Source organism: Pseudomonas sp. GW821-FHT09C10 (assembly GCF_059418085.1).
On record NZ_JBWKPE010000013.1, the window covers coordinates 57,672 to 115,342 of the forward strand.

The 57,671-nt window shown below is 61.0% G+C and carries 49 protein-coding genes and 1 tRNA gene (2 of these 50 cut by a window edge); 33 read left to right on the top strand and 17 right to left on the bottom strand.

The annotated features are described in order from the left end of the window. The 11 genes from AC07OT_RS22825 to AC07OT_RS22875 all read left to right on the top strand — a co-directional run. Positions 1 to 1,626, top strand: the 3' portion of a protein-coding gene (locus tag AC07OT_RS22825) for a ShlB/FhaC/HecB family hemolysin secretion/activation protein (RefSeq protein WP_495109098.1). The gene continues 96 nt to the left of window position 1, outside the view; 1,626 of the gene's 1,722 nt are visible here — the last part of the coding sequence; the start codon falls outside the window, past its left edge; the stop codon is at positions 1,624 to 1,626. 29 nt (positions 1,627 to 1,655) lie between these two features. Next, complete coding sequence (locus AC07OT_RS22830) at positions 1,656 to 10,133, top strand: hemagglutinin repeat-containing protein (RefSeq protein ID WP_495109099.1); 8,478 nt, start codon at positions 1,656 to 1,658, stop codon at positions 10,131 to 10,133. Positions 10,134 to 10,135: 2 nt separating this feature from the next. Then, positions 10,136 to 10,510: a hypothetical protein gene (locus tag AC07OT_RS22835; RefSeq protein ID WP_065926295.1), complete on the top strand. Its 375-nt coding sequence runs from the start codon at positions 10,136 to 10,138 to the stop codon at positions 10,508 to 10,510. 204 nt (positions 10,511 to 10,714) lie between these two features. Next, positions 10,715 to 10,933, top strand: a complete 219-nt coding sequence (locus AC07OT_RS22840) for a hypothetical protein (RefSeq protein ID WP_495109100.1) — start codon at positions 10,715 to 10,717, stop codon at positions 10,931 to 10,933. 536 nt (positions 10,934 to 11,469) lie between these two features. Beyond that, entirely contained in the window at positions 11,470 to 12,144 is a 675-nt protein-coding gene (locus AC07OT_RS22845) for a hypothetical protein (RefSeq protein ID WP_495109164.1), read from the top strand. A gap of 153 nt (positions 12,145 to 12,297) precedes the next feature. Continuing rightward, positions 12,298 to 12,627 carry a ParB N-terminal domain-containing protein gene (locus tag AC07OT_RS22850; protein WP_495109101.1) on the top strand — a complete coding sequence of 110 codons (330 nt, stop codon included), beginning with the start codon at positions 12,298 to 12,300 and terminating at the stop codon, positions 12,625 to 12,627. A 46-nt stretch (positions 12,628 to 12,673) separates the two neighbouring features. Continuing rightward, positions 12,674 to 13,072 (top strand): DUF6896 domain-containing protein, encoded by a 399-nt coding sequence (locus tag AC07OT_RS22855; protein WP_495109102.1) that lies wholly within the window; start codon positions 12,674 to 12,676, stop codon positions 13,070 to 13,072. A gap of 160 nt (positions 13,073 to 13,232) precedes the next feature. Beyond that, positions 13,233 to 13,775: a hypothetical protein gene (locus AC07OT_RS22860; protein ID WP_495109103.1), complete on the top strand. Its 543-nt coding sequence runs from the start codon at positions 13,233 to 13,235 to the stop codon at positions 13,773 to 13,775. Between the two features lie 121 nt (positions 13,776 to 13,896). Continuing rightward, positions 13,897 to 14,682: a signal peptidase I gene (gene lepB, locus AC07OT_RS22865; protein ID WP_092490028.1), complete on the top strand. Its 786-nt coding sequence runs from the start codon at positions 13,897 to 13,899 to the stop codon at positions 14,680 to 14,682. Beyond that, positions 14,679 to 15,083: a hypothetical protein gene (locus AC07OT_RS22870; RefSeq protein ID WP_495109104.1), complete on the top strand. Its 405-nt coding sequence runs from the start codon at positions 14,679 to 14,681 to the stop codon at positions 15,081 to 15,083. Before lepB ends, AC07OT_RS22870 begins: the two co-directional genes overlap by 4 nt. A gap of 112 nt (positions 15,084 to 15,195) precedes the next feature. Then, positions 15,196 to 15,816, top strand: coding sequence for a hypothetical protein (locus tag AC07OT_RS22875; protein ID WP_495109105.1), 621 nt, complete (start codon positions 15,196 to 15,198; stop codon positions 15,814 to 15,816). Positions 15,817 to 15,906: 90 nt separating this feature from the next. Here the strand turns inward: AC07OT_RS22875 and AC07OT_RS22880 are convergent, their stop codons facing one another. Both AC07OT_RS22880 and AC07OT_RS22885 read right to left on the bottom strand, forming a co-directional pair. Then, on the bottom strand, positions 15,907 to 16,494 hold the full coding sequence (locus tag AC07OT_RS22880) for a hypothetical protein (protein ID WP_495109106.1): 588 nt from the start codon (positions 16,492 to 16,494) through the stop codon (positions 15,907 to 15,909). A gap of 16 nt (positions 16,495 to 16,510) precedes the next feature. Continuing rightward, positions 16,511 to 17,122, bottom strand: coding sequence for a hypothetical protein (locus AC07OT_RS22885; RefSeq protein WP_408012425.1), 612 nt, complete (start codon positions 17,120 to 17,122; stop codon positions 16,511 to 16,513). Positions 17,123 to 17,295: 173 nt separating this feature from the next. Between AC07OT_RS22885 and AC07OT_RS22890 the strand changes: the two genes are divergently transcribed. The 7 genes from AC07OT_RS22890 (at position 17,296) to AC07OT_RS22920 (ending at position 22,726) form a co-directional block, all read left to right on the top strand. Then, the gene (locus AC07OT_RS22890; protein WP_065926307.1) at positions 17,296 to 17,877 is read left to right on the top strand and encodes a hypothetical protein; all 582 of its coding nucleotides are present in this window, start codon (positions 17,296 to 17,298) and stop codon (positions 17,875 to 17,877) included. A gap of 39 nt (positions 17,878 to 17,916) precedes the next feature. Beyond that, positions 17,917 to 18,597, top strand: coding sequence for a CsgG/HfaB family protein (locus tag AC07OT_RS22895; RefSeq protein WP_027608087.1), 681 nt, complete (start codon positions 17,917 to 17,919; stop codon positions 18,595 to 18,597). A 29-nt stretch (positions 18,598 to 18,626) separates the two neighbouring features. Beyond that, positions 18,627 to 18,989, top strand: coding sequence for a DUF4810 domain-containing protein (locus tag AC07OT_RS22900; RefSeq protein WP_027608086.1), 363 nt, complete (start codon positions 18,627 to 18,629; stop codon positions 18,987 to 18,989). Beyond that, entirely contained in the window at positions 18,986 to 19,636 is a 651-nt protein-coding gene (locus AC07OT_RS22905) for a DUF799 domain-containing protein (protein ID WP_495109107.1), read from the top strand. The genes AC07OT_RS22900 and AC07OT_RS22905 overlap by 4 nt, the downstream gene beginning before the upstream one ends. Before the next feature lie 200 nt (positions 19,637 to 19,836). Continuing rightward, positions 19,837 to 21,459: a vWA domain-containing protein gene (locus tag AC07OT_RS22910; RefSeq protein ID WP_495109108.1), complete on the top strand. Its 1,623-nt coding sequence runs from the start codon at positions 19,837 to 19,839 to the stop codon at positions 21,457 to 21,459. A 92-nt stretch (positions 21,460 to 21,551) separates the two neighbouring features. Further along, the gene (locus tag AC07OT_RS22915; protein WP_253492783.1) at positions 21,552 to 22,124 is read left to right on the top strand and encodes an RNA polymerase sigma factor; all 573 of its coding nucleotides are present in this window, start codon (positions 21,552 to 21,554) and stop codon (positions 22,122 to 22,124) included. Next, entirely contained in the window at positions 22,121 to 22,726 is a 606-nt protein-coding gene (locus tag AC07OT_RS22920; protein WP_495109109.1) for a hypothetical protein, read from the top strand. Before AC07OT_RS22915 ends, AC07OT_RS22920 begins: the two co-directional genes overlap by 4 nt. A 181-nt stretch (positions 22,727 to 22,907) precedes the next feature. Here AC07OT_RS22920 and AC07OT_RS22925 read toward each other — a convergent pair whose 3' ends face one another. Further along, positions 22,908 to 23,543: a LysE family translocator gene (locus AC07OT_RS22925; RefSeq protein WP_495109110.1), complete on the bottom strand. Its 636-nt coding sequence runs from the start codon at positions 23,541 to 23,543 to the stop codon at positions 22,908 to 22,910. A 551-nt stretch (positions 23,544 to 24,094) separates the two neighbouring features. Here AC07OT_RS22925 and AC07OT_RS22930 point away from each other — a divergent pair. Continuing rightward, positions 24,095 to 25,159, top strand: coding sequence for a 2,3-butanediol dehydrogenase (locus AC07OT_RS22930; RefSeq protein WP_227432305.1), 1,065 nt, complete (start codon positions 24,095 to 24,097; stop codon positions 25,157 to 25,159). A 108-nt stretch (positions 25,160 to 25,267) separates the two neighbouring features. Here AC07OT_RS22930 and yddG read toward each other — a convergent pair whose 3' ends face one another. The 3 genes from yddG to AC07OT_RS22945 all read right to left on the bottom strand — a co-directional run bounded on the left by yddG (position 25,268) and on the right by AC07OT_RS22945 (position 27,488). Further along, positions 25,268 to 26,173, bottom strand: a complete 906-nt coding sequence (gene yddG / locus AC07OT_RS22935) for an aromatic amino acid exporter YddG (protein WP_495109111.1) — start codon at positions 26,171 to 26,173, stop codon at positions 25,268 to 25,270. A 117-nt stretch (positions 26,174 to 26,290) separates the two neighbouring features. After that, positions 26,291 to 27,331, bottom strand: a complete 1,041-nt coding sequence (locus tag AC07OT_RS22940) for a virulence RhuM family protein (protein ID WP_495109112.1) — start codon at positions 27,329 to 27,331, stop codon at positions 26,291 to 26,293. 80 nt (positions 27,332 to 27,411) lie between these two features. Next, a tRNA-Arg gene (locus AC07OT_RS22945) sits at positions 27,412 to 27,488 on the bottom strand. 370 nt (positions 27,489 to 27,858) lie between these two features. On the opposite strand from AC07OT_RS22945, the gene gabD reads away from it, so the two are divergent. After that, on the top strand, positions 27,859 to 29,301 hold the full coding sequence (gabD, locus tag AC07OT_RS22950) for an NADP-dependent succinate-semialdehyde dehydrogenase (RefSeq protein WP_027607874.1): 1,443 nt from the start codon (positions 27,859 to 27,861) through the stop codon (positions 29,299 to 29,301). Between the two features lie 182 nt (positions 29,302 to 29,483). Further along, positions 29,484 to 30,761 (top strand): 4-aminobutyrate--2-oxoglutarate transaminase, encoded by a 1,278-nt coding sequence (gene gabT, locus AC07OT_RS22955; RefSeq protein WP_131697013.1) that lies wholly within the window; start codon positions 29,484 to 29,486, stop codon positions 30,759 to 30,761. Positions 30,762 to 31,171: 410 nt separating this feature from the next. On the opposite strand, the gene AC07OT_RS22960 is transcribed toward gabT, so the two are convergent. Further along, the gene (locus tag AC07OT_RS22960; protein WP_065941053.1) at positions 31,172 to 32,173 is read right to left on the bottom strand and encodes a sensor domain-containing diguanylate cyclase; all 1,002 of its coding nucleotides are present in this window, start codon (positions 32,171 to 32,173) and stop codon (positions 31,172 to 31,174) included. Positions 32,174 to 32,361: 188 nt separating this feature from the next. Then, positions 32,362 to 33,546 (bottom strand): delta-9 fatty acid desaturase DesA, encoded by a 1,185-nt coding sequence (desA, locus tag AC07OT_RS22965; protein WP_027607871.1) that lies wholly within the window; start codon positions 33,544 to 33,546, stop codon positions 32,362 to 32,364. Between the two features lie 166 nt (positions 33,547 to 33,712). Between desA and dibA the strand changes: the two genes are divergently transcribed. The 6 genes from dibA (at position 33,713) to AC07OT_RS22995 (ending at position 39,948) form a co-directional block, all read left to right on the top strand. Next, positions 33,713 to 35,623, top strand: a complete 1,911-nt coding sequence (gene dibA, locus AC07OT_RS22970) for a phosphodiesterase DibA (protein ID WP_495109113.1) — start codon at positions 33,713 to 33,715, stop codon at positions 35,621 to 35,623. A 299-nt stretch (positions 35,624 to 35,922) separates the two neighbouring features. Continuing rightward, a complete protein-coding gene (oscA, locus tag AC07OT_RS22975; protein WP_003170956.1) occupies positions 35,923 to 36,105 on the top strand; it encodes a sulfur starvation response protein OscA in 183 nt (60 codons plus the stop codon). Between the two features lie 66 nt (positions 36,106 to 36,171). Further along, a complete protein-coding gene (locus tag AC07OT_RS22980; protein ID WP_053137687.1) occupies positions 36,172 to 37,182 on the top strand; it encodes a sulfate ABC transporter substrate-binding protein in 1,011 nt (336 codons plus the stop codon). Between the two features lie 77 nt (positions 37,183 to 37,259). Beyond that, positions 37,260 to 38,078, top strand: coding sequence for a sulfate ABC transporter permease subunit CysT (cysT, locus tag AC07OT_RS22985; RefSeq protein WP_027607868.1), 819 nt, complete (start codon positions 37,260 to 37,262; stop codon positions 38,076 to 38,078). A gap of 13 nt (positions 38,079 to 38,091) precedes the next feature. Further along, positions 38,092 to 38,964: a sulfate ABC transporter permease subunit CysW gene (gene cysW, locus AC07OT_RS22990; protein WP_495109114.1), complete on the top strand. Its 873-nt coding sequence runs from the start codon at positions 38,092 to 38,094 to the stop codon at positions 38,962 to 38,964. 3 nt (positions 38,965 to 38,967) lie between these two features. Continuing rightward, a complete protein-coding gene (locus AC07OT_RS22995) occupies positions 38,968 to 39,948 on the top strand; it encodes a sulfate/molybdate ABC transporter ATP-binding protein (protein ID WP_253492811.1) in 981 nt (326 codons plus the stop codon). Positions 39,949 to 40,074: 126 nt separating this feature from the next. Here AC07OT_RS22995 and AC07OT_RS23000 read toward each other — a convergent pair whose 3' ends face one another. Beyond that, positions 40,075 to 40,602 (bottom strand): Mpo1 family 2-hydroxy fatty acid dioxygenase, encoded by a 528-nt coding sequence (locus AC07OT_RS23000; protein WP_495109115.1) that lies wholly within the window; start codon positions 40,600 to 40,602, stop codon positions 40,075 to 40,077. Positions 40,603 to 40,685: 83 nt separating this feature from the next. Here AC07OT_RS23000 and AC07OT_RS23005 point away from each other — a divergent pair, with 83 nt between their 5' ends. Beyond that, positions 40,686 to 41,372, top strand: a complete 687-nt coding sequence (locus AC07OT_RS23005) for a Crp/Fnr family transcriptional regulator (RefSeq protein ID WP_495109116.1) — start codon at positions 40,686 to 40,688, stop codon at positions 41,370 to 41,372. A 38-nt stretch (positions 41,373 to 41,410) separates the two neighbouring features. Then, positions 41,411 to 41,776, top strand: coding sequence for a response regulator (locus AC07OT_RS23010; protein WP_027607863.1), 366 nt, complete (start codon positions 41,411 to 41,413; stop codon positions 41,774 to 41,776). Between the two features lie 127 nt (positions 41,777 to 41,903). Here the strand turns inward: AC07OT_RS23010 and AC07OT_RS23015 are convergent, their stop codons facing one another. Continuing rightward, complete coding sequence (locus AC07OT_RS23015) at positions 41,904 to 42,908, bottom strand: AraC family transcriptional regulator (RefSeq protein WP_115487836.1); 1,005 nt, start codon at positions 42,906 to 42,908, stop codon at positions 41,904 to 41,906. A gap of 101 nt (positions 42,909 to 43,009) precedes the next feature. Here AC07OT_RS23015 and AC07OT_RS23020 point away from each other — a divergent pair, with 101 nt between their 5' ends. Continuing rightward, entirely contained in the window at positions 43,010 to 44,089 is a 1,080-nt protein-coding gene (locus tag AC07OT_RS23020) for a fatty acid desaturase (RefSeq protein ID WP_495109117.1), read from the top strand. Here the strand turns inward: AC07OT_RS23020 and AC07OT_RS23025 are convergent. The 3 genes from AC07OT_RS23025 to AC07OT_RS23035 are packed head-to-tail and all read right to left on the bottom strand — an operon-like array spanning position 44,061 to position 48,092. Further along, positions 44,061 to 45,671, bottom strand: a complete 1,611-nt coding sequence (locus AC07OT_RS23025; RefSeq protein ID WP_065926329.1) for an arylsulfatase — start codon at positions 45,669 to 45,671, stop codon at positions 44,061 to 44,063. The two genes, AC07OT_RS23020 and AC07OT_RS23025, sit on opposite strands and share 29 nt — an antisense overlap. Before the next feature lie 16 nt (positions 45,672 to 45,687). Beyond that, complete coding sequence (locus AC07OT_RS23030; RefSeq protein WP_065941060.1) at positions 45,688 to 46,503, bottom strand: ABC transporter ATP-binding protein; 816 nt, start codon at positions 46,501 to 46,503, stop codon at positions 45,688 to 45,690. Then, the gene (locus tag AC07OT_RS23035) at positions 46,500 to 48,092 is read right to left on the bottom strand and encodes an ABC transporter permease (protein ID WP_495109118.1); all 1,593 of its coding nucleotides are present in this window, start codon (positions 48,090 to 48,092) and stop codon (positions 46,500 to 46,502) included. The genes AC07OT_RS23030 and AC07OT_RS23035 overlap by 4 nt, the downstream gene beginning before the upstream one ends. 288 nt (positions 48,093 to 48,380) lie before the next feature. On the opposite strand from AC07OT_RS23035, the gene AC07OT_RS23040 reads away from it, so the two are divergent. Further along, positions 48,381 to 49,382, top strand: a complete 1,002-nt coding sequence (locus AC07OT_RS23040; RefSeq protein ID WP_065941062.1) for an ABC transporter substrate-binding protein — start codon at positions 48,381 to 48,383, stop codon at positions 49,380 to 49,382. Between the two features lie 53 nt (positions 49,383 to 49,435). Here AC07OT_RS23040 and AC07OT_RS23045 read toward each other — a convergent pair whose 3' ends face one another. Next, a complete protein-coding gene (locus AC07OT_RS23045) occupies positions 49,436 to 50,356 on the bottom strand; it encodes a LysR family transcriptional regulator (RefSeq protein ID WP_012721638.1) in 921 nt (306 codons plus the stop codon). A 179-nt stretch (positions 50,357 to 50,535) separates the two neighbouring features. On the opposite strand from AC07OT_RS23045, the gene AC07OT_RS23050 reads away from it, so the two are divergent. Beyond that, complete coding sequence (locus AC07OT_RS23050) at positions 50,536 to 51,441, top strand: TauD/TfdA dioxygenase family protein (RefSeq protein WP_495109119.1); 906 nt, start codon at positions 50,536 to 50,538, stop codon at positions 51,439 to 51,441. Between the two features lie 273 nt (positions 51,442 to 51,714). Here AC07OT_RS23050 and AC07OT_RS23055 read toward each other — a convergent pair whose 3' ends face one another. Beyond that, on the bottom strand, positions 51,715 to 53,322 hold the full coding sequence (locus AC07OT_RS23055; RefSeq protein ID WP_495109120.1) for an alkaline phosphatase family protein: 1,608 nt from the start codon (positions 53,320 to 53,322) through the stop codon (positions 51,715 to 51,717). A gap of 100 nt (positions 53,323 to 53,422) precedes the next feature. Then, on the bottom strand, positions 53,423 to 54,367 hold the full coding sequence (locus AC07OT_RS23060) for a LysR family transcriptional regulator (protein WP_495103172.1): 945 nt from the start codon (positions 54,365 to 54,367) through the stop codon (positions 53,423 to 53,425). Positions 54,368 to 54,522: 155 nt separating this feature from the next. Here AC07OT_RS23060 and AC07OT_RS23065 point away from each other — a divergent pair, with 155 nt between their 5' ends. Continuing rightward, a complete protein-coding gene (locus AC07OT_RS23065; RefSeq protein WP_495109121.1) occupies positions 54,523 to 56,838 on the top strand; it encodes a TonB-dependent receptor in 2,316 nt (771 codons plus the stop codon). Here AC07OT_RS23065 and AC07OT_RS23070 read toward each other — a convergent pair. Continuing rightward, on the bottom strand, positions 56,809 to 57,671 hold the 3' portion of the coding sequence (locus AC07OT_RS23070) for a CynX/NimT family MFS transporter (protein WP_495109122.1). The gene runs 325 nt beyond the window's last position; the window shows 863 of its 1,188 coding nt (coding positions 326–1,188); its start codon lies beyond the right edge, outside the window — the gene reads right to left on this strand; the stop codon is at positions 56,809 to 56,811. The two genes, AC07OT_RS23065 and AC07OT_RS23070, sit on opposite strands and share 30 nt — an antisense overlap.

Sequence of the window (57,671 nt, forward strand, 5' to 3'; positions counted from 1 at the left end):
GATCAGGACCTTATCCGCGACCGCCAGAACCGGCTTCTCGAAGAGCAGCGTCGGCGCCTGGAAGAGCTCCAGGACCTGCCCGGCAAGAGCAATCAGCCACAGGCCCCGGCACAGCCTGCGGACTCACGCTGCTTCCCCATCCAGGACATCGAACTCAAGGGCGCCGACAGCCTGTCCGCCGCCGACCGCACCCGCTTGCTCAAACCCTATATCGGCCAATGCCTGGGCGTGGCGCAGCTCAACGAACTGCTCAAGGTCATCACCGACTACTACATCGCCAAGGGCCACGTCACCAGCCGCGCCTACCTGCCGCAACAGGACCTTTCCAGCGGCCACCTGCAAGTGCTGGTGGTCGAAGGCAAACTCGAAGGCCTGAAGGGCGCCCAGGGCAGCACGGTCACCGACCGCGAGTTGGCGATGGCGTTTCCCGGCAAGGTCGGTGAAGCGCTCAACCTGCGCGAAGTCGAACAATTGGTGGATCAACTGAGCCGCCTGCCGTCCAAACAGGCGCAAATGGAACTGACCCCCGGCACCCAGATCGGCGGCAGCGAAGTGCTGGTCAAAAACCAGCCGCAAAAACCCTGGCGCGCCAGCCTGTCGCGCAACAACGATGGCCAGAAAAGCACCGGCGAACAGCAGTGGGGCGCGGGCCTGGAATGGGACAGCCCGCTGGGCCTGGCCGACCAACTGATCCTGCGCGGCGGCCACGACGCCATCAGCGACCACCAGAAAACCTCGAAAAACAGCATGCTCTACTACAACGTGCCGTGGGGCTGGTGGAACTTCAGTTACACCTACAGTGAGAGCGATTACCGCACGCCGGGCAGCGTCGATGACTTCAAATACAAGCAATGGGGCGACAGCCAGAATCACCAGCTGCGTGCCGAGCGTGTGGTGCATCGCGATGACGTGAGCAAGACGTCGGTCAATGTCGGCCTCACTCATTTGCGCACCAACAACTACATCAACGACACACGCCTGGGCGTCAGCAGTAACCGCCTCAGCGAATTCCAGGTGGGTATCAGCCACGGGCGCCGTATTGGCAGCGCGTTCGTCAACCTTGATGTGGGCATGCAAAACGGTATCGGTGCCTTCGATGCGCAAAAGGATGAGCAGACCCGTATCCGCGGCAACCTCACGCCCACGCCGCGCTACCGCAAATACACCGCCACCCTGAGCTACCTGCAGCCGTTCACGCTGTGGGGCGAGTCATTGAGTTTTTCCAGCCTGGCCACCGGGCAGCGCAGTGAAGACGTGCTGTACGCGCCGCAACGCATGAGTCTTGGCGGCTCGTACTCGGTGCGGGGTTTCAAGGACCAGCAGTTGAACGGCGACAGCGGCGGCTACTGGCGCAACGAAGTGCGTTGGGCGCGCCCGGTGACCCTCGACTGGATGCGCCCGGCCTTCGCCGAGTACGGCGCCAGTGTCGGCTACGACCAGGGCGTGATTCGCAACGATCGCTACAACGATGACCAGCATGGCCGGGTGTCGAGTAACTCCCTGGAGCTGTTTGTCCGCGGCAAGCACGTCAGCACCAGCGTGACGTTCGCCCATTCGCTGGAAAGGCCTGGCGTCGTGACCGAACGCGAAGCGCCGATCTATTTCCGCCTGGATTTCTACCTGTAATTCAACACCGCTGCCTTGAGATTTTGAATATGGACGTTCGCCCTGTTACTGCCCTGAAAAGCTTGAGCCAACGCGGCCTGGCCCTGATCCTGGCCAACGCGTTGTTCTGGCAGCCGCTGCTGGCCCAGGCCGAGGGCATTGTGGTCAGCGGCCCCGGCACTACCCTCGGGCAGGCGGGCAACGGCGTGCCGGTGGTGAACATCGCCACGCCCAATGGCAGCGGGCTGTCCCATAACCAGTTCAAGGACTACAACGTCGGTCCCAACGGCGTGATCCTCAACAACGCCACGGGCATGGTGCAGAGCACGCAGCTGGGCGGGATCATCGTCGGCAACCCGAACCTCAAGGGCGGCGCTGCGAATGTCATCCTCAACGAAGTCAACGGCGGCAGCCCCAGCCAGTTGCGCGGCTACACCGAAGTGGCGGGGCAGTCCGCCAAGGTCATCGTGGCCAACCCTTATGGGGTGAGCTGTAACGGTTGCGGCTTTATCAATACCCCCAACGTCACCCTGACCACCGGCAAGCCGATTCTTGACCAGGCCGGGCGCCTGGACCGCTACCAGGTGGACGGCGGTGCGGTGACCATCGACGGCCAGGGCTTGAACGCCAGCAACGTCGACCGCTTCGAGATCATTACCCGTTCGGCCAAGATCAACGCCAAGATCAATGCGCGCCAGCTCACCGTGATTGCCGGACGCAATGACGTCGATGCCCAAAGCCTGAAAACCACCGCGCGCGCCGACGACGGCAGCACCAAGCCGGAACTGGCCATCGACTCGTCGGCCCTGGGCGGCATGTATGCCGGTGCGATCAAACTGGTGGGCACCGAAGCCGGCGTGGGCGTGAAGCTCGACGGCACGCTCGCTGCCAGTGGTGGCGATATTCAGCTCGACGCCAACGGCCACCTGAGCATGGCCCAGGCTGCCGCCAGCGGTGCGGTGGACATCAAGGCCGCGAGCCTGGAGACCAAGGGCGCCGTGTACGCGGGCACCACCCTCAAGGCACAGACCAAGGGCACCCTGAAAAACAGCAAGACCCTCGCCGCCCGCGACAGCATCACACTGACCAGCAACGGCCAGCTGACCAACAGCGGTATCATCGAAGCCGGGGTCAACCCCGACAACACGCGCAATGCCGGTGGCGACGTCACCCTCGACAGCCAGCACCTCACCAACACCGGTACGGTGATCGCCAATCGCAACCTCACCGCCACCGCGCAAAGCCTGGATAACCACGGCGCTACCTTGAGCGCCAAGCAGGCGCTGAACGTCACCGCCGCCAGCGTCGACAACCGCAACAACGGTCGCCTGCTCAGCGATGGCGCACAGACCCTCACCGTCAGCGGCCTGCTGGACAACAGCCAGGGCGGGATCATCGACAGCACCGGTGCGTTCACCCTTAACGGCAATACCCTGGATAACAGCGCTGGTAACCTGACCGCCGGCGGGGCGATCACCCTGGATCTGATCGGCGACCTGATCAACCGCAACGGCAAGCTGGCCAGCCAGGGCTTGCTGACGGTATTCGCCAACAGCATCGACAACCGTAACACCGGTACCCTGGCCGCCAACGATGGCCTGACCCTGACCACCAGCGGCCTGCTGCAAAACGGCGGCAACGGCCTGATCCACAGTGAAAAGTCTGGCGTGACCATCACCGCCGGCACCCTCGACAACAACGGTGGCCGCATCGCCGCCAAAGCCGGTGATGCGCAGATCGACGCTACGGATTTCAACAACGGCAGCGGCGCGCTGTTTGCTCGGGATCGCGTGCACCTGACCGGTATGAATGTGGATAACGGCGGCGAGATCGCCGGCAACCGGATCGACGTCAGCCTGACGGGGGCCCTGGTTAACCGTGGCCTGATCGAGAGCGCCACCGCCCTCGACGTCGACACTGCCAGCCTCACCAACAGCGGCCAGATGCGCGCCCTCGGCACCACCGGCAAGACCCGCTACGCCATCGGTGGCCTGCTCAACAACAGCGGTAGCCTGGAGACCGCCAACGACCAATTGAGCCTCGCCGCCACCCGCTTCCAGAACACCGGTGGCAAGGTGTTGCATGTGGGCACCGGCCTGCTCGACCTCAGTGAAATCAGCCTTGATGACGTGGGCGGCAGCCTGACCACCAACGGCGACCTGACCTTCAACAAAGCCAGTTGGATTAATAGCACCGCGATCCAGGCCGGGCGCCTGACCGTCAACGTGGATAACCTGCAACAGACCGCCACCGGCAAACTGCTCGGCACCCGCGCCCTGGTCGGCAGCGGCCAGGACTGGACCGTGGGCGGCGCTATCGCCAGCCAGGGCAGTCTGGATCTTTCGGTGGGCAACCTGCTCAACGACCACGGCCTGATCTTCAGCGGCGGCGACATGAACCTCAAGGTCGACCGCCTGAAAAACCTCGGCGCCGCGATCTACGCCATGGGCAACCTGCGTGTCGACCGCGACGGTCAGGGCGGCTTGGTCACCAGCATCATCAACAGCTCGGGCACCATCGAGAGTGAGCGCAACCTGGTCCTGGCCGCCAGCACGATCCAGAACATCCGTACTGTGCTCACCACCGAGTCCGGCATCTACAGCGCCTCCATCACTCCCACGGCCTGCATCTTTCGCGTGACCGGTGGCGACTGCGAAGGCGGCAAGCAGAACCGGCCGTTCCAGATTACCCAACGGGATCACTTCATCGTCAGCGATGCCACGGCAGCGTCCAGCATTACCTCGGGCGGCAACATGCTGCTCACCGGCGGCGAGCTGCTCAACAGCAGCAGTAGCATCGCTGCCGGTGGCAACCTCACGGCCGTCGTCAACCAACTCACCAATGTCGGTATAGTGACCCACGACACTCAGTACGATCGCATCTTCACCTCCGCCCGCGAGCGCAAGCCCGGAGGCTGGTACCGCGAAGCCGCTGCGTTCACCCAGCGCTATTCGGCCGGCCAGGACATGAGCGGCGTCGAAGCGGGCCTGGCCTCGTTCATCGGCAAAATGGAGAGCGAAAAGACCGACCTGCGCAAAACCACCCAGCTGATGGTGCCCGACCAGAGCTACGCCGCCGTGATCCAGGGCGGTGGCAGTGTGGACGTGAGAGCCCAGGCCGGCATCGACAACAGCGTCGTGCAAGGTGGCTACACCTACGTCGGCAGCGGCGCCAATACCAAGGCGCCGGGCTACTCGACCCTGGTCAGCCTCAACGCGCAACTGCCACCGGACGTTGCCCAACAGCAGGTCAACCCGCTTGGCCTGCCCGGCTTCGACCTGCCCACCGGCCAGAACGGCCTGTTCCACCTCAACGCCAGCGATGGCGCCAAAGGCCTGCCCACCAGCCAGTTCGCGGCCAGCCCGCATAAATACCTGATCGAAACCAACCCGCTGTTCACGGATATGCGCAAGTTCCTGGGCTCGGACTACATGCTGACCAAGCTCGGCTATGACCCCGACACCGCGCAAAAGCGCCTGGGCGATGGTTTCTACGAACAGCGCCTGATCCAGCAAGCCGTACTCGCCCGCACCGGCCAGCGCTTCATCGACGGTCAGACCAGCGACGCCGACCTGTTCAAGCACCTGATGGACAACGCTATCAGCAGCAAAAGCGCGCTGAATTTGTCCGTAGGCGTGAGCCTCACCGCCGAACAAGTCGCCGCCCTGACCCACGACATCGTGTGGCTGGAAAACGCCACCGTCGCCGGGCAACAAGTGCTGGTGCCGGTGCTGTACCTGGCCCAGGCGAATAACCGCCTGGCACCCAACGGTGCATTGATTTCCGGCACCGACGTCAACCTGATCACCGGCAGCCACCTCAACAACGCCGGCACCTTGCACTCCACCGGCAACCTGCTGGCGAACGTCGGCAGCAACCTCACCAACAGTGGGTTGATGGAAGCCGGTGGTCGCCTCGACCTGCTCAGCGGCAACAACCTGACCAACCGCGCAGGCGGTGTGATCAGCGCGGGCAACGTCAACCTCGCCGCCGGCGCCGACCTGCTCAACGAACGCAGCGTCACCACCCACGAAAGCGCCAGCAGCTACCGCACCGAACGCAGCGACTTCGTCGACAGCGCCGCGCGCATCGAATCGGCCAACGATCTGGCCATGCAAGCCGGTGGCAACGTCAACAACGTCGGCGGCGTGCTCAAGAGCGGCGCCGACACCACGGTCAAGGCCGTGGGCGACGTCAACATCACCGCCTCGAAAACCCTCGACAGCGGCGCCATCGGCAACCGTTCCAGCTTCACCACCATCGCCCAACAGGGCTCGGTGGTCGACGCTGGCCGTGACCTGCATGTGATCGCCGGGCGCGACATCAGCGCCGTGGCCAGCCAGGTCGAAGCCAAACGCGACGTCAACCTGATTGCCACCCGCGACCTCAACGCCATTGCGGCGGCCAACGAGCAACACTCCACGGGCAACACGAAAAAGGTCAAGAGCATCGAAGACCACGTGCAGCAAGTGTCCAGCGTGATCAAGGCCGGCGGCGACGCCACCCTGAGCGCCGGGCAGAACCTGCAACTGGTCGCCAGCCAGGTCAATGCCGGCAACGAGGCCTACCTGGTCTCCGGTAAAAACCTCGAGCTCAAAGCCGCCGAAAATCAGGACTACAGCTTCTACAGCAAGACCAAGAAAACCTCCCAGGGCAAAAAATTCCGCCTGGATGAAACCGACGTGGTGAATAACGTCGGCAGCCTGGTCAGCGCGGGGACGAACAGCACAGTCGTCGCCGGTGCAGACCTGCTGCTGGCTGGGAGTGCCGTCACTGCTGAAAAAGGCGCCACACAACTCGTGGCCAGCCAGGACGTGAACATCCTCGCCGTCAGTAACGCCGACAGCGCCCGCCACGAGCGCAAGGAAAGCAAAAGCAGCTGGGGCGGCCTCAAGTCGAGCAAAGTCCAGGACAAAGTCGACGAAAAACGCACCACCGCCATGGGCAGCATGGTCTCCGGCGAAACCGTCACGGTCGCCGCCAAGCGCGATGCCACGGTCACCGGCTCGTCCCTGGTCAGCACCGGCGACCTCGCCGTCCAGGCCGGCCGCGACCTGACCATCGACGCGGCGCAGAACACCTTCGCCCGCACCGACATGCACAAGGAAAAAAATCGCGACCTTACCGGCGTGCTGACCGGCAACAAGCTCGGTCTGGATGACATGACCGGCAACCAGAAGCTGTACATCAACAGCTCGAAGCACAACGGTACGGCCAATGAAATGACCTTGACCGGCAGCACTATTGGTTCGAGTGCGGGCAATGTGTCGCTGACGGCAGGGCGTGAGTTGAAGGTGGTGGCCAGTGATCTGGTGAGCACCAAGAACATGGAGTTGAGTGGGGCTGATGTCACCGTTACTTGGGGGATGGAGATGGCCAGTCAGACCAGTAAGGACAGTTCCAAGAGCTTGGCGGTTGGGCGGGTGATCGCGGGCTCGGTAGTGGACACCGCCACCAGCATGCGCGACGCCGTCAAAGCGGCCCGTAGCGCTGATGACCCACGACTCAAGGCAGTCAAAATCGCCCAGGCAGCCCTCGCCGCCTACAACCTGAATGGCCAGGCTTCGGACGCCAATGCGCAAAGCTCCGGCTTCAAAAACAAAACCGGCGGCACGCCCGGCAACGGTTCGCTGATCAAGATCGGTACTGAACTGGCCAATAACCGCAGCAAGAACAGCAGCGAATTCAACAGTGTCACCGCCAAGCAGAGCACGCTCAACGCAGGGCAAGACTTGTCGATCGTTGCCACGGGCGCTGCGGCGGGTACTCAGGGTGATATCCAGATCACCGGCAGCAGCTTGAAAGCCGCCAACACGTTGTTGTTAGCCAAAAACGATGTGTTGATGCAAAGCGCACAGAACACCACCGACCGCAAAAACGAAGGGTCGAAAAATAAAACCGCCATTGGCGCCAGCTTCAATATTGGCGAGCAAAACGGCTTCACCCTCGACCTCGGAGCGCAGGGTGCCAAGAACAATGGCAACGGTAACTCCGTCACTCAGGTCAATAGCACCCTCGATACAGGCAGCCTGTTGTTGCAAAGCGGTGGCGATACCACCCTCAAAGGCGCCCAGGTTCGTGCGGACCGTATCAAGGCAGATATTGGCGGCAACCTCAATATCATCTCCCTCCAGGACACCGAGTCGTCGCGCAGCAAACAGAGCAGCGCAGGTTTCGGCGCGAGTATCTGCGTCCCTCCGTTCTGCTACGGCTCTACCGTAGCGGGCTCGGCGAACCTTGCCGCCGCGAATATGAACAGCGACTACAAGGGCGTGACCGACCAGAGCGGTTTGTATGCGGGCACGGGCGGCTACGACATCAATGTCGGCAAGAACACCACCCTGCAAGGCGCGGTGATTGCCAGTGAGGCGTCAGCTGATAAGAACCGGCTCAGCACGGATCGGCTGATCGTCAGCGATATCAAGAATGTCAGCGAGATCAAAAGTCAGTCTGCTGGTATTTCGGTGTCTTCCAGCAGTACCAGCGGTGCGTCGATGGGCGGCAGCATCCCGATAGCGCTCAAGGAGAAAGACCATAGCTACACCCGTAGCGCGGTCAGCGAAGGCACGATTGTGGTTCGCAATGCCGAAGGTGCCAATGACCTGGTGGGGTTGAATCGCGACACCGCCAACGCCAATCAGAAACTTGACCGGCCTGATGAAAAGGCCATGCAAGAGCGTATTGACCTGATCCAAAGCTCGGCGCAGTTGGCCAGTGGGGTGATCAGTGCGGTAGGCAGGGCGAAGGCCGATGAGGCCAAGAAGCTTGGGCAGGCGGCGAAGGAACAAGCAGACGCAGGCGCGCCTGGTGCTGCTGATACCGCCCGTGCCGCCGATCTGGCTTATTCGGAAGCCAAGCGTTGGCAGTTCGGCGGCGACAAGAAAATGATGGCCGATATCGCGACGGGACTGATCGCCGCGGGCCTTGGTGGCGCGCCCGTCGGTACGACAGTCGGTATCGTCGCCAATACTGCGTCTAGCGAGATCTTCAAGCGAGTGGGTGATTACGCTGAGGCGCAATCCCTGAACCCGAAATCGGACGCGGCCACCCGAGCCGCATGGGCAGAAGGTGGAGCAGCACGCGTCATGTTGCACGCGTTGGCAGGTGCCGCCATGGGGTTGTCCAGCGGCAGCGTGGAAAGTGGCGCGTTGGGGGCCGGTGCTTCCGCCGCCTTGATGCCCTCGATTGCAAAGGCGCTGGAAAACAGCAAATTATCTAAGGTCAGCCAGGAAAACATCACTGCGTTGGTTGCGACCGGGATCGGCGCTGGAGCAGGCGCCGGGAATGGCACCGGCGGCGCGGCTGTCGGGAGTGGGACAGGTTACGGCGTCGAAGTATTCAATCGCCAACTTCACCTGACCCAAGAGGTGCCACTACTCAAGAAGAAAGCTGAAGAGTTAGAGAAAACTTGGCGCAAGCCAAAATCGGATGCCTCGTGGGAAGACTTGCTGCGTATGGCAGCAGGATCAAAGGTCGATGCCGTCGAAAACGCCCGTTTAGATGCGCTTGAAAAGAACTGGGGCAATGACCCGACGCGGGATTGGCTGGATCGTGATTTGGCGATTGCCAGAGGTGCGATTCAAGAATTGGCTGAACAGAAGATTCCATTAACGTGGAAAGACGGCACCGCAATTATTGCCAATGGTTCTGCAGTTTATGCGTTCAACTCCACCAAAGAGCAGTTTGTAGACACGAGCCTTTTTAATGGCTTGGGCGACGGCCTTTATGGCGAATTGAGCTCATTTGACAAATGGGTTCAATACGGTCGGGAGCAGGCAGATGCTCATGCGACAGAAATCATTAACGTCTCGACCAACGAAATGGCTTCAAAAGACGCGATGTCGAGGCTGTTGTTATTAGCTAGGAAATCGGCTGAACCGGTCACGGCGGTGGATGAGGCGGCCCTTTCGCTCACAGGTGTAGGCCTGGGAGCGAGGATTTCGGCGGCGATTGCCGCTGCCTTTGCGAAAAGGAAATTGGCGACGGAGGCGTCAGGTGAGCTTTTCGTCCTAGGGGCAAACGGCACAAAAACGACTGGGACGATTGCAGAGGGGGAACGCCTAGTCTACCTATCTAACTCCACCGCGCCGAGAATCAGGGATAGGCTTTCGGCGGCGGTTAGTGATGTTCGGACAGGGTTACCTCGAGAAGGAAACGTCGCATTTGCTGAAGTGGATGTTGGTGCGCTGTCATCAGAGACTATGGTGATGAAAGCTTATAGTCAGTTTGATAATAGGGTCGAGGAGTTTTTGCCGAAGCCTGGTGGTGATCTGAATTCGTGGATATTAAAACCTCAAGTTTCTACGTCTAAATATGTTGGAACGACTGAGGGGTATCTGCGAGACATGGATACAGAATTTAAAATTTTGGAAACTTTAGCTCAGCGTCTAGGTCCGAACTCACAAACTTCTGGGCGTATAAATTTGATTTCAGAGAAAATGGTTTGCCCAAGCTGTACTAATATTGTCAATCAGTTTCGCGAGCGGTATCCTAACATCCAGTTAAATATATTTACTGTGGAGAAGTAATTATGGCGATCGATTTGGCTGTGGAAGAAATTTATCCGATAGTATCTAGGCTTTATGAAAAGGCTATATCACAGATTCGTCTTCGGCCAGAACAAGCCTTTGCTTATGTTCAAGATGAAGCGGGCTCTCTTTGCACGTCTGCTGATGTAGGTTTATTTGCAGTGTTGCAAACTGCAATATTTAGCGAGGGTATGAAGTATGGGTTAGAGTTATCTAGAGAAAGTCCTTATGCGGAGGATATGTTAGAGGGTTTGGCTAGGGCTTATGAAAAATGCTGCGCCGATGATTTAGCAGACGTGGGGCTAAAAGGGGAGAAACTGGCAGAAATGATCGATTGTATGGCACAGGTTAGGGAGAAATATCTTCTTCCTAGATAAGTTGGTGCAAAAGAACCTGCGAGCGGCTTGCCGTCTGGTGAAGCAAAGTTAGTCGATAACGGTACACCAGCGGCTAATGATGCGAATTTACAGCAACATCCACATCAGAGGAAATCGGGGGCAGATCACATTTTTATAAAGTCCCCAAATAAGCGGGGAAAATTTCTCTTGGTGGTGTGGCGCACGTAATGGTTTCGGTTGGCAATGAAAAGAAATGAGTCTTGGTGGATTGCCATCTATCTTCCTTGTGCCTGTGCGTTCGGCCTGTTGTTTATGTGTGTGTTCTTTCAGGTTGCCGGGTATTTATTGAGTGGTGGTGAAGACGTTGCCGGGCTTATAAAAGAGTATATGGCGCTCTATCTAGAAATAGCTGGGGCTGGCTTTATTCTAGGTCTCGTTCTTTGGTTTTTTAGTGTTCGTTGATCCGCTAAAAATTGGTGTCATACCGCGATTAGTGCACCAATGTATATTGGTGGTCTGACCCCTATTTCTCGAATTCCCGACTCTGATCCTGCTTTACGCGATGCTTTGCAAGCGGCGTTGGATTCAGGAAAAGCCAAGGTTCAAGGTGTAACAGTCAAAGTCGGTGTTCCCGCCCCCAGTAAAACTGGTGTAGCAGAATTTAAGGTGGAAATATGGACCAAGAAGTAATTCAGTGGGAGCGCTCGGGCGTAAACCCGAAATGGCCCTCCTACAAAAGTGTGCTGGGTCGCATAGCCAAGGGGCCACACGTCTCAGATGAATACGAGTTGAATGGCATCCGTGAATATGTTGAGCGCGGCGATGCATTTGCAAAGCCATCAATGTCTGTACCGAATAGTGACAACGTTACGCGTAGTAGCTCCGAATGGATGGCCGTCACACGAGCCCACAAGGTATTGGCGACCGCACCAGATAATCCGCGATGGCTTCTGGAGTTGGCCCATTGGCTGCGCTATTACCAAGTAGGAATTTGGCAGTTGTTCTTCTGGGCGGGTCAGTTCGACATTATTGCCAAAGCGGCAGGCAATGATCGACGCCGCCAAAACTACAGCATCCAAACCGCCACCAATATGATGGCCGCCATGGCGATCCTAGGCTGGAAGGATGCCGTCATCCATCAGGGCTATCTCACCCATGCGGCTCTCAATCGTGGGCATCAATTAGTGATTGAGTACGAAGAGCAACACCGCCGCGCCCAAGCCTTTATGCTGCGTGTGTTTGCCGATTGGGTGGGCGATGTCTCGCATCAATGGCCTGCTTATGCTTACGACGAACCCATCTACGAAGCCTTGTTGGCCAAGTGGCGCACTCCCAGCCCCGACGACCTGATGCCCTGCCTGTTGGCCGCGTGTGACCGCCACACTTGGCAAACCGGCAAAGAGAGCCAGAAGAATTTTTACGACTTCAATCAGGACTGGCACTTGGAGCGCGTGCCGGTGGAAATTCTCTATATCCTGCGCCTGCGCCAGTGGGAAGGTTTAGCCAATCCGCAGAAGATTGATCATCCGCTGCTGGCCGCGCCCTTTGATCAATTACCGCCCGAGCAGCCAGTGCCTGAGTTGGACGAGTTGATGCAAGGTGTGCTCAAGCGCGGGAGGGAAGACTGGCCACAGTACGATGAAGTGCTGTCTTTGCCAGCATTGAAGGGTTGAACAGGTGCAAAAGGACCTCCGAGCGATTTGCCCTCTGGGACAACGAAAGTCGTGGGTGACGGTGCTCCAGCGGCGAATGGTGCGAGCTTCCAGGGTGAAAAGCCGGCAGCGGAAGCACCTAAGCCGACGAGACTTACCACGGTTACGGACGAGATGAAGGCCAATCCTTACCATCCGGATTGGCAGCGGTATGTAGGTAGTGAGCCCCGAGCGGTTGGGGCGGATGTTGTTAGCGGCGTTCCACAGGTGGTAGATCCGAAGTCCTTAATTGGAAGGCAGGGCCGAGATGAAATATCCGGGTCACAGGTGAAGCGAATGACAAAGGACATGAAGGCCAATGGGTTTGATGTAAATCACCCTATCGAGGTGGCTCACGTGAACGGGAAGTTAATCATCCTTGATGGCCACCATCGCGCGGAGGCCGCTGCGAAAGTTGGGATTAAAGATGTACCCGTCAATGTGCACAGCGTGACAAGGGGCTGATCAACTTATGCGAGAAGCTGCTGAAGCTCGGGTGAGGTACTGATTTATGAGGCCAGGTAATGTGAATTGTGCGTTTCTCTTTGCAACGCTTCAAAGTCAGTTGGTTCTTGCGTTCGCGGAGCTATATCCCAATGCAAGAGACTCTACCTGGCTCCTCGACTTTCCGAAGAGGGGAGACATGCTTGTTGATGGTGATCAATGGCAATTTCTCAGACATGGTGCAGGTATACGTTTTGAAAGAGTGTCGCGTAAACCCCATTGGGTTGTGGATGTTCATAAATGCTTTGATGAACCGAAAATAATCGATAATTGGCGAGTACTTCATTTTTTTGAGTCGTGCGGGGTAAACATGGATGAAAGCCAAGTGTCATCGTTACTACGTGAATTGTGTTTGAAAGGTCATTTGCTTGACCAAGGTAATGGACAGTTTCTATTTGTCGGCTGATTATGAGTAGATTTCCGCTTCTCGACACACATGCACCTTCGAACTGATGGCAGCGGAAAATAGGGGGCAGACCACGACTAGTGCACCAATGTATATTGGTGGTCTGCCCCTATTTTCACTCGCCAAGTGATTTTTTTGCCATAGAATCAGGGGGGTAATTATGAGTTATGAGCATAAAGCATTTATTTTTGATATTGATGGTTTCACTCGTGAGCTTAAGCCGTTGTTGGAGAGCTGTTTGCGCTCGGGAAGTATGGACCAGATGCGGGATTTCATTGTTTCTAATAGGCAGTCTCTAGTTGATCCATATGAAGGTTTTGCGTTAGAGGATGGCTGGGAAGGTATGATTGAAAGCAAGGACGTTCATCAGTATGGGGATTTCGCACTTACGAAATATTATTCGCCTACTGATGACCGAGGGCTTGGCTTATGGTGGAGTATTTCTCAAGAGCTGTTTTCTGATAAAGGTAAATTAGGTTTCTCGCCTTTTTTAGGTACGCCGTTAGGTTCGGGATCAAATTTCTTTGATCCTGGGAAAATGGGTTCTTACTTCCAGGCTCAACATGAAGTGAGCGAAAGCCTAAGTAGGGTTTTGGAGGTCGAAGGAAAAGTTTCAGATGATGCGTTTGGGGCTGTTAGAGAATTTAAAAAAATGCTTGAGCAGGCGATAGACGAAAAAAGAGGGGTGTATATAACTTTTTAAGAATCAGGGTCAGACCACCGTCACAATCCTTCGCCAGTTAACAGCGATCAAAGGTTATGTGGATTGGCGAGCCCAGCAGTAATATGCGCGGCGCCAGCATTTGCATTATTAAGGACGATCAATGAAACCCGCAAAATTCTCCCTCCAGGCCTTCCTGATGGCCTGCCTCATACCCGGCTGGGGTTTGGTGTATGTAGGCCGCACGCAGTGGGGTATCCGGGTCGCAGCGTTGTTGCTCGGCGGGGTCGCGCTGATGGGCGCCTTGGGGTTGGTCACCACACCCCTTGGGCTGTATGCATTCTTCGCTTTCGTCATCACGGTCAAATTGACCTCTGCCATCGTGTCCGCCGTGTTGGCCCGTCGCTACAGCGGTCCGCCCAATGTGCCGCGTAAACGCTTCCATGCTCTTTACGTCGGTGTGGTGGTGATCCTGGTGCTGACGCTCGACGTCTTTCGGGTGCCGTTGCTGGGCTTCAAAAACTATTACATTCCGTCGGGGTCGATGGTGCCGACGTTGTCGATTGGCGACTACATCATGTCTGACCTGCGGGCTGGCGTGCCCAAAGTGGGGGATATCGTGGTGTATCGCTGGAACGGCACCGAGGCGGTCAAACGGGTAGCGGGAATCGGTGGTGACACTCTGGCCATCGTCCATGGCGAGTTGATCCGCAACGGTGAGAACCTGGGTTTGTTTCACGCACCGGCTGAGCGCGTCAAAAAGGACTACTCCCTTGAGTTGGCGCCACTCCAGGTAGCGCCGGGGCATGTGTACCTGTTGGGCGACAACCGTGATGTCAGCAACGACAGCCGCTTCATGGGGCAGGTCGCGGTTGAGGATGTGGTAGGCAAGGTCACCGGCATCTGGTTCTCGAATGAACGAGCGCGTATCGGGACGACGTTTCCATGAGCTTTTCGAGTATCGGCTGTCGGATCGCCCAGTGGCTGTGCCTGCTGCTGATGTGCGTCAGCGCTATCGCATTCATCCTGGCCTGGGCCTACCTCGATCGTGATTCGTCGTGGTTGGGCACGGCCGCGGCGGGTTTCGTCTGGGGTGGCATCGGGTTGTTGTTCGCGTATGTGTTTGAACGGTCTCGTACCGCCGCCGCCACGCTTCGATTCATGCTGACTTGCACATCGGCGTTGCTGGTGTTTGCGGCCGGGGTGGCCTATCTGGTTGGCCTGCTGTGGGTCGGGCCGGAGCAGGACTTTATGGACGCTCAGCTAAAGGGCGCGTCGTGCGGTAAGTACACGGGCACGATTGAGAAAGGGTGGGAGCAAATCTGCGCCCGTTCAAACACCGTGAGTTGATGCCAACGGCATGATGCTCAAAGCCCTGTATGCGTGTTAACCGATTTATCCCGTTACTGCAGAAGCAAACTCGCTCCCACCCACCCATTATTTAGACCCAAGGAAGCTGTCAATGAAACTGCATCGTCTGTTTATCTCACTCACTGCAATGGCGACCTGCACCAGCAGCTTCGCCGCGGCGCCTGCCCTGCAAAGTTTTCTCGCCTGCGACCAGAACTCCCTGGCGGTGGTAAGCCAGCCAGGGCTCAAGGAGCGTGTTGCCCATAAGCTGGAGAACGGCAAGATCACCCTCAGCGGCGGCACAAAATCCGATATGGGCCAGCGCTGGATGTTCGACACGCCACTGACGCTTGACGGTATGACCTTGACCGGCTTTTTCGCCGAAGACCAGGACCTGATGGGCTCGCGCATCATCAACTGGGGCTTCTACACCGAGCAGGCGCCCGACGCGCTTTACGCACAGCTGAGTAAAGTACCGGGTACGGCGTTGGAGAAAGCCAACGGTATCTACGCGCGTGCGCAGATCTGGTCGCACAAGCAATCAGCCTGGGTGCCGGAAGGCGGCGATGACAACGCGGGCAAGCTGGTCACCGATACGGCCGAACGCATCTTGATGGTCGAGCCCGCACCCGGTGACCTGGCCAAGACCAGCAATGGCATGATCACCTGCTCGGTTCAGGGCGCGGTGAGCGCAGCGATGCTCAAGACCTCTCGACCTGACCTGATCAAGTGAGCTGAGGCTGGCAACGATACCGCGGGAATGTTGAATGCCTGCGGTGTTCTCCGGTTTTTCGCGAGCAAGCTCGCTCCTACAGGGGCGGGGTTACAGCAACTTGCGCTGCACCGCTTCATCCAGCGTACTGCGCGTCAGCGCCTCGACCACTTCCCGCGTGTCTGCCTGGAACGGGATGCCCACGATCAGTACCAGGTGCATCCAGGTGCGCACTGATTCGCTCTTTTTGACGCGGCCCAGCTCCTTGCCATCCTTGTCCTTGAACACTGTCTCCAGGGTGAAGGTGTTTTTCGCTGTGCTCGGGATGATGAAGAACGTCGCGCCGGTGATGATCGCCGAGGCCATGCTGAACTGTTCGTTGTTGTGCAGCGTGGCATCGACGTAGATATCCGAGTCGACCTTGTCAGTGCTCACCCGCGAGAAACGGTTGGACTGGCGAAACGAATCGGCCACGGCCTTTTCCCACAACACCACCGGGGCGCCGACTGCCGCGTTGCCCGGGCCGCCGTTGACGTGGTTCTGCGCGGTGGTGTGCACGTATGCCGTGGGCTTTTGCGCCGGCGCGTTGGCGGTCGGTGGCCAGGTCTGTACGGCGGGCAATTCGTGCTGCGAGTAAGACACGCAGCCAGTCAGCAGGACGGCGGCGAGTACCAGGCTGTGTTTGATCAATCCTTTCATGCATCACTCCTTGAAATTACGGTTTGGCCAGGTTGGCGGTGGCGGTGTCGAGCAGTTGCCCGACCAGTTTGGTCAGCTGTTGGCCGCCCATCGACGGTGCCCAGTATTGGCCGCTGTAAAGCCCGACGTTGTGTTCGAATTTGATCGAATCCTTGGCCTTGGCCAGTTCCTTGCCGTTGCGGTCGACGATCACCAGGTCGCCGGCCACCTCGAAGCTGTCCACGTAGATCGGGCCGTTGACCCAGATCCAGATGGTCAGCGTCAGCAGCGCGCCGGGTACGTACGCCGGGTGTGGCGCGCGATGGCCCTTGAGGGCGGTCATGTTGAATTTGAGCGTCACGTCCTGCTCGCCCAGGCGCACCGGGTACTCGGTGACCTGCTTGAAGTAACCCCCGGTACGCACATACTGAGTGATCTGGGCCGTCAGGGAGCTGCTGATGGCGGCCTTGTTGGCTTCGTTGACGTCGGCGGCGCTCACCGTCACATCGGCGATTTGTGCACTGCGCGGGCTGCTGACAGCGACCGGGTGGAGCGGGGCGGCGATGGGGCCGGTGACGGTGTAGGAAACGCAGCCGGTCATCGACAGCGCAGCGATCAGGGCCGTAGCCCGAAGCAGAGTGTTAAGCACGCAATGTCCCTATAAGTGAGCAAGCCAAGTTACTGTTTCGACCCGTATCCCCATAACTTGAGGGAATGTGCGCCACCGCACGGCAACCGACGAAACACCTTGAGAACCGCTCTCAACCCCGTAAAATGCCGCGATTGTTTAAAGCACGATACTTTTCAGGGACGAATCCAGACATGCGCATGTTTGCCGTATTCCTCGTCGCCTGCCTGATGGCGGGCTGCGCCTCCAAGCCGGAGTACTACATCTCGCCGGCACCGGTCACCATTCCCAAGAACGCCACGTACTGGCTCGACACGTTTGATGTTGAGGTGGTGGGCAAGAACGAGCGCTTCCTGCCGGATGACAAGGTTCGCCAGCAACTCGGTGTCGATCTGGTCGACCGCCTGCTCAGCGCCAAGCGTTATGCATCCAGCAAGGAAAAAGCCGATTACCTGTTGGATATCAGCATCGTCTACACGCGCCATATCCCCGACTCAAAAGGCGGTCTCTCGACGTTGATCGTTGATGACAACACCATTCTGGCCGCTGTCGATTTCAGCTATCGGGTCAAGGTCAAGAAGGGCGCTGGCGAGGTCCTGCATTTTGCCAAGACGCGAAACAACCTTGTGCCTGCCGGCGTGATGGGTGAAGCGCAAAAATGGAAAACCATGGGCGGGATCATCACCAACTCCGGTAACTCGAGCGTCGAGCGTTTTTATACCGGCGTGTTGAGCCGCGACATCGTCGATGATCTGCGCGACATCCCGTCTCGCTAACGTTGCCCACTACCGATTTACCACCCCCAGGAGCACCCCGTGAACACACTGTCCAAAATCCTGCTGTCCGGCCTCACCGCCGCAGCGCTGTTGACCGTGGCCGGTTGCGCCACGGAGAGCAACCGCGCCATGCCGGTGGAACAGGTCGCCAGCGCCAACGTCGCCTATTCCGGCGTGCGTGTGCCCATCGCCGTGGGCAAGTTCGATAACCGCTCCAGCTACATGCGCGGCATCTTCTCCGACGGCGTCGACCGCCTCGGTGGCCAGGCCAAGACCATCCTGATTACCCACCTGCAGCAGACCAACCGCTTCAGCGTGCTGGATCGCGACAACATGGGTGAAATCTCCCAGGAAGCCGCGATCAAGGGCACTGCGCAGAAGCTCAAGGGCGCTGACTACGTGGTGACCGGCGACGTGACCGAATTCGGCCGCAAAGAGACCGGCGACCGCCAGCTGTTCGGCATCCTCGGCCGTGGCAAGACCCAAGTGGCCTACGCCAAGGTCGCACTGAACATCGTCAACATCAGCACTTCCGAAGTGGTGTATTCCACCCAGGGCGCCGGTGAGTACGCGCTGTCCAACCGTGAAGTGGTCGGCTTCGGCGGCACCGCCAGCTACGACTCCACCCTCAATGGCAAGGTCCTCGACCTGGCCATGCGCGAAGCCATCAACCGCCTGGTCGACGGCATCAACGCCGGCGCCTGGAACCCGCGCAACTGATCAACAGCACCTCAAGGAGCAGTACACGGATGAGCAAGGCAGTGAAGTTGGCGCTGATGCTGACAGCGATCGCGGCGGTCGCCGGGTGCCACACGGCGCCCCAGCCCCTGTATCAATGGGAAAGCTACCAGCCGCAGGTTTACGAGTACTTCAAGGGCGAGCCCAAGGAAGCGCAGGTCGAGGCGCTGGAGCGTGATCTGCAAAAGATCAACGCCAGCGGCCGCAAGGCGCCGCCGGGTTACCACGCGCACCTGGGCATGCTGTACCTGAGCATGGGCAAGGATGACCAGATGGTGCAGGAGTTCCGCACCGAGAAGGCGCTGTTCCCCGAGTCTGCTTCGTACATGGACTTCCTGCTGAAAAACGCCAAGACCGGAGTGGCCACTAAATGAGCCTGTTGAAACTCACCGGTGCCTTGCTGGCCCTGGCTTTGCTCGGCGGTTGCGCAGTGCCCAAGACCATTGACTACACGGCGTACAAGCAGGCGCGGCCCAAGTCGATCCTGGTACTGCCGCCGCTCAATGAGTCGCCGGAAGTGCAGGCCTCGTACAGCCTGGTCTCGCAAGTGACCTACCCGCTGGCCGAAGCCGGCTACTACGTGCTGCCGATTGCCCTGGTGGACGAAACCTTCCGCCAGAACGGCCTGACCACCGCCAACGATATCCAGGGCGTGCCACCGGCCAAGCTGCATGACATCTTCGGCGCGGACGCGGCGCTGTACATCACCGTCAGCGAGTACGGCACCAAGTACATGCTGATTTCCAGCGACACCGCCGTGACCGCCTCGGCCAAACTGGTGGACCTGCGCACCGGCACCACCCTGTGGACCGGTTCGGCGCGGGCCTCCAGCGAGGAAGGCAACAACAACAGCGGCGGCCTGGTGGGCATGCTGATCACCGCGGCGGTCAAGCAAGTGATCAACAGCTCCACCGATGCGGCGCACCCGATTGCCGGCATCACCAGTGCACGCCTGCTGACGCCGGGCCAACGCGCGGGGATCCTGTACGGCCCGCGTAACCCGAAGTACGGCACGGACTGATATCCGGATTCTGAGAACACCACAGACCAACTGTGGGAGGGGGCTTGCCCCCGATGGCGGTGGTTCAGTCAAACATGTACTGACTGATCTACCACCATCGGGGTGTAGCCCCCTCCCACATTTGAATCAGAGTTAACCCGAACCACCCGCACCTTGCGTCTGACCTTGTGAACGGATCATTCATTCACGAGGTTCAGCCCATGTCCCGTCCTCTGCTCTTCCTGCGTCCTGCTGCCCAAGGCTTTGCCGTCACCCTGGTGGTGGCGCTGGCCGGTTGTGGGCTGTCCTCATCCCCTGAGTTGACCAAACCGGCCGAGCCCGTCGCCGAGTTGCAACGCGCGTCGCCCCAGGGCGCCTTGGTCAAGCGCATGGCAATGCCTGCGCCAATGCGCATGCAGGAATCAGCGGCGATGGATTACCGCAGCGAACCCCGCGAGCAATACGCCAACCTGCCGGACAACCCGGTGCATCGCGTGGCCGAGACGCCGGTGTCCACCTTCAGTGTGGATGTCGACACAGGCAGCTACGCCAACGTCAGACGCTTCCTCAACCAAGGCAGCCTGCCGCCCGAAGGCGCTGTGCGACTGGAGGAAATGGTCAACTACTTCCCCTACAACTACGCCTTGCCCACCGACGGCTCACCGTTTGGCGTGACCACCGAAGTCGCCGCCACGCCGTGGAACCCGCATACCCAACTGCTGCGCATCGGCCTCAAGGCGTCCGACAGCGCCGTGGCGGACCTGGCGCCGGCCAACCTGGTGTTCCTGGTGGATGTGTCCGGCTCCATGGACCGCCGCGAAGGCTTGCCGCTGGTGCAAAGCACCCTGAAATTGCTGGTGGACCAGTTGCGTGATCAGGATCGGGTTTCATTGGTGGTGTATGCCGGTGAGTCCCGCGTGGTGCTCAAGCCTACGTCGGGTCGCGACAAGGCCAGGATCCGCAATGCCATCGATCAACTCACCGCCGGCGGTTCCACGGCAGGCGCATCCGGTATCGAACTGGCCTACCAGATGGCCCGCGAAGGCTTTATCGACAAGGGCATCAACCGCATCCTGCTGGCCACCGACGGTGACTTCAATGTGGGCGTCAGCGACTTCGACAGCCTCAAGCAAATGGCCGTCGAGCAGCGTAAAAGCGGGGTGTCCCTGACCACCCTCGGCTTCGGTGTGGATAACTACAACGAACACCTGATGGAACAACTGGCGGATGCCGGCGATGGCAATTACGCCTATATCGACAACCTGCGCGAAGCCCGCAAGGTGCTGGTGGACCAGCTCAGTTCAACCCTGGCGGTGGTCGCGCGGGATGTGAAAGTGCAGGTGGAATTCAACCCGGCACAGGTCAGCGAGTATCGACTGCTGGGCTATGAAAATCGCGCCCTCAAGCGTGAGGATTTCAACAACGACAAAGTCGATGCCGGTGAGATCGGCGCAGGGCATACCGTGACCGCCCTGTATGAAATTGTGCCGAAGGGCCAGAAGGGCTGGTTGGAGCCATTGCGCTACGCCACTGCGCCTGCGGCCGAAGGTAAATCCGATGAACTGGCGATGCTGCGCGTGCGCTACAAGCCCGCCACGGGCGGTGACAGCCGCTTGATCGAACGGCCCATCCGCCACGAAACCACCCAGGCCAGCGACGACCTGCGCTTCTCGGCGGCGGTGGCCGCCTTCGCCCAACAGCTCAAGGGCGATGGCCGCTACACTGGCAGCATGAGTTTGAAGGACACCGCCGCATTGGCCCGCTCGGCCCGGGGCGATGACCCCTTTGGTCTGCGCAACGAGTTCGTGCAACTGGTGGAACTGGCCCAAAGCCTGAAACCCTGATCTCAAACAGGACACTGATCAAATGTGGGAGGGGGCTTGCCCCCTCCCACACTTGAACAGCGTTAAATTTATAAAAGGAGTTCGCCCCCTGCATGGCTGTTCCAGATGATCCATCCAGCGACGAATCGCTGCTGGCCCGTTACCGCACCGGTGACGCCGCCGCGTTCGAAGCCTTGTACGCGCGGCATCGCCAAGGCCTCTACCGCTTCCTCGTGTCCCTGAGCAACAAGGCCGAACTGGCCGAGGAAATCTACCAGGACACCTGGCTCAGCCTGATCCGCAGCAATACCCAGCCACAAGGCCGGGCGAGTTTTCGTACATGGCTGTTCCAGATCGCCCGCAACCGCCTGATCGACCACTGGCGCAAGCACGGCATCCACAACCCGCTGCACGACAGCTACGATGAGCAATTGCACGCCCAGGCCGACGACAGCGCCGGCCCCGAGCAACAGCTGAGCCTGAGCCGCGACCAGGCGCGCCTCGACGCCGCCCTGCAAGACTTGCCCGAAGACCAGCGCGAAGTCTTCCTGCTGCGCCTGCACGGCGACCTCGACGTGCCGCAAATCGCCGCCCTCACCCAAGCCCCGCTGGAAACCGTCAAAAGCCGCCTGCGTTACGCCCAGCAGAAACTGCGCCGCCTGCTGGCCGAGGAGATACTTGCATGACCGACTCCCGACACACGCCCGACACCGACGACGTGCTGCTCCAGCATTACCGTCAACACAGCACCGGCGAGCCGCCCGCGTCCCTCGACGCCTTCATCCTCAACACCGCCCGCCGCGAAGCCCCGGCACCGCAACCGAGCCTGTGGCAACGCTGGCTGCACGCCTGCCAACGCCCGCGCTGGCAAATGGCATTCGCCACAGTGGCCGGCTTGGCGCTGATGATCGGCGTGGTCACGCGCTCGCCCGTGCCGCAACCTGAAATCTCCACGGCGACCTTCTCCGCCATGCACGAGGAAACCGCCCGCCCGGCACCGCAAGCGTTGTCCGCACCGGCGCCGATGGCGCGCATCGCCGCCGCGCCCAAGGCTGAAAGTGCGCCGGTTCAGGCTGAGATGGCAGGTGCGCTGGCAGATGAATCGAGCGCCAGGCTCAGCAAGCGCGCACCGTCAGCGTTGCCGTCGCTGGAGCAAGAGTTACAGTCGATCGTGCGCTTGCGTGAAGCGGGTGAAAGCAAAGCCGCGGATGAAAAATTGCTGGCGTTGCACGCGCGCTTCCCCGAGGAAGACCTGCCCGCACGGCTGGAGGCGCTGCGCAAGCACTGACCAAGAAAGAATGGGCCACCGGTAATCTGTGGTGAGCGGGCTTGCCCCGCGCTGGGGTGCGAAGCACCCCCAATGAAGACAAATGCGGTATACCCGATAGCGCACAGCGTCTGGTTTTGGGGCTGCTGCACAGCCCAACGCGGGGCAAGCCCGCTCACCACAGTGCCCTCAAGCCCCGTCTTCAACGCCGCGCATCAAAAACCATGCGCACCGCCAGGCCAGCCAGCACCGTCCCCATCAGCCAGCGCTGCACCAGCTGCCATACCGGCTTGGCCGCCAGAAATGTCGCGATGGAACCGGCCATGATGGCGATCACGGCATTGACGCTCACACTGATCATGATCTGGGTAAAACCCAGCACGATGGATTGCGTCAGCACGCTGCCGTGGCCGGTGGGGGTGATGAATTGGGGCAGCAATGACAGATACATCACCGCGACTTTCGGGTTCAACAAGTTGGTCACAAAACCCATCATGAACAGCTTACGTGGGCCGTCCCTGGGCAAATCACGCACATGAAACGCCGAGCGCCCGCCGGGCTTGACCGCTTGCCAGGCGAGGTACAACAGGTAGAGCGCGCCGCCGAGCCTGAGCGCGTCATACGCATACGGCACTGCCATCAGCAGCGCGGTAATACCCAGCGCCGCGCACAGCATGTACACGACGAAACCCAGCGCCACACCGCCCAGTGAAATCAACCCAGCCAGCGGCCCCTGGCAGATCGAGCGCGAAATCAGGTAGATCATGTTCGGGCCGGGCGTCAGCACCATGCCAAGGGAAATCAGACCATACGCCAGCAGGCTCGACAGTTCGGGCATGGGTTAACTCCTGTAGGTTGAGCGCGTCGTTGCGCAGGTTGGATGCGCCTGATGGTAGGGCGGGAGCAGGGCGCGCGTTAGATACAGATCGGCTGACAAAACGTCATACAGGTGGCTTGGGCCGCTTGAGCACCCTTGGTTGGCGCCGGTCCGTCAGTTAAGGGCGAACACCCTACTTGTGGTGATCGGGCTTGCTGTGGTGATCGGGCTTGTTGTGGTGAGCGGGCTTGCCGCGCGCTGGGGTGCGAAGCGCCCCTATTGAAGACGACTGAGGTGTATCAGGCACGCCCCTGGCATCAACGCTTGCAGTGAGACGCAACGTCTCACGGTCTCGTCGCTACCGCGTGCGATCTGGCATGGCGCGTCTCGTTTGACCTCAATGCCGGCCACCCTTGGGGGTTCATTCGGCGGCTCTAGGAGAGGGGCGTCCAGGCGTTTTTGCACAGCTGGCACCGGCCTTGCTCTAGCCCCTGGCAACCCACCCGGCGCGCCAGTGCCAACCGTTTCAAGGAGACTTCGCTATGAGCCTTTCGAGCAACTCGCAACGCAGCATGCGTGCCGCTGTCTGGCACGGTCGTAACGACATCCGCGTCGAAGACGTGCCGCTGCCCGTTTCGCCGCCTGCCGGTTGGGTGCAGATCCGCGTGCAATGGTGCGGCATTTGCGGCTCCGATCTGCATGAGTACGTGGCCGGCCCGGTGTTCATTCCGGTCGACGCCCCGCACCCGCTGACCGGGATCAAGGGCCAGTGCATTCTCGGTCATGAGTTTTGTGGCGAGATCGTCGAACTCGGTGCCGGCGTGCAGGGTTTCAGCGTCGGCGAGCCGGTGGCGGCCGATGCCTGCCAACATTGCGGTACCTGCTACTACTGCACCCACGGGCTGTACAACATTTGCGAGAACCTGGCCTTCACCGGCCTGATGAACAACGGCGCCTTCGCCGAGCTGGTCAACGTGCCCGCCAACCTGCTGTACAAGCTACCGGCGAACTTCCCCGCTGAAGCCGGAGCGCTGATCGAGCCTCTGGCCGTCGGCATGCACGCGGTTAAAAAAGCCGGAAGCCTGCTCGGGCAAAACGTCGTGGTGGTCGGTGCCGGCACCATCGGCCTGTGCACCATCATGTGCGCCAAGGCGGCGGGCGCGGCCCAGGTGATCGCGCTGGAAATGTCCGGCGCGCGCAAGGCCAAGGCCCGGGAAGTGGGGGCGACCCATGTGCTCGATCCGAATGAATGCGACGCCCTGGCCGAGGTCCGCCGCCTGACCGGCGGGCTCGGCGCGGACGTCAGTTTCGAATGCATCGGCAACAAACACACGGCCAAACTTGCCATCGACCTGATCCGCAAGGCTGGCAAGTGCGTACTGGTGGGCATCTTCGAAGAACCCAGTGAATTCAACTTCTTCGAGCTGGTGGCCACGGAAAAACAGGTACTCGGCGCGCTGGCCTACAACGGGGAGTTCGCCGACGTGATCGCGTTTATCGCGGATGGGCGGCTGGACATCTCGCCATTGGTCACGGGGCGCATTCAGTTGGAGCAGATCGTGGGGCAGGGCTTTGAGGAGCTGGTTAAAAACAAGGAACACAATGTGAAGATCATTGTGTCGCCTGCCAGGGTCTGACGCGCACGCTGACCGCCGCAGTCTTTGCCCCGCTCCCGACTCCCCAAGCAAGACAGAGAAGGGTAGTGGGGGCGTGTGGGCACGACTGAAAAACTCGGCCCGTCGAGATCACCGTGAGGTCGTGCGTGAGCGTGAAGTGGCGATGACCGCCCCCGTAATGATCAACACCGCGGGAATCATCAGGATCGGCTTGGCATCGCTTTGCCCCACGGCAATCAGCAGCAGCGTGGAGAACAGCGGCGCCAGATAAGACAGGGCGCCCAGCATCGATAGGTTTCCGTGCTTGGTCGCGTGGTCCCAGGCGAAAAAAGCCAGGCCCACCGGGCCCAGCCCCAGGGCGATGATTGCGGCCCACTGGCCCGGCTCAGGCCGCACCGTGGTTTCGAAAGCCAGGTGACAGAGCCCGCCGGCCACTGCCACCAGCCCGCAAATACCCCCGATGATGCTGCTCGGAACATGGCTGAACCGCCGGTTGAACACCGAATAAATCGCCCAGACCCAGGCACACGCAAAGGCGGCGGCGTAACCGACCACCGGCATCGACGCACTGTCACTCCGGGCCCGCAGCTGCATGATGAAGGCCGTCCCCGCCAGGCCGAGCAAGGCGCCCAGCAGCTGGCGCTTGCGCAGCGATTCGCCGGTAGCAAAGCTCGACAGCAGCACGATCAGCAGCGGCCACAGGTAGGCAATCAGGCTGGCTTCAGCCGCAGGCGCGGCCTTCAACGCAAAGAAATACAACGCGTGATAGACAAAGATCCCGGCAAACCCCGTGGCCCACACAGGCCAGGGCTGGCGCCAGCTGCTGAACCCAGCAGCGCCACGCAGCCCCAGCACGCACAGGCTGGCCACGAACGCGACCGCGAAGCTCAAAGCCAGCAACTGAAAGGCCGGGATCCCGGCGGTCAAGGTGGTCAGAAGCGCCAGGCACGCCCACAAAAACACGGCAATCACCCCGATCAGCGTCGCACTGGCGGCGCCCTTGGCAAGGGTGATGGGTGGGTTGGAAGTGCTCATCCGTGAGTCTCCGGGTGTGAGGGGGTTATCGAGATTGCTCAGCATTTGGGCGTCGATGCCGCCCCACAAAAATTCCGAGGTCTTTTGACTTGAGGCCTATGAGCCATACGAACGGCTTCACTGATTTGTCTTCTGTGAGATCGCCCGCAGTGCCTCAATGCTTAAGGATTCTCCCTTGGCTTCTTTCAATACCCTGCGTTGCTGATTGTAACGTTCGTACTCCGCTTTCGCTTTGTCGTCAGCCACGTGCTTGCTGACCTGTCCAGAATCCTGCAAAACCTCACGGTCATTGAAGGCTAGGAACTGATCCAGTTTTTCCTGCCAGTCCCGTAGGAAGATTTGCTTGCGCCTCAACGCTTGGTCTTCTGCGAAGTCCAGCCACATGGTGACAATGCGATTCAATGCGGAAATTTCGTCTGCACGCAGATAGTTTTTGGCGATCGTGACATCGCTTTTGCGTACCTCATCACCTTTGAAGTTGGTGAGGCCCATATTTGGTTGTGTCGAGTCGACACGTTGGGCAATTAGTTCGGCAGCGGTAAGGCCGGTGCTCGCGAAGTGCAGTTTGTTTTGAATGATTTGAAAGAAAGCGGTCGTTTCACTATTCGACGGCACGTAGTCCGCAGCCATCGCGAAAATCTCCCGAACTCGCAGGTAAACCCGCCGCTCGCTGGCGCGGATATCGCGAATGCGTTCAAGCAATTCGTCAAAGTAGTCAGGAACCAATGAACGACCCACTGGAGGGTTCTTCAGCCGTTCATCATCCATGACGAAGCCTTTGACCAAGAACTCCTGCAATATCTGCGTAGCCCATTGGCGGAACTGCGTACCTCGCTTGGAACGTACTCGATAACCGACGGCCAGAATCAGCGGTAGGCTGAAGTGTCTGACGTTGTAGGGCTTATCGTCGGCGGCAGTTGTTCGGTAAAACCGAACAACTGAATTTTCAGCCAATTCGCCCTCTGCAAAGATGTGGCTGATATGTTCGCTGATAGTCGCTTTCGCCTTGCCATACAACTCACAAATCATGGCCTGCGATAGCCACAGGGTATCGCTGTCAAAACGACACTCCAGGCGAACTGAACCGTCACCGCTCTGGAACAGCAGTATTTCACCTAGTGGGGCTGGAGGGTGTTGGTTCTGGCTGCTGTCGCTCATGTGAGAACTCAGTGATCGGGCTGATCGACAGTCTACAAAAAAGCCCCAGGCCTTTCGACCTGGGGCTTTTCATGTATATCTGGTGCACCCGGCGGGATTCGAACCCACGACCCCTGCCTTCGGAGGGCAGTACTCTATCCAGCTGAGCTACGGATGCTTGTGCGGGCGACATCATACCCATGTCGACCTTGGGCGTCCATGCCGGTCTTTGGCCGTTCAAACGTAGGCATTTGCCGCGCAGAGGCCCTGCGCCGGGCACCGTTGGTCAACACGACGGAACGGGCTCGAATCACGCTGATCAGAAAAATCCGGCAAATGCGCCGTTTTCGTTCTTTTTTTCGAACAGACTATTGCCCTGTACCCCCATTGATCCTAGGATTCGTTTGAGATTTCAAACGCTCTGTCTCTCGTGCGCTATTCACTGATCGCGCGCGCGGGGGCTGATTTCCCTGACGGCAGCCCACAAGGCGCCTTTCAACAACTCTAATTCGCTCCGCGTGCGCGCGGTGCTGTTAAGGAAAGCCGACATGCAGCTCAAAGATTCCCAGTTGTTCCGCCAGCAGGCGTTTATCGATGGCGCTTGGGTGGATGCGGACAACGGTCAGACCATCAAGGTCAACAACCCTGCCACGGGCGAGATTATCGGTACCGTGCCAAAGATGGGCGCTGCGGAAACCCGTCGCGCTATCGAAGCTGCCGACAAGGCGCTGCCGGCCTGGCGTGCGCTGACCGCCAAGGAACGCGCCAACAAGCTGCGTCGTTGGTTCGAGCTGCTGATCGAAAACCAGGACGACCTCGGTCGCCTGATGACCCTGGAACAAGGCAAGCCATTGGCCGAAGCCAAGGGCGAAATCGTCTATGCCGCGTCCTTTATCGAGTGGTTCGCCGAAGAAGCCAAGCGCATCTATGGCGACGTGATTCCCGGCCACCAGCCCGACAAGCGCCTGATTGTGATCAAGCAGCCTATCGGCGTGACCGCCGCCATCACCCCGTGGAACTTCCCGGCCGCGATGATCACCCGTAAAGCCGGCCCGGCCTTGGCCGCCGGTTGCACCATGGTGATCAAGCCTGCTTCGCAAACGCCGTTCTCGGCCCTGGCCCTGGTGGAGCTGGCGCACCGTGCCGGTATCCCGAAAGGCGTGCTGAGCGTGGTCACCGGCAGCGCCGGCGATATCGGCGGCGAGCTGACCAGCAACCCGATCGTGCGTAAATTGTCCTTCACCGGCTCCACCGAAATCGGTCGCCAGTTGATGGCCGAATGCGCCAAGGACATCAAGAAAGTTTCCCTGGAGCTGGGCGGCAACGCGCCGTTTATCGTGTTCGACGACGCGGACCTGGATAAGGCCGTCGAAGGCGCGATCATCTCCAAGTACCGCAACAACGGCCAGACCTGCGTCTGCGCCAACCGCCTGTACATCCAGGATTCGGTGTACGACGCGTTTGCGGAAAAACTCAAAGTCGCGGTGGCCAAATTGAAGATCGGCAACGGTCTGGAAGAAGGCACCACCACCGGCCCGCTGATCGACGAAAAAGCCGTGGCCAAGGTCCAGGAACACATCGCCGACGCCCTGAGCAAAGGCGCCAAGCTGTTGGCCGGTGGCAAGGTCATGGAAGGCAACTTCTTTGAACCGACCATCCTGGTCGACGTGCCGAAAAACGCCGCCGTCGCCAAGGAAGAAACCTTCGGCCCGCTGGCGCCGCTGTTCCGCTTTAAAGACGAAGCCGAAGTGATCGCGATGTCCAACGACACCGAATTCGGCCTGGCGTCCTACTTCTACGCCCGCGACCTGGGCCGTGTGTTCCGTGTGGCCGAAGCCCTGGAATACGGCATGGTCGGGGTCAACACCGGGTTGATCTCCAACGAAGTGGCGCCGTTCGGCGGCATCAAGGCCTCGGGCCTGGGCCGTGAAGGCTCCAAGTACGGGATCGAGGATTACCTGGAAATCAAATACCTCTGCCTGGGCATCTAAGCCCTGTAAGAGATTGCAGCAAACGCAAAGGGCACGAGAGCGCTGACCCTTTGCGTGTTTCACACCGTTATTCGTAGTGGCCGGGAACGCTGTGGCAGTCGATCATCGCATGCTGCCGTAGTTGCCTCCCCGCCACGTATTCCTTGAACAACGCCACCCGATGAGTGGCGAATGAGGACTTTATGAGCAAGACCAACGCTTCCCTGATGAAACGCCGCGAAGCCGCTGTACCGCGCGGTGTTGGCCAGATTCACCCGATCTTCGCCGAATCCGCGAAGAACGCCACCGTGACCGACGTTGAAGGTCGCGAGTTCATCGACTTCGCCGGCGGTATCGCCGTGCTGAACACCGGCCACGTGCACCCGAAAATCATCGCCGCCGTGACCGAACAGCTGAACAAGCTGACCCACACGTGTTTCCAGGTACTGGCCTACGAGCCGTACGTCGAAGTGTGCGAGAAAGTGAACGCCAAGGTCCCCGGCGATTTCGCCAAGAAAACCCTGTTGGTCACCACCGGTTCCGAAGCCGTTGAAAACGCCGTGAAAATCGCCCGTGCCGCGACTGGCCGTGCCGGCGTGATCGCTTTCACTGGCGCCTACCACGGCCGCACCATGATGACCCTGGGTCTGACCGGTAAAGTCGTGCCTTACTCGGCCGGCATGGGCCTGATGCCAGGCGGCGTGTTCCGCGCGCTGTACCCGAACGAACTGCACGGTGTCAGCGACGACGACTCCATCGCCAGCATCGAACGCATCTTCAAGAACGATGCCGAGCCGCGTGATATTGCCGCCATCATCATCGAGCCGGTCCAAGGCGAAGGCGGTTTCTACGTCGCGCCTAAGCCGTTCATGAAGCGCCTGCGCGAACTGTGCGACAAGCACGGCATCCTGCTGATCGCCGACGAAGTGCAAACCGGTGCCGGCCGTACCGGTACCTTCTTCGCCATGGAACAGATGGGCGTTGCCGCCGACCTGACCACCTTCGCCAAATCCATCGCTGGCGGCTTCCCCCTGGCCGGTGTGTGCGGCAAGGCCGAATACATGGACGCCATTGCCCCAGGTGGCCTGGGCGGCACCTACGCCGGTAGCCCGATCGCTTGCGCCGCTGCGCTGGCGGTGATGGAAGTGTTTGAAGAAGAGCACCTGCTGGACCGCTGCAAAGCTGTCGGCGAGCGCCTGGTGACTGGCCTCAAGGCGATTCAAGCCAAGTACCCGGTGATCGGTGACGTGCGTGCCCTGGGCGCGATGATCGCGGTCGAGTTGTTCGAAGACGGCGACAGCCACAAGCCAAACGCTGCGGCCGTTGCCGCCGTGGTGGCCAAGGCGCGTGACAAGGGCCTGATCCTGCTGTCCTGCGGCACCTACGGCAACGTGTTGCGCGTACTGGTGCCGCTGACCTCGCCGGACGAGCAGTTGGACAAAGGCTTGGCGATCATCGAAGAGTGCTTCTCCGAGCTGTAAGCGGCAGTTGGCCTGATCGATAAGAAAAACCCGCTTCGGCGGGTTTTTTTGTGCCTGAGGCAAGCCAGCTCTTATCAAATTTAAAATAACTTACTGATTTTAAAGGGTAAAAAATTTCACTCTAAAATCCTGAGTCTTGCATAAACAATTTCAGGCAACCGCATTCTTGTGGTGAGCGGGCTTGTCCCGCGTTGGGGTGCGAAGCGCCCCTAATAAAGACGAATGCGGTGTATCAGGCACTCCTCCGCGCTTGGTTCTGGGGCTGCTGCGCAGTCCAACGCGAGCGGTGCGACGCTTCGACAAGCCCGCTCGCCACAGAGGTTCCAGTTTGCTGCGCGACAGCGCTACGTCGAGAGGTCGTGGGGCCTCCCAGATTGGATTTCTGTTGCTGCAACCGGAAGTGGTCGGCGTCAGCCAGCGATCACGCGATTCTTGCCCAGGCGCTTGGCCTCATACATGGCGGCATCGGCGCGGGCGAACAGGCTGTCCAGGGTGGAGTCTTCCTCGGTCAGGCTGGCCAGGCCCTGGCTGATGGTCACGCTGAACGCCTGGCCCTCATAGCTGAAGCTCAGCGCCTGAATCTCCTTGCCCAGGCGCTCGGCCACTTGCAGCGCCATCTCCGGCGCGCAACCTGGCAGCACGGCGGCGAACTCTTCGCCGCCAATGCGCCCGAACAGGTCGCCACGACGCAGGACCCCGCGACCGCTCTCGGCGATACGCCGCAGCACCTGGTCGCCCTCTAGGTGGCCGTAGGTGTCGTTGACGTCCTTGAAGTCATCGATGTCCAGCAGCAGGAAGGCCAGCGGCGCGCCTTGGGCGCAGGCGCTGTCGAAGGCCTGGTTGGCGCATTCGAAGAAGTGTCGGCGGTTGCTGCTCTGGGTCAGCACGTCGGTGGTGGCGAGACGGTGCAGCTCCAGTTCCAGCTGTTTTTTTTCCGTGATGTCTTCGGCCATGCCGACGACGATCACCGGCTCGCCGGGTTCGACCTGCTGGTTGATGTAGCACTTGTCGCTCAGCCAGCGGATCTGCCCGTCGGCGGTGATGATGCGGTACTCGCGGTCTTCCACGGCCCCCTGCTCCAGCACGCGCGCCAGGCTGTGTTCGGCGTAATCGAGGTCTTCGGGGTGAATGCTGTTGCGCCATTCGCGGTGGTCGGCCAGCAGCAGGCCGGCGGAACGTCCAAAAATCCGCTCGTATGCCGGGCTGACGTAGAGCACGCGGCGGGTTTGCCAATCGATGGCCCACAGCACGGCGTTTACGCTGACCAGCAGAGAACTGAGCAATTGTTCGCGCTCACTCAGTCGTTCGACTTCGCCCTGGGCATGTACCAGTGCCAGCAGGGTTGCTGCCGCGGCCGGACGCGGAGGGTCAGCGGTAGGGCTGTCGGCGGTGAAGGGCTTTTCGAGAACCATCGGCACAACTCTCTCTGGGCGCGCCGCAAGATCGAGCAGCGGTCACTACAAGGGGCCACCATGATGGCGAAGTGTTCATTGAGAGAGGCGAATTGCAGTGAAGTTCCGTCAACAGGCTCGATTGACGGTGTCCGAGAAATGGCGCCAAAAAGCTGATGGGTGGGAGGGCAAGCCCTCCCACGCGACTGTCAGACCGCCGCAGGACGCAGCGAATAGGTCTTCAATTGGTGGGCAAAATCCCGCAGGGACTGGATGCCGCTGGCCTCGGCCTCGTGCACCCATTCCTTGATGGCGGCGAGCATGTCGTGGCCGTTGGAGCTGGTCTTGAGCCAGATCTGCTGCAGCGCCAGGCGTTTTTCGTAGATCACTTTCAGCGCCTGGCTGTGTTCCAGCATGCTCTGGATACGCAGGTGGTGGCGGTCATCCAGCAGGCTGGTTTCCCGCGACAGCAGGCGTTTGGCGCGGTGGAACTGGTGGCGCACCGAGTGATCGACTTTTTCCAGCTCCTGCTTGACCAACGGGCCGATCACCAACTTGCGGTACTGGGCCATGATCTGGAAGCGGTTGTTGAGGATCGCCATGGCGGTGTCCATGTCCAGGTGGCCCTTGCCTTCCACGCGGTGGGCAATCGGTGCCACGCGCTGCACCTTGGCCAGGCGCAGGAAGCTGAACACCTTGATCCATGCCCAGCCCAGGTCGAATTCCCACTTCTTCACCGACAGCTTGGCCGAGTTGGGGTAGGTGTGGTGATTGTTGTGCAGCTCTTCGCCGCCGACGATGATGCCCCACGGCACCAGGTTGGTGGCGGCGTCACGGCATTCGAAGTTGCGGTAGCCCACGGCGTGGCCCAGGCCGTTGATCACGCCGGCGGCCCAGAACGGAATCCACATCATCTGGATTGCCCAGATGGTGATGCCGATGGCGCCGAACAGCAGCAGGTCGATCACGCCCATGATCGCCACACCCAGCAGCGGGTAAGGAGTGTAGAGCTTGCGCTCGATCCAGTCGTCCGGGCAGTTCTTGCCGTAGATGCGCAGGGTCTCGGGGTTTTCGGCCTCGGCACGGTACAGCTCGGCGCCTTTGCGCAATACGGTGGACAAGCCCTTGATCACCGGGCTGTGCGGGTCGTCGACGGTCTCGCACTTGGCGTGGTGCTTGCGGTGGATGGCGGTCCACTCGCGGGTGTTCTGCGCCGTGGTCAGCCACAGCCAGAAGCGGAAGAAGTGTTTCAGGCCGGCATTGAGCTCCAGGGAGCGATGGGCTGAATAGCGGTGCAGATAGACCGTGACCCCAACGATGGTCACGTGGGTCATCAACAGGGTGACTGCCACCAGTTGCCAGGCCGACAAGTCAAGAAAACCGTTGTACCACATAGGCTGTATGGCCCTCAGATAAAGAAAAGAACAGCACACGCATTATCACTAAGCCTACAGAGAAAACCAGCGGCCCTTTCAGATAAGACTTACGAGATGTTACATATCCTATAATCCCCATTCTTTGTAGGACGATTCTGGGCTTTTAGTAAGGATTACTGGGCATATGCTGTTTTCATACCGAGGAGCCCTGCGTGCTGGGCTGGTATACCTGCTGGCTTCGAGCGTCTGGATAGGCCTCACTCATCGGGTATTGATCGAGTTTCTCGATAATCCAACCGACCTGCACCAGTGGTTGCAGGTGCGCGGTTACGTGTGGGTCGCGCTCAGTGCCTGGCTGATCTACCTGATCTGTGCCCGATCTGACCGGGCCGACCAGCAGCAACCCTTGAAGGAGAACCGCGAGCGCCTGCGCCAGGCTGCAGCCGTGTTCGATTGCACCCGCGAAGGGGTGCTGGTCACCGACGCCAAGGGCCTGATCGTGCATGTGAACCGGGCCTTCATGGAAATCACCGGCTACCAGTGCGAAGACGTCATGGGCCGGCAGCCGAGCCTGTTCAAGTCCGGTCGCCATTCGTCGAATTTCTATCAACAGATGTTCCAGACCCTGGAACACACCGGTGAATGGAGCGGTGAAATCTGGAATCGGCGCAAAAGCGGTGAGATTTATCCACAGTGGCAAACCATTCGCGTGATTCACGATGACCTGGGCCATATCAGCCATTACGTCGCGGTGTTTTCCGACATCAGCGCCATCAAGGATTCCGAGCACGAACTGGCTCACCTGGCCCACCACGACCCGCTGACCGACCTGCCCAACCGCCTGCTGTTCACCGACCGTGCCGAGCAGGCGCTGGCCTCGGCGCAACTCCACAAGCGCGGCTGCGCCCTGTTGTTGCTGGACCTGGATCACTTCAAGATCATCAACGACAGCCTTGGCCATAATGTGGGCGACCAGTTGCTCAAACTGGTGGGCGAGCGGCTCAAGGCGCTGTTCGGACCTGGCGTGACCCTGGCGCGCCTGGGCGGGGATGAGTTCGCGGTGCTCGCGGAAAACTGCTCACAGGTGGTGCAGGCGGCGGCTTTGGCACAGCGCATGCTCGATGTGATGAAGCAACCGTTCATCTTTGACGGCCATCAGCTGTTTATCAGCGCCAGCATCGGCATCAGCCTGTTCCCCAATGATGCCCTGAGCGCCGAGCAATTGTTGCGCAACGCCGATTCCGCGCTCTTCAAGGCCAAAAGCGTGGGCCGCGAAGGCTACGCGTTGTACACCGAAGAACTCACCGCCCACGCGCAGAACCGGGTGGAAATCGCCAGCGAACTGCGCCGCGCCCTCGAACAACAGGAACTGCGCGTCTACTACCAGCCGGTGCACGACTTGCACACCAGCCGCCTGATCGGCGTCGAAGCACTGGTGCGCTGGCAACACCCCGAGCGTGGCCTGGTGCCGCCGGGTGATTTCATCCCCATCGCCGAACGCACCGGGTTGATTGCCGAGATCGATGGATGGGTGATGGACCAGGCCTGCCGGCAGATGTGCCGATGGCTGGCCGACGGCGCGCCGCTGAGCTTTATTGCAATCAATGTATCCAGCCGCCTGTTTGCCCGGCGCGAACTTTACGATCAAGTCGCCCAGGTGCTGCACGCTACCGGCCTGGATCCGGCCTTCCTGGAGCTGGAAGTCACCGAAAGCGCGGTGATGGACGACCCCGAAGTGGCCCTGGAACAACTGCACCGCCTGCGCGAACTGGGCTTGCGCCTGGCCATCGATGACTTCGGCACCGGCTATTCGTCCCTGCTGCGCCTCAAGCGCCTGCCGGTGCAGAAACTCAAGATCGACCAGGGCTTTGTCGCCGGGCTGCCGTGGGACGAAGACGATGCCGCCATCGTGCGGGTAGTGATCGCCCTGGCGAAAAGCATGGGCATGCAGGTGCATGCCGAGGGGATCGAACAGGTGGAGCAGGCGCGGTTCTTGTTGGAGCAGCACTGCGATATGGGCCAGGGGTACTGGTTTGGGCGGCCGATGCCGGCGCAGGCCATTGACTGGGACTGCGCCCCCGCCATCCAGGCTTGAAATGCATTCAAATGTGGGAGGGGGCTTGCCCCCGATAGCGGTGTGCCAATCTGAACATGTGTTACTGACAGACCGCCATCGGGGGCAAGCCCCCTCCCACATTTGGATATTCACCAGGCGTTATTTCGGTGCTCGCTCGCAAAACCCGCGCGCAACCCCACGTCCTGCCAGAAAATTCTTTCTGGTTATATAAACATTCTTAAATAGTATTTTTAAGAATATCCGCGCTTATCTACTATCGCCCTACGCCGCAAGCAGTGCCGCCACTGCGAGGCACTATTCATTTCAGGAGCGAGACCATGAGCGCATCTCTACGTAGCGTCGACGGCCAGGACGAAGCAGCCATTTTGCGCGAGATCCAGAGCGCCTTGCGCGATCTGCGGTTTGGCGCGGTGGAAATCACTGTGCACAACGCTCAAGTGGTACAGATCGAACGCAAGGAAAAATTCCGTTTGCAGAACCCGGGTAACAAACCGAGCTAAGCAATAACGGCGATAGACCCCGTCACTATAAGAAAAAGCCAACACCCAGAATTTTCAGGAGCTTCTATGTCGTCGATTCGCCGTTATGCCCTGGCCGCCCTGGCCAGCGCCGTGTTTGCCGGTTCCGCCGTTGCCAAGGACTACGAGTTGCTCAACGTCTCGTACGATCCTACCCGTGAGCTGTACCAGGACTACAACGCTGAGTTCACCAACTTCTGGAAACAGTCTCACCCCGGCGATAACGTCAAGATCCAGCAATCCCACGGTGGTTCGGGCAAGCAAGGCCGGGCGGTGATCGACGGCCTGCGCGCCGACGTGGTGACCCTGGCCCTGGCCGGTGACATCGACGAAATCGCCAAGCTGGGCAAGACCCTGCCGGAAAACTGGCAGACCCGCCTGCCGGATGCGAGCACCCCATACACCTCGACCATCGTGTTCCTGGTGCGCAAGGGCAACCCTAAAGGCATCAAGGATTGGGGCGACCTGATCAAGAAAGACGTTTCCGTGATCACGCCTAACCCGAAAACCTCCGGCGGTGCGCGCTGGAACTTCCTTGCCGCCTGGGCCTACGGCCTGAAATCCGGTGGCAGCGAAGCCAAGGCTCAGGAATACGTCAAGGAGCTGTTCAAGCACGTGCCGATCCTCGACACCGGCGCGCGCGGCTCGACCATCACCTTCGTCAACAACGGTCAGGGCGACGTGTTGCTGGCCTGGGAAAACGAGGCGTTCCTGGCCCTGAAAGAAGACGGCGGCGCCGACAAGTTCGACATCGTCGTGCCGTCCCTGTCGATTCTCGCGGAGCCGCCGGTGGCCGTGGTCGACAAGAACGCCGAGAAAAAGGGCAACACCGAGATCGCCACTGAATACCTCAAGCACCTGTACAGCCCGGCTGGCCAGGAGATTGCGGCGAAGAACTTCTACCGCCCACGGGATGCAAAAGTGGCCGCCAAATACGCCCAGCAGTTCCCGAAACTGGACCTGGTGACTATCGACAAAGACTTCGGCGGCTGGAAAACTGCCCAGCCGAAATTCTTTAACGACGGTGGCGTGTTCGACCAGATCTACACGGCGCAGTAAGCCGAGCAACAACCCGCCCACAGAGCCCGCATTCACCTGCGGGTTTTGTGTGTCAGTTCCGCTAACCAAGGACTCTTATGTCGCGTCGTATTTCCCCCGTCATACCCGGCTTCGGGCTGACGCTGGGCTACACCGTGGTGTACCTCAGCCTGATCGTACTCATCCCCCTCGCGGCGATGTTCGTACACGCCGCTCAACTCACCTGGGATCAGTTCTGGAACATCATCTCCGCACCCCGTGTGCTGGCGGCGTTGAAGCTGAGCTTCAGTACCGCGCTGTACGCCGCCCTGATCAACGGCGTGATCGGCACGCTGCTGGCCTGGGTGCTGGTGCGCTACACCTTCCCCGGCCGCAAGATCATCGACGCGATGATCGATCTGCCGTTCGCCCTGCCCACCGCCGTGGCCGGTATTGCCCTGACTGCGCTGTACACGCCGACCGGCCTGGTGGGCCAGTTCGCCGCCGACCTGGGCTTCAAGATCGCCTACAGCCCCTTGGGCATCACCCTGGCGCTGACCTTCGTGACCCTGCCGTTCGTGGTGCGCACGGTGCAGCCGGTACTCGCCGATATCCCCCGGGAAATCGAAGAAGCCGCCGCCTGCCTGGGCGCCAAGCCGTTGCAGGTGTTCCGCTACATCCTCGTCCCCGCGCTGTTGCCTGCCTGGCTGACCGGTTTCGCCCTGGCGTTTGCCCGTGGCGTCGGTGAGTACGGCTCGGTGATTTTCATCGCCGGCAACATGCCGATGAAAACCGAGATCCTGCCGTTGCTGATCATGGTCAAGCTCGACCAGTACGACTATCGCGGCGCCACCTCCATTGGCGTACTGATGCTGGTGGTTTCCTTTGTCCTGCTGCTGCTGATCAACTTGTTGCAGCGGCGCATCGAACGTCCATAAGGAGGCGCGGAACATGTCCCAATCGTCTATTTCCGCGGCATCCTCGGCCAACGCAGCCCGCCGTGGCAGCGCTGTTTCCCGGCGCATCCTGATCGGCCTGGGCTGGCTGGTGTTCTTCCTGTTCCTGCTGCTGCCGCTGTTTATCGTGGTGTCCCAGGGCTTGAAGAACGGCCTCGGGGCGTTTTTCACCGCAATCCTTGAACCGGACGCGTTGTCCGCGCTGAAACTCACGGTGATCGCCGTGCTGATTTCGGTGCCGCTCAACCTGGTATTCGGCGTCAGCGCGGCCTGGTGCGTGAGCAAGTATTCGTTCCGTGGCAAGAGCATCCTGGTGACGCTGATCGACCTGCCGTTCTCGGTCTCCCCGGTGATCGCCGGCCTGGTCTACGTGCTGATGTTCGGCGCCCAGGGCCTGTTTGGCCCGTGGTTGCAGGAGCATGACATCCAGATCGTGTTCGCCTTGCCCGGCATCGTGCTGGCGACCATCTTCGTCACCGTGCCGTTCGTCGCCCGCGAACTGATCCCGCTGATGCAGGAGCAGGGCACCCAGGAAGAAGAGGCCGCGCGCCTGCTGGGCGCCAATGGCTGGCAGATGTTCTGGCATGTCACCGTGCCGAATATCAAATGGGGCCTGATCTACGGCGTGGTGCTGTGTACCGCGCGGGCCATGGGGGAGTTCGGCGCGGTGTCGGTGGTGTCCGGCCATATTCGCGGCGTGACCAACACCTTGCCGCTGCACGTCGAGATTCTCTACAACGAATACAACCACGTTGCCGCGTTTGCGGTGGCGAGTCTGCTGCTGATCCTGGCGCTCTTCATCCTGCTGCTCAAGCAGTGGAGCGAGAACCGTATTAATCGCCTGCGCGCCAGTGCGGCTGAGGAATAAGTCATGTCGATCGAAGTCCGTAACGTCAGCAAGAACTTCAACGCCTTCAAGGCCCTGGACAGCATCAACCTGGATATCCAGAGTGGCGAGCTGGTGGCCTTGCTTGGGCCCTCCGGCTGCGGCAAGACCACCTTGCTGCGCATCATCGCCGGCCTGGAAACCCCGGATGACGGCAGCATCGTGTTCCACGGTGAAGACGTCTCCGGCCACGACGTGCGTGATCGCAACGTCGGTTTTGTGTTCCAGCACTACGCGCTGTTCCGCCACATGACCGTGTTCGACAACGTCGCCTTCGGCCTGCGCATGAAGCCGAAGAACCAGCGTCCGAACGAAAGCCAGATCGCGGCCAAGGTTCACGAACTGCTGAACATGGTGCAGCTGGACTGGCTGTCCGACCGTTACCCGGAACAACTCTCCGGTGGCCAGCGCCAGCGTATCGCCCTGGCTCGCGCGTTGGCGGTCGAGCCGAAAGTGCTGCTGCTGGATGAACCCTTCGGCGCCCTCGACGCCAAGGTGCGTAAGGAACTGCGCCGCTGGCTGGCGCGCCTGCACGAAGACATCAACCTGACCTCGGTGTTCGTGACCCACGACCAGGAAGAGGCCATGGAAGTCGCCGACCGCATCGTGGTAATGAACAAGGGCGTGATCGAGCAGATCGGCTCACCGGGCGACGTATACGAAAACCCGGCCAGCGATTTCGTCTACCACTTCCTCGGCGACTCCAACCGCCTGCACCTGGGCGAGGACAAGCATGTGCTGTTCCGTCCGCATGAAGTGTCGCTGTCGCGCCACGAACTGGAAGATCACCACGCGGCCGAGGTGCGTGATATTCGTCCGTTGGGCGCGACCACGCGGGTGACCTTGAAGGTTGAGGGCCAGAGTGAGCTGATCGAAGCCGAAGTGGTGAAAGACCACGACAGCCTGACCGGTTTGGCCCGTGGCGAGACCCTGTTCTTCAAGCCCAAGGTTTGGCAAAAAGCCTGAGTTCACCGCAATACCAACTCTGAAACTGGGACCAAATGTGGGAGGGGGCTTGCCCCCGATAGCAGTGGGTCAGCAGCAGATAAGCTGACTGAAACACCGCCATCGGGGGCAAGCCCCCTCCCACATTCAGACCTGTCTCGGCTTCAGATCGCGGCGAACCACCGGTCCCGAGCGCTCCTCAATCTGTTGCTTGAGGCCCTGGCGCAGCCCCAGCAAAAACGCCACCTCCGCCACCACAAACAACGGCCCCACAATCAGCCCCGACACATCATCCACAAACGCCGGCTTCCTGCCCTCGTAGTAATGCCCGACAAACTGAATCACCCAGCCCACCACAAACAGGCCGACGCCGCTGCTGAGCCACACCGTCGTGCTCTGCGCCGCCAACGCATGCCCGGCCCATACAGACAAGCCCATCAACACCGTCATCAGCACGCCCAGGGCCAGTTCAAGCCGCAGGTAAAACCACGCGGAAAACAGCGCCACTATCACTGCCGGGGAAAGCCACAGCCCGCCCACCGCCCATTCGGGGCGTGACAGCAGCACGGCCACGGCGACCACAATCAGCGGGATACCGATGAAGTGGCTGGCGATATTGCGCGGATCGCGGTGGTAGGCGGCGTATTGACTGAGGTGATCGACGAGGCTTTTCATTGTTGTTCCTCCTGTAGGATGCTTGATCATGCCCTGTCAGCCTGGGACTAACTGTCAGTTGGGCGACAATCTTCGGAGTTCTCATGGATGCGACGCAATGGCACGCCCGGTTGGCTGTCGGCCACTGGTTCAGTCACCTGCCCGTACCTTTCCAGCATAGTCTGCTGGCCCATGCGCGGCTGCGGCAGCTGACGGCGGGACAGTACCTGTTCAAGCGCGGCGACCCGCCCTGCGGCTTGTATGCGGTGCTCGAGGGCACGTTGCGTGTCAGTGCGGTGAATGAGCACGGCAAGGAAGCGCTGTTGAGCCTGGTGGGGGCGCCCTACTGGTTCGGCGAAATCTGCCTGTTCGACGGCTTGCCGCGCACCCACGACGCCTGCGCCACGGGGCCGTGCACGCTGGTGCAGGTGCCGCAGCAGGCGCTGCTGAAGATCCTCGAGGAGTCCCCCCGCTACTGGCGCGACCTGGCGCTGCTGATGAGCCAGAAGTTGCGCCTGAGTTTTATCGGCCTCGAACAGCTCAGCCTGATGCCCGCGTCGGTGCGTCTGGCCCACCGGCTGTTGATGATTGTTGAGGGCTACGGCGACATGGCGCCCTCAAAACGCGTGCTGCAACTGCCCCAGGAAGACCTGGCGGCGATGTTGAGCCTGTCGCGCCAGACTACGAACGCCTTGCTCAAGGACCTGCAAGCCCAAGGCATCGTGCGCCTGGGCTACGGCGAGATCGAAATCCTCGATGCGCAGCGGCTACGAGAGGCGGCGCACACCTGAGGGTGTTAGCCTGCAAACCTGATTAATCGAGGTGTGTTATGCGTGTGCTGTTAGTGGAACATGAATCCGAAGAGGCACAGCGGATGGCCCAAGGCTTGAACGAGGCCGGCTACACCGTGGAAGTCGCGGCCAACGGCATGGCGGCGCAGCGCTTTGTCGAAAGCGCCGAGTACGACCTGGTGATCCTCGATGTGATGTTGCCCGGCCTGAATGCCTGGAAGCTGCAGCAGGCGATCCGGCAGAAGGGTGAGACGCCGGTGTTGTTCCTGACCACACCGGGCGGGATTGAAGATCGCCTGCGCGGCTTGGAGCTGCATGAGGATGATTACCTGCTCAAGCCGTTTGAGGCCAAGGGGTTGGTGATGCGGGTCAGGAAACTGTTGCGGCGGGATCGGGGTCGCTGATTGATCCCGTCACTGTAGTGCCTGAAAGATTGCCATCGGGAGCAAGCCCCATCCCACAGGAGAACGCATTTCAAATGTGGGAGGGGGCTTGCCCCCGATGAGGCCTTCAGCCTCCCCCCACATCCCCCTACCGCAACCCATCCCGAAACTGCCCCGGCGTCATCCCCGTCCAGCGCTTGAACGCCCGGTTAAAGCTGCTGGTATCGGCAAATCCCAACAGATGGCTGACCTCGGCCAATGAACACTGTGGATCACGCAAGTGGAGCAACGCCAAGTTCTGGCGACACTCATTGAGCAACGCATCAAACCGACACCCCTCATCCGCCAGATGCCGCTGCAGACTGCGCAGGCTCAAATGCAGCGCCTGGGCAATCCGCTCGGCACTCGGCTCGCCATCGGGCAGTTGCGCCTCGATGGCTGCGCGCACCTTGCGTTCCCAGGTCAGCGGTTGCAGTTGCGCCAGGGTGCGCTTGAGCACGGTTTCGTTGTGTTCGGCCAGTTCCGGGTTGGCGTCGTCCAGGTGGCTGTCGAAATCGCTGGCGGCGAATTCGAGGCGGTCTTCCTCGGCGCCGAAAAACACCGGTGCGCGGAACACCGTGTGCCAGGGCTTGGGGTCGGCGGGTTGCGGGCGCCGCAGGTAAACCGCCAGCGGCGCATAGTCGCGGCCCAGGCGATTGCGGCACGTGCGCACATAGATCGCGGCAAACGCATCGATGGCCTCCAGCGCCGGCGCCGGTCTGCCCGGCGGTTGCAGCAGGCGAAAGCGGTAGCGCTCGCCATCGCCGCTGAGTTCCAGGCTCAGGGCATCGCTGACCACCTGGTGATACCGCACGATGCGCTCGAACACCTCGCGCAGGCTGCCGCTCGCCACCAGCGCATAACCCAGCGCATGAAAGGTGGTCGGGCTGACAAACCGCGACACCCGCAACCCGATGGCCGGATCGCCGCTGGCCTGCACCGCCAGTTCCCACAGGCGCGTGGTGGCCGACAGCGGGTAACGCGCATTGGGGTCGTCCATCTGCTGCGGATCGAGCCCGGCCTGGGCGCACAGCGCGGCGCTGTCGAGGCCCAGGGCATCGAGCTGCTTGCGCAGGGCGCGGGTCCAGCTGGCGAGGGAAGTGGGTTCGGTCATGGCGATTGGCGCTTGCGGTCAACAGGTTGGCGTGTGGGGCTAGCGTCCTGCGCGGGGCACGGGTGCAGGATGTAACCCTCAATAACCAAGAGGATGGGAGCATGGACGGTACTTCTGCAAGTCCCCAGCAGATGAACGCGCAACAGCGTTCGGCGCATATCCGTGAGGTGGTGCTCGCCGAAGGCGTGCGCTTGCGTCGCCGGCACCCGTGGTTGCAGCATCAGGACGCCCTGGGCGCGGGCATCCTGGCGTTTGCGCTGGTGGGCATGATCGGCTCGGCGGCGCTCTATATCAGCGGTCATATGGCCTGGTGGGCCTGCCTGCTGCTCAATGCGTTCCTGGCCTCACTGACCCACGAGCTGGAACACGACCTGATCCACAGCATGTACTTTCGCAAACAGCGCGTGCCCCACAACCTGATGATGGGCCTGGTGTGGCTGGCGCGGCCGAGCACCATCAACCCGTGGATCCGTCGCCACCTGCACCTCAATCACCACAAGGTCTCCGGCACCGAGACCGATATGGAGGAACGTGCGATCACCAACGGCGAGCCTTGGGGCCTGGCGCGGTTGCTGATGGTGGGCGATAACGTGATGTCGGCGTTTATCCGCATGCTGCGCGCCAAGACCTGGGGCCACAAACTCAAGATCCTCAAGCGCTCGCTGCTGGTCTACGCACCTTTGGCGCTGCTGCATTGGGGCGCGTGGTATATCTTCCTCGGCTTCCATGCCGCCAACGGCATCGCCAACCTGCTGGGCACGCCGATCGCCTGGTCCTCCGGCACCTTGCAGATGATGCAGGTGATCGACATCGCCGCCGTGGTGATCATCGGCCCCAATGTGCTGCGCACCTTTTGCCTGCACTTTGTCAGCTCCAACATGCACTACTACGGCGATGTGGAGCCGGGCAATGTGATCCAGCAAACCCAAGTGTTGAACCCGTGGTGGCTGTGGCCGTTGCAGGCGTTCTGCTTCAACTTCGGCAGCACCCACGGGATTCACCATTTTGTGGTGAAGGAGCCGTTCTACATCCGCCAGATGACGGCCAAGGTGGCACATAAGGTCATGGCCGAGATGGGCGTGCGCTTCAATGATTTCGGCACGTTTGCGCGAGCCAATCGGCTTGAGCCCATGGCGTCGCCCCAGGCCCGGCTCAATCCGGCTGAAACGGCGACGCGCTGAGCACCACGCCGGTTTCGTCGACGTACTGCTGCCAGTGGCCGATCAACGTGGCGAGCTTGTCCGGATGACTCAAGGCCAGGTCGTGGATTTCGCCGGGGTCCTGGCCCAGGTCATACAGCTGCCAGGTCGCCGGGCCCACGGGGCCGGGAATGTACACGGCTTTCCACTGGCCCTGGCGAATCGCGCGGCGGCCGAACAGTTCCCAGCCGGTTACGGTGTTGTCGTCGTGCACCTGGGCGGTCTCGCCGGAGAGGAAGCCCAGCCACGACTTGCCCCGCAGCGGCGCCACCGGCTTGCCACGCCATTGTTTGCCCGGATGGCGCACGCCGGCCAGGTCGAGAATGGTCGGCGTGATGTCCATCACCGTGCCGAACCCATGGCTGATACGACCTTTGAGCGACAACTGCGGATAGTGCACCAGCGCCGGCACGCGAATCCCGCCCTCGGTGGTGAACGCCTTGAACAACCGCGACGGCGCCGTCGCCACCTGCGCCCACGACGGGCCATACCAGACGTAGGAGTTGGCGCGGCCGATATTGTCGAGGCTGTTGTCGTAATGCTGGTTGAGGTAAGTGAGCAACTGTGGCCCGAACTTGGGGAACGCCTCCAACAGCGCACCTTCGGCGCCGTTGTCGGACATGAACACAATGAACGTATTGTCCAACTGCCCCTGCTGACGCAGGTAATCCACCACTCGGCCGATGTTCCAGTCCATACGCTCGACCATCGCCGCATACACCTCCATGGCCCGCGCCGACACCTGGCGCTGTTCGTCGCTCAAGGCGGCCCACTGAGTGTTCAGCTCGATCAACGGATGGGGTTCGACATTGGCGTCGATCAGCCCCAATGCCTTGAGTTTTTCCAGGCGTTCCAGGCGCAGCACTTCGGGGCCGGCGTCGTAGCGGCCACGGTACTTTTCGACGATGTCCGCAGGCGCCTGCAACGGCCAGTGCGGCGCGGAAAACGGCAGGTAGGCGAAGAACGGCCGGGCCTGGTCGCGCTCCTTGAGGTAGTGCAGCAGCTTGTCGCCGAAGGCATCGGAGGAATAGAAGTCCTTTGGCAATTGCTCCACGAACCGGTCGTCTTCGATGTACAGCGCCGGGGTGGATTTGAGCAGGCCCGGGGTGTCGTCGTTATAGGTCGGTTCGAAGCCGTAGTGGTTGGCCGCACCCGGCAGCAGCGAGAACGAACGCTCGAAACCGCGGGCGTGGGGCGCCAGTTCGGCGGTCAGGCCCAGGTGCCACTTGCCGCTCATCAACGTCTGGTAACCGGCTTCGCGCAGCAACTCCGGTAGCGCCACCACCTTGTCATTCAAGTAGCCCTCGTAGCCGGGCTTGCCGATCAGCTCCGGGGTCAGTGCCTCGGCCATGGTGCCGATACCGGCGATATGGTGGTCGGTGCCGGTGAGCAGCATCGAGCGGGTAGGCGAGCACGTCGGGGCGGTGTGGAAGTCGGTCAGGCGCAGGCCGTTCAGGGCGAGTGCGTCCAGGTGCGGCGTGGAAATTTCCCCGCCAAACGCACCGAGGTCGGAGAAACCCATGTCATCGGCCAGGATCACGAGAAAATTGGGACGTTGCGGCATCAAGGCACTCCTTTTTTCAGCAGGCAATAAAGGCCAATGGCAGATCGCGGATCTGTTCGCGCACCGGCGGCTGGTAGTGGCCATCGTTGGTCAATTCATGCAGCAGTTCTTCACGCAGTTGATGGAATTCAAAACTGCTGCGCTGACGTGGATGTGGCAGGGCGACGTCCACCACCTGCTTGATCCGCCCCGGCCGGGGCTCCATCACCACCACGCGGTCGGCGAGGAAAATCGCTTCCTCCACATCGTGGGTCACCAATACCGTGGTGATTTTGGCGCGGGCGCGGATCGCCAGGAGTTCGTCCTGCATCTGCTGGCGAGTCAGGGCGTCGAGGGCGCCGAACGGTTCGTCCAGCAGCAGGATGCGCGGGCTGGCCACCAGGCCACGGGCAATCGCCACCCGTTGCGCCATGCCGCCGGACAGTTGGTGCGGATAGGCGCGGGTGAAGTCGGTGAGGCCGACCAGCTCGATAAAATCGCTGATGCGCCGATTGCGCTCTGCTTCGCTCAGTGGCTCGTTGACCAGGCCCAGACCGATGTTTTCCGCCACGGTGAGCCAGGGGAACAGACGGTGCTCCTGGAACACGATGCCGCGCTCGCCGCCAATGCCGCTTACGGCCTTACCGTCGACGCGGATCTCGCCGCGAAACTGCGTATCCAGCCCCACCAGCAAACGCAGCAGCGTGGATTTGCCGCAGCCGCTGGAGCCGACAATCGCGACGAATTCGCCTTCGGCAATCTCCAGGTTGAATTCGCGGATGGCTTCCAGCTCGAAGCCGTCGACGTCGAAGGTCTTGCCCACATGGTTGAAGCTGACGATAGGTGCGTTCATGCGTGTCTCCAGCGGGTGGCGCGGGTTTCGATGCGCTGGCCGATCAGGTTGAGGGCCGCGCCGGTAAGGCCCACCAGGAGCATGCCGCTCATGATCAGGTCCATGCGCAGCAGTTGTTGGGCGCCGATCATCAGGCTGCCGATACCGCCGTTGGACGGCATGAAATATTCCGCACCGATGGTGCCCAGCCAGGCGTAGATCAGGCTCAGGCGCAGGCCGGCGAAAATGCCGGCTGCGGCGCCTGGCAGCACCAGGCGTCGCAGCCGTTGGAACAGGTTCAGGCGCAGCACCTGCGCCGCTTCGTTGAGCTGTGGCGACAGATTCAGCACGCTGCGTTGGGTGGCGATAAACAACGGGAAGAAGGCGGCGAGGGCGATAAACACCCACTTGGCCAACTCACCCAGGCCAAACCAGGCAGTGAGCAGCGGCACCCAGGCGAAAATCGCGATCTGGCGCAAGGCGCTCAGGGTCGGCCCGAGTACCCGCTCACTGCGCCGTGACAGTCCCAGCCACAGGCCCATGGCAAAGCCAAGGCCGCCACCGAGCAGCAAGCCGCCCAGGCTTCGCCCCAGGCTGGTGCCCAGTGCACCGCTGAGGTTGCCATCCACCATCCCGGTGACGGTGGTGTGCAGCACCACCCATGGGCTGACCAGAATGTTCGGGTCGACCCAGCCTTGTTGCGTCGCGACCTGCCACAGCGCCAGCAACAGCACGGGCAGCACCCACGGTTGCAGGCGCTGCCAGCCTTGATAGCGCGGCCCGCGACGAATCTGCGCCGTGGCCGGATGGGGCCAGTGCACCCATTTGCGGTCCAGCCAGCCAATGCCACGGTCCATCATCACGCCGAATACGCCGATGACCACGATGCATACGAAGACGATATCGAGCATGAACAGCTGGCGCGCCCACACCATCAGGTAGCCGATGCCTTCGCTGGAGGCCAGCAACTCCACCGCCAGCAGCGAGGTCCAGCCGGCCGCCAGGGCCAGGCGCACGCCGGCCATAAAGGCGGGCAGCGCGGCAGGCAGGATCAGGCGCCGGATCAACAGGTGCGTGGGCAGGCGCAGCACGCGGGCGGCTTCACGCAACTGGGGTTGGGCGTCGCGTACGCCCACCAGGGTATGCAGGGTCACGGGCACCACGATCGCCTTCACCAGCACCACCAGTTTCAGGGTTTCGCCAATGCCGAAGAACACCATGAACAGCGGAATCCAGGCCAGGGTCGGTACCTGCGACAACGCGCTGAACGTCGGAAACACCAGGCGCTCGGCGCGCGCGCTGAAACCCAGCACCGCCCCCAGCAGCGCCCCGGCGCCAATGCCCGCCAGCAATCCGCAGAACAGGCGTTGCAGGCTGATCGCCAGGTGGCTCCACAGCTCGCCGCCGGCCAGCTCCACGGCGCTGCTCCACACCAGGGACGGTGGCGGCAGGATCTGCTCGCTCATCCAGTGATTGCGGCTGGCCAGCCACCACAGCGCAAACAGCGTCACCGGCAGCAACCATGGCAACAGCCGTTCACTGCGCAGCGGCCAACGTGGCGTGGCGCCGGGAGCCGCGAGCGGGAGGCTCAAAAGTGAGATTCGGGCCATGGAGGACCTCCGTTGTCGCCAAGAGCGTTATGTGATTTCGATCTTATAAAAACGTAATCAAGATGATTGGGGGATAAGAAAAGCCATTTAAAGCCTCGCCCCGGTACGCATCCAATGCATTCGAAGAATATTTTCGATGCTATTCATGCATAGCCCTCTGGAGCCTGCGTTTCCCTTCGCATAGTCCTAAAAGCTATTAAATTGTGAATTTATAGTATTTAAAGTTTTGACCAGGTTGTGCCTACTTTCTGCTCCCCAGGCGACCCTCGCCCACAAGGAGCTGCGCTTATGAAACTGCCATTCAAACGTCTGATCACCCTGGTCGCAGGCACCGCACTGGCGGGCCTGGTACAGGCTGCCGACCTCAAGGAAATCCGCATCGCCGTGCCCGACCTCAGCGCAGGCAGCCAGCACAGCGGCGGCGGCATAACGGACGTGCTGCGCGAGCAGCAGATCTTCGAAAAAGCCTTTGCCGACCAAGGCATCAAGATCCAGTGGAATTACTTCAAGGGCGCCGGCCCTGTGATCAACGAAGCCTTCGCCAACGGGCAGGTGGACCTGGCGTACCTGGGCGACCTGGCGGCGATCATCGGCCGCTCCAATGGCCTGGAGACGCGTCTGCTCAGTGCCACCGCGCGGGACATCAAGCAGTACCTCGGCGTGGTGCCGGGTTCTGGCATCAAGACCTTGCAGGACCTCAAGGGCAAGCGCGTCGCGGTGTTCCGTGGCACGGCCAGCCAGTTGTCGTTCAACAGTGCATTGGCCAGCCAGGGCTTGAGTGAGAAGGACTTCAAAGTCATCAGCCTGGACTACAACGCCGCCAATGCCGCGCTGGCCGCCAAGCAGATTGACGCCACCTGGGGCGGTTCGAACCTGACCGCATTGCAAGCCAAGGGGCTGGCTGAAATACCGCTGACCACCAAGGACCTCGGTGGCGCCGGCAGCATCCAGGCGGTGCTGGTGGGCAGCAAACAGTTTGTCGACGAGCACCCCGACGCCGTCGCCAAGCTGCTCAAGGCCCAGCAGCAGGCGGTGCACTGGTTGACCGATGACAACAACAAGCAAGCCTACATTGCGCTGGTGTCCGGGCTGGCCAGTTACCCGCCGGTAATCCTCACCAATGACTTGAAAGACCAGACCCTCAGCGAGATTTTCCCGTCGACCCTGGATCCGGTGTTCCTGGCTAAATTGCAGGGTTCGGTGGACCTGGCCTCCAAGGAGAAGCTGATTCGCAAGCCGTTCCAGGTGAGTGACTGGGTGGCGCCGAACCTGGCGGCGGCGGGGCTTTGAGTCGGGTGGTGCCTGGGCTATCGCCATCGGGGGCTTGCCCCCGATGAGGCCCGTCAAACAGCCACGCTCACCTCCTGCCTGTCCACCTCCACCAGCGTCTCGATCATCGCCTTCGCCGCCGGCGACAACCGCGAACCGGTGCGGCTGACAATCCCGCAGCGGGCGCTCATGGTCTCCATGTTCTGCGGCAGGTTGCGCCAGTGCAGCAGCTTCAACGTGCCGTGGGCGATGTCTTCGGCGAACGCCTCCTCGGTGCCCACGCCGATGGCATTGGACTGCAGCACGATCTTCACCAGCGCCGGGAAATGTTCGGTCTGGATGCTCGGGGAAAAATCCATGCGCCCGCTCAGGTTCGCCAACAGTTTGCGAATGCCCTGTGAGATCAGCGGCGCCGCCAGCGGGTAGTCGAACATGTCGTTGGTCGACAGGCTGTCCTTGGCCAGCAACGGGTGGCCCGGTCGGCAAAAAAATACCCCGCGCTTGGGGGTCAGCGCGCGGGTCTGGAAATTCGGGTCGGCTTCGAATTGGCGGATGTCGGCGATAAAGAATTCGATCTCTTCACGGCTCAGGGCACGGCTGAGTTTTTCCCAGTTATCCACCTGGAAACTGGTGCGGATTTTCGGGTGGGCGCTGATAAAGCGCGCCACCGCATCCGGCACCAGTTTCACCGCCGGTGCCGGGCCGCAGCCGAAGCGCAGGTCGCCGGCGTCGAGCTTGGTCATGCGCGTCACTTCACTGCTCAGCAACGCGGCGCCGTGCACCAGGGACAGGGCATGTTGCAGCACCACTTGGCCCTCCGGCGTGGGGCGCAGGTCCTTGTGGCCACGGTCGACCAACACGCAGCCGAACTCCTGTTCCAGCCCCTGGATGCTGCGGCTGAACGCCGGTTGGGTGATGCCCATGGCGTCTGCCGCACGCACGAAACTGCGGTGTTCGTTGAGGGCGATGAAGTAGCGCAGTTGGCGAAGATCCATATGCTTTCCCTGCATCTTAAAAATAGGTCGAAGGCATTTGCGACCACGGGAGCAGAGGTTTTAAATGCAAGCTCTTATTCCGTCAATGAAGCATTCGTTCATTTGCTAGACCTAAATTGCATATGGATAGAGCGTTGCCGGAAAGCGTCCCCATCAGCAGGCACAAGAGGGTCACCACCATGAGCAACGCCGCATTAGCTGTTCAACCCGTCGCCCAGGCGCTGGATATTCACCCGGTCGCCGGCCGCATCGGCGCCGAGATCCGCGGTATCAGACTGTCCGGCGATCTGGATGCCGCCACGGTCGAAGCCATCCAGCAGGCGCTGGTGCAGTACAAGGTGATCTTCTTCCGTGAGCAGACTCACCTCGATGACCAAAGCCAGGAAGCCTTCGCCCATCTGCTCGGCGAGCCGATTGCCCACCCGACGGTGCCGGTGCGCGACGGCACGCGCTTTCTCATGGAACTGGACGGCACCCGTGGCCAGCGGGCCAATTCCTGGCACACCGACGTGACCTTCGTCGATGCCTACCCGAAGGCCTCGGTGCTGCGTTCGGTACTGGCGCCCAAGTCCGGTGGCGACACGGTCTGGGCCAACACCTCAAGCGCCTACAACGACCTCAGCGTCGAACTGCGCGCCCTGGCGGATAACTTGTGGGCAGTGCACAGCAACGAATACGACTACGCCGCGCTCAAGCCGGATGTGTCGGCCGAGCGGCTTGAGGCATACCGCAAGGTGTTCACTTCGACGGTGTACGAAACCGAGCACCCGGTGGTGCGCGTGCATCCGGTCAGTGGCGAGAAAACCCTGTTGCTGGGGCACTTCGTCAAGCGCCTTAAAGGTTATTCCCAGGCGGACTCGACCCAGCTGTTCAACCTGCTGCAAAGCCACGTCACCCGCCTGGAAAACACCGTACGCTGGCGCTGGAACACCGGCGACGTGGCGATCTGGGACAACCGCGCCACCCAGCATTACGCCGTGGACGACTACGGCACCCAGGAACGCATCGTGCGTCGGGTGACGCTCAAGGGCGATGTGCCGGTGGGCGTGTACGGGCAGCGCAGCCAGACCACCAAAGGTCTCTGATGTGGGAGGGGGCAAGCCCTGATGCCAGTCAGTCAATGGCGAACACCGTACCTGTGGTGAGCGGGCTTGTCGAATCGTCGCACCGCCCGCGTTGGGCTGCGAAGCAGCCCCAGAACCAGGCGCAGAGGAGTGCCTGATACACCGCATTCGTCTTCATCAGGGGCGCTTCGCACCCCAACGCGGGACAAGCCCGCTCACCACAGAGGTACCCGTTTGCTGCGCGACAACGCTACTTCGAAGAGGTAGTGGGGCCCCCAACATTCGATGTGTGGTTTACCACACGCCGATCTGCACCACTTTCTCCGCTTCCGGCTCACCGTAACGAAACCGTTGGCCACGCAGATCGATCTCTGCGTGGCTGATGGTGGTGCGCCGCTTCAGCCCGCGCAGCCATTCGAACAGATACCCCACATGGGTTTCGCGCACTTCGGCATAGGCCGGGTCTTTGCCCAGGTCGTGCAGTTCCTGCGGGTCGTTTTCCAGGTCGAACAGCTGTGGGCGAAAGCCGTCGTACGCCAGGTATTTCCAGCGGTCGCTGCGCACCATGGTCATCCGGCAACGGTCGATGGGTTGCGCCAGGCGTTCGCGGGCCGGGGCCTGGAAGGCGTAGTCGTACTCGGCGATGGCGTAGCGGCGCCAGCGGGTTTCCTGACCGTGCAGCAGCGGGATCAGCGAGCGGCCTTCCAGGCGATGCTCGGCCGCTGGCAAACCCAGGGCGTCGAGGAAGGTCGGCAGCGCATCGATGGTTTCCACCAGCCGCGCGTCCACCGTGCCACGGCGGGTATCGGCTGCGGCGCGTGGGTCGCGCACGATCAGCGGAATGCCCACCGCAGGTTCCAGCAGAAATTCTTTTTCGCCGAGGAAGTGATCGCCGAGAAAATCGCCGTGGTCGCTGGTGAACACGATCAGGGTGTCGTCCCAACGGCCGTTGCCTTGCAGGAAATCGAACAGGCGCCCGAGTTGGTCGTCGACCTGTTTGATCAAGCCCATGTAGGTGGGAATCACCGTGAGCCGTACCTCGTCACGGGAAAAATTCAGGCTTTCCTGGTGCTGGCGGAACGCCTGGTACACCGGGTGATCGCTGGTCTCCCCTGGCTGGATCGGTGCCTGGATATGCTCGGCGCCATACAGCGCGTGATAGGGCGCCGGTGCGATGTAGGGCCAGTGTGGCTTGATATAGGACAGGTGCAGGCACCACGGTTGTTCGGCCTGTTCACGGATAAAGTCGATGGCGCGGTCGGTGGTGTAGACGGTTTCCGAATGTTCCTCGGCCACGCGCGCGGGGCGGCCCGCATTGCGCATGTGCCAACCGCTGAGCACTTCGCCGTTTTCACCGGCTGCCGCATTGGCCCATTCGTGCCACGGGTTGGCGCCACTGTAGCCCTGCTCGCGCAGGTAATGGGTGTAGGGCGCGGACTCACGTTTATCCTCGAACAGCGGGCTGTCGGGGTAGATGCCGTCGTGACGGAGGTACGCCTCGAAGCCGACCTCGTTCAACGGCTCGGCCTGCTTGCTGTCAGGGTCGATATTCAGGCGTTGCAAGGCGTCCACATTGGGCGTGGCGTGGGTCTTGCCGACCAGTGCCGTGCGGATGCCGTGGGGACGCAGGTAGTCGCCGAGGGTCAGTTCTTCCAGGGGCAACGGCACCGCGTTCCACGCCACCTGGTGGCTGCTGACGTAGCGCCCGGTATAGGCCGACATGCGCGAGGGCCCGCAGATGGTGCCTTGGGTGTAGGCGCGGCTGAAGCGCACACCGGCGGCAGCCAGGCGATCGATGTTCGGCGTGTGCAAGTGGGCGTGGCCGTAGCACGACAGGTAATCGCGGCGCAGTTGGTCGCACATGATGTACAGCACGTTGCGCACGGGTTGGGGGTGGGACATGGGGCTTCACCAGACGGAGGACAGGTGAGGTTTTTCGCCGTTCGGGCAGGGGGCTGGCAAGTGCATTTGGGGACTGGCTTTGATGCAGTGAATGCATGGCCTAGACCGCGACGTTATCCAGAGCGCACACCTCTTCATCCAACTCATCGATCTGCTTGATCTGCTCGATCATCGCTTCCGCCAGTGGCGACAAGCGATACCCCGCACGGCTGACGATGCCGTAGCGGGTGTAACGCTCCTCCAGATCCTCCGCCAGGCCCTCGATCGTCAAGCACACCAGTTCGCCCCGGGCCATGTGCAGCACATCGCTGTTGGCGCTGACGATGCCGATGGCGTCGGAGCGCAGCACCACGCCCATCAGGCTATAGCCGTTCTCGCACTCGACATTGGGCAGGAAATCGGGCCGGCCGCTGAGGTCGACGATGACCTTGCGCAGGTTGGGCGGGCGGATGGTCACGGCCAGTGGGTAACTCATCAGCTCGGCGGCGCTTACGCTGCCACGCCCGGCCAGAGGGTGGCCGGCGCGGCAGCAGAAATACCAGCGGCGCGGGCGCAGGCGGTGAGTGTGATAGTCCGGGTTGGCTTCGAAGTGGCGGGTGTCGGCGACGAAAAACTCGAACTCTTCACTGAGCAGGCGTTTGCTCAGGCTCTGCCAGTCGTCCACCTGGTACTGCACCCGTGCCTTGGGGTAGCGCCCGATAAAACTGCCGATGGCGCGGGGGATCAAGCCGCCGGCCGGTGCCGGGCCGCAGCCGAAGCGCAATTCCCCCGCCTCCAGGCCATTGAACTGGCTGATCTCGTTGGCCAGTTGCTGCGCACCGCTGACCAGGCGCCGGGCGTGCTCCAGCAATACCTGACCTTGTTTGGTCGGCGCCAGGTCTTTGCGGCCACGGTCAATCAGTTGGCAACCGGCGCTGTGTTCCAGGGCCTGGATACTGCGACTGAACGCCGATTGCGACAGGTTCACCGTCAACGCGGCGGCGACAAAACTGCGTTGTTCGGCAAGGGCGATGAAGTGACGAAGCTGGCGCAAATCGATATGCATTTTTCACATCAAAAATATCCGGGAAATGCATTGGCTATGCATTAGGTCGACTCCTTATAAAGGCTATCTCTTATGCAGTAAATGTTCGTAAAAACATAAATAAATAACCTAAAGGAATATCTCTCGATGGATATTTCCGGGTTCCGGAGCCGCTTATGAGTCTGTTGAAGTCCTTGCCCCTGGCCATTCTGGTGGCCGGCAGTTCCAGTTGGTCGCCGACCCAGGCCGCCGAAACGCCCGCGCCGGTAAGCAAGGGCGAGAGCGCCGGCGGCGAGTTGGAGACGGTCACCGTCACCGCCCGGCGACGCACCGAAAGCGCCCAGGCAGTGCCGACGCCCATGAGCGTGATCGGCGGCCAGGCCCTGGAGAGCCAGCGGGTGTATCGGATTCAGGATCTGCAGCAACTGGTGCCCAGCGTCAACGTCGCCTATATGCATGCGCGCCAGTCCAGCGTGTCGATCCGTGGGCTTGGCAATAACCCGGCCAGCGACGGCCTGGAAGGCAGCGTAGGGCTATATATCGACAACGTGTACCTGGGGCGGCCGGGCATGGCGGTGTTCGACCTGATGGACATCGAACAGCTTGAAGTCTTGCGCGGCCCGCAAGGCACCTTGTTCGGCAAAAACACCACCGCCGGGGTGATCAACATCAGCACACGCGCGCCGAGTTTTACCCCGGAGCGCAGCATCGAAACCTCGCTGGGCGAGGACGGCTACTTCCAGACCAAGGGCACGATTTCCGGCCCGCTCACCGATGACCTGGCGGGGCGTTTCTCGGCGTATCGCACCCGCAGCGACGGCGACATCAAGAACGAATACAACGGCCATGACCTCAACGGCGGCTCGCGCCAGGGCTTTCGCGGGCAACTGCTGTACAAGCCCAGCGAGGCGTTCAACCTGCGCTGGATCGGCGATTACAACGAAGAGGATTCCAGCGCCGGCACCCGTGTGCTGTACAGCACCGGGCCGACCATCAACGGCACCAACCTCTACCAGTCGCGGGCCAACGCGGCAGGCGCGACCCTGGTCGATGGCACCCACCGCAAGGTCAACCTGGACAGCGACCAGCACGTCACCGTGTTCCAGGGCGGTACGTCGCTGGAGGCCAACTGGACGTTGCCGAGTGATTTCACCCTGACCTCGGTCAGTTCCTATCGCTTCTGGAATTTCACCCCGCGTAACGACGACGGCCTTAACGTGCCGGCGTCGTACAACGCCGGGGTGTCGGTGGAAGATAAGCAGTGGTCCCAGGAATTCCGGCTGGCTTCGCCCACCGGCGGTTTCTTCGATTACGTGCTGGGCGCCTACTACTTCGGCAATTCTCTGGATAACAAGTCTTTCGCCTATTACGGGCCCCAGGCCGACATCTGGAACGGCACGCCAGCCGGCGCATTGGCCAACGTCAGCAGCGTCGGCAACGGGCACATTCGCACCGACAGTTTTGCCTTGTTTGCCCAAGGCACCTGGCACCTCACCGAGCGCCTGGATTTCACCGCCGGCCTGCGTGGCACCTATGAAGAAAAAAGTGCCTGGGTCACGCGTAACGCTCCCCTTGGCGGTGCGGCGGTCACCGGTGCTGCCGCGACGGCTCGACGCGGCCGCGCGGGGGCGTACGATTCCGGCGACCTCACGCAATACAGCACCAGCCCCTCGGGTTTGCTCAACCTGAGCTACCGCTTTAACGAAAACCTGCTGGGCTACGCGACGCTGTCCCATGGCGAGAAGTCCGGCGGGGTCAACCTGGCGGTAGGCTCGGCACCGACGGCCGGGGCCGACTCGCTGTTGATCGGCACCGAGCGCGCCAATAACGCCGAACTGGGTTTCAAAAGCACCCTGTGGGACCGGCGGTTGCAGCTCAATGCCAACCTGTTCTGGACCCAGGTCAACGGCTACCAGACCAATGCCTATGACCAGGACAACCGTGTGCAGTACCTGACCAACGCCGGTTCGGTGCGCTCGCGGGGTGTCGAGGTGGAAAGCACCCTGGTGCCGATCAAGGGCCTGACGCTGAACCTCAACGGCTCGTTCAACGATGTGAGTTACCTGTCTTACAAAGATGCGCCGTGCCCGCCGGAAGTCAGTCTGCGCCCCGGTGCGCCGGCTTCCTGCGACCTGAGTGGGCACCAAGTGGTGGGGGCCTCGAAATGGATCGCCAACGCCAACGGCGAATACAAGTGGAACCTGGATAACGGCTTCGAACCCTACGTCACCGCCAGCTATGCCTTCCGCTCCAAGGCCGTGGGCACGGTGGAGGATTCCGACTATGGACAGATTCCTGCCTACGCCGTGGTCAACCTGTCCACCGGCCTGCGTGGCAACTATGAGCAAGGGCAGTGGGACGTGTCGTTATGGCTGAAAAACGCCTTCGACAAGACCTACTACACCACGCTGTGGACGGGGGGGAACGGCGGCTACGAAGGCCTGCTCGGTACGCCGCGTACGTTAGGAGTGACCGGGCGCTATGACTTCTAGCCCCGTGCGATAGGTGGCCGGGCTGAACACGCGCGTCACCACCAGCATCGCCACCGCCGTGACCGTCAGCACCACCCAGGCGCCGACAAAGTTGCCGGTCAGCCCGCGCAACCAGCCGGTCAGCCATGGCGACACCGCATTGATCAAGAAGCCCACGCCTTGCACAAAGGCCGCCAGTTGTCCGGCCTGGCGTGGGTCGCGATGGTGGTCGAGGGTCAGCAGCAGGCTCAGGGCGAAACACGCGCCCAGGCCGAAGCCGCACAACGCCACCCAGAGGTGCGGATATTCCTGCGGTGCGACGATCAGGCCGAGGTAACCCACGGTCTGGGCCAGCAGGGCGATGCCCAGCAGCGGCCGACGGTCGATACCGCGCTGCGCCAGCACCGGCATCAACAGCGCGGCGAGCACCTGGAAGATGGTCATGAACGCCAGCAGCGAACCGCTGGGCAGAACGCCCCAGCCCAGTTGCTGATAGTAGGCCGGCAGCCACGCTACCAGGCTCATGTAGCCGCAATTGACCAGGCCGAAATACAGCGCCAGCAACCAGGCGCGGCGATTGCGCAGGTCCTTGAAGGCCGGCACCACCTGTGGATTTCTGGCCGCGCCCAGGGGCAGCCAGGCCCATAGCAGCAAGGCGCCCAACGCCGGCAGCAGCCACACCCCCAGCCCCGCCTGCCATTCCTGGAAATGCGTGGCCACCAGCGGGCTGAGCAGCGCTGCCAGCCCGCCGCCGGCCATCAGTGAGGCCGAATACACACCCATCGCCACCGGCACGCGATGACGGAATTCGCGCTTGATCATCGCCGGCACCAAGGCCTGGATCAGCGCCACCC

Excerpts from the sequence above, each read along its gene's own strand:
- AC07OT_RS22830 (WP_495109099.1), top strand. The coding sequence starts at position 1,656 with ATGGACGTTCGCCCTGTTACTGCCCTGAAAAGCTTGAGCCAACGCGGC.
- AC07OT_RS22835 (WP_065926295.1), top strand. The coding sequence starts at position 10,136 with ATGGCGATCGATTTGGCTGTGGAAGAAATTTATCCGATAGTATCTAGG.
- AC07OT_RS22840 (WP_495109100.1), top strand. The coding sequence starts at position 10,715 with ATGAAAAGAAATGAGTCTTGGTGGATTGCCATCTATCTTCCTTGTGCC.
- AC07OT_RS22850 (WP_495109101.1), top strand. The coding sequence starts at position 12,298 with ATGAAGGCCAATCCTTACCATCCGGATTGGCAGCGGTATGTAGGTAGT.
- AC07OT_RS22855 (WP_495109102.1), top strand. The coding sequence starts at position 12,674 with ATGAGGCCAGGTAATGTGAATTGTGCGTTTCTCTTTGCAACGCTTCAA.
- AC07OT_RS22860 (WP_495109103.1), top strand. The coding sequence starts at position 13,233 with ATGAGTTATGAGCATAAAGCATTTATTTTTGATATTGATGGTTTCACT.
- lepB (WP_092490028.1), top strand. The coding sequence starts at position 13,897 with ATGAAACCCGCAAAATTCTCCCTCCAGGCCTTCCTGATGGCCTGCCTC.
- AC07OT_RS22870 (WP_495109104.1), top strand. The coding sequence starts at position 14,679 with ATGAGCTTTTCGAGTATCGGCTGTCGGATCGCCCAGTGGCTGTGCCTG.
- AC07OT_RS22875 (WP_495109105.1), top strand. The coding sequence starts at position 15,196 with ATGAAACTGCATCGTCTGTTTATCTCACTCACTGCAATGGCGACCTGC.
- AC07OT_RS22880 (WP_495109106.1), bottom strand. The coding sequence starts at position 16,494 with ATGAAAGGATTGATCAAACACAGCCTGGTACTCGCCGCCGTCCTGCTG.
- AC07OT_RS22890 (WP_065926307.1), top strand. The coding sequence starts at position 17,296 with ATGCGCATGTTTGCCGTATTCCTCGTCGCCTGCCTGATGGCGGGCTGC.
- AC07OT_RS22900 (WP_027608086.1), top strand. The coding sequence starts at position 18,627 with ATGAGCAAGGCAGTGAAGTTGGCGCTGATGCTGACAGCGATCGCGGCG.
- AC07OT_RS22905 (WP_495109107.1), top strand. The coding sequence starts at position 18,986 with ATGAGCCTGTTGAAACTCACCGGTGCCTTGCTGGCCCTGGCTTTGCTC.
- AC07OT_RS22910 (WP_495109108.1), top strand. The coding sequence starts at position 19,837 with ATGTCCCGTCCTCTGCTCTTCCTGCGTCCTGCTGCCCAAGGCTTTGCC.
- AC07OT_RS22915 (WP_253492783.1), top strand. The coding sequence starts at position 21,552 with ATGGCTGTTCCAGATGATCCATCCAGCGACGAATCGCTGCTGGCCCGT.
- AC07OT_RS22920 (WP_495109109.1), top strand. The coding sequence starts at position 22,121 with ATGACCGACTCCCGACACACGCCCGACACCGACGACGTGCTGCTCCAG.
- AC07OT_RS22925 (WP_495109110.1), bottom strand. The coding sequence starts at position 23,543 with ATGCCCGAACTGTCGAGCCTGCTGGCGTATGGTCTGATTTCCCTTGGC.
- AC07OT_RS22930 (WP_227432305.1), top strand. The coding sequence starts at position 24,095 with ATGCGTGCCGCTGTCTGGCACGGTCGTAACGACATCCGCGTCGAAGAC.
- yddG (WP_495109111.1), bottom strand. The coding sequence starts at position 26,173 with ATGAGCACTTCCAACCCACCCATCACCCTTGCCAAGGGCGCCGCCAGT.
- AC07OT_RS22940 (WP_495109112.1), bottom strand. The coding sequence starts at position 27,331 with ATGAGCGACAGCAGCCAGAACCAACACCCTCCAGCCCCACTAGGTGAA.
- gabD (WP_027607874.1), top strand. The coding sequence starts at position 27,859 with ATGCAGCTCAAAGATTCCCAGTTGTTCCGCCAGCAGGCGTTTATCGAT.
- gabT (WP_131697013.1), top strand. The coding sequence starts at position 29,484 with ATGAGCAAGACCAACGCTTCCCTGATGAAACGCCGCGAAGCCGCTGTA.
- AC07OT_RS22960 (WP_065941053.1), bottom strand. The coding sequence starts at position 32,173 with ATGGTTCTCGAAAAGCCCTTCACCGCCGACAGCCCTACCGCTGACCCT.
- desA (WP_027607871.1), bottom strand. The coding sequence starts at position 33,546 with ATGTGGTACAACGGTTTTCTTGACTTGTCGGCCTGGCAACTGGTGGCA.
- dibA (WP_495109113.1), top strand. The coding sequence starts at position 33,713 with ATGCTGTTTTCATACCGAGGAGCCCTGCGTGCTGGGCTGGTATACCTG.
- oscA (WP_003170956.1), top strand. The coding sequence starts at position 35,923 with ATGAGCGCATCTCTACGTAGCGTCGACGGCCAGGACGAAGCAGCCATT.
- AC07OT_RS22980 (WP_053137687.1), top strand. The coding sequence starts at position 36,172 with ATGTCGTCGATTCGCCGTTATGCCCTGGCCGCCCTGGCCAGCGCCGTG.
- cysT (WP_027607868.1), top strand. The coding sequence starts at position 37,260 with ATGTCGCGTCGTATTTCCCCCGTCATACCCGGCTTCGGGCTGACGCTG.
- cysW (WP_495109114.1), top strand. The coding sequence starts at position 38,092 with ATGTCCCAATCGTCTATTTCCGCGGCATCCTCGGCCAACGCAGCCCGC.
- AC07OT_RS22995 (WP_253492811.1), top strand. The coding sequence starts at position 38,968 with ATGTCGATCGAAGTCCGTAACGTCAGCAAGAACTTCAACGCCTTCAAG.
- AC07OT_RS23000 (WP_495109115.1), bottom strand. The coding sequence starts at position 40,602 with ATGAAAAGCCTCGTCGATCACCTCAGTCAATACGCCGCCTACCACCGC.
- AC07OT_RS23005 (WP_495109116.1), top strand. The coding sequence starts at position 40,686 with ATGGATGCGACGCAATGGCACGCCCGGTTGGCTGTCGGCCACTGGTTC.
- AC07OT_RS23010 (WP_027607863.1), top strand. The coding sequence starts at position 41,411 with ATGCGTGTGCTGTTAGTGGAACATGAATCCGAAGAGGCACAGCGGATG.
- AC07OT_RS23015 (WP_115487836.1), bottom strand. The coding sequence starts at position 42,908 with ATGACCGAACCCACTTCCCTCGCCAGCTGGACCCGCGCCCTGCGCAAG.
- AC07OT_RS23020 (WP_495109117.1), top strand. The coding sequence starts at position 43,010 with ATGGACGGTACTTCTGCAAGTCCCCAGCAGATGAACGCGCAACAGCGT.
- AC07OT_RS23025 (WP_065926329.1), bottom strand. The coding sequence starts at position 45,671 with ATGCCGCAACGTCCCAATTTTCTCGTGATCCTGGCCGATGACATGGGT.
- AC07OT_RS23030 (WP_065941060.1), bottom strand. The coding sequence starts at position 46,503 with ATGAACGCACCTATCGTCAGCTTCAACCATGTGGGCAAGACCTTCGAC.
- AC07OT_RS23035 (WP_495109118.1), bottom strand. The coding sequence starts at position 48,092 with ATGGCCCGAATCTCACTTTTGAGCCTCCCGCTCGCGGCTCCCGGCGCC.
- AC07OT_RS23040 (WP_065941062.1), top strand. The coding sequence starts at position 48,381 with ATGAAACTGCCATTCAAACGTCTGATCACCCTGGTCGCAGGCACCGCA.
- AC07OT_RS23045 (WP_012721638.1), bottom strand. The coding sequence starts at position 50,356 with ATGGATCTTCGCCAACTGCGCTACTTCATCGCCCTCAACGAACACCGC.
- AC07OT_RS23050 (WP_495109119.1), top strand. The coding sequence starts at position 50,536 with ATGAGCAACGCCGCATTAGCTGTTCAACCCGTCGCCCAGGCGCTGGAT.
- AC07OT_RS23055 (WP_495109120.1), bottom strand. The coding sequence starts at position 53,322 with ATGTCCCACCCCCAACCCGTGCGCAACGTGCTGTACATCATGTGCGAC.
- AC07OT_RS23060 (WP_495103172.1), bottom strand. The coding sequence starts at position 54,367 with ATGCATATCGATTTGCGCCAGCTTCGTCACTTCATCGCCCTTGCCGAA.
- AC07OT_RS23065 (WP_495109121.1), top strand. The coding sequence starts at position 54,523 with ATGAGTCTGTTGAAGTCCTTGCCCCTGGCCATTCTGGTGGCCGGCAGT.